The organism is Verrucomicrobiia bacterium, from assembly GCA_035495615.1.
Lineage (GTDB): Bacteria > Omnitrophota > Omnitrophia > Omnitrophales > Aquincolibacteriaceae > DATJFP01.
Window position 1 is genome coordinate 1 of the sequence record DATJFP010000014.1, and the last position, 52156, is coordinate 52156.

General features: G+C 59.2%; 21 protein-coding genes. 6 read left to right on the forward strand and 15 right to left on the reverse strand.

The window, feature by feature from the left end; all coding sequences use genetic code 11:
* On the reverse strand, window positions 1-31634 hold a 31634-nt coding region (locus VL688_01395; protein ID HTL46695.1), incomplete at its 3' end, for an AarF/UbiB family protein.
* 247 nt (window positions 31635-31881) lie between these two features.
* Window positions 31882-32205, reverse strand: a complete 324-nt coding sequence (locus VL688_01400; protein ID HTL46696.1) for a hypothetical protein — start codon at window positions 32203-32205, stop codon at window positions 31882-31884.
* A gap of 155 nt (window positions 32206-32360) precedes the next feature.
* On the opposite strand from VL688_01400, the gene VL688_01405 reads away from it, so the two are divergent.
* Window positions 32361-32570: a hypothetical protein gene (locus VL688_01405; protein HTL46697.1), complete on the forward strand. Its 210-nt coding sequence runs from the start codon at window positions 32361-32363 to the stop codon at window positions 32568-32570.
* Between the two features lie 124 nt (window positions 32571-32694).
* Here VL688_01405 and VL688_01410 read toward each other — a convergent pair whose 3' ends face one another.
* The 7 genes from VL688_01410 to VL688_01440 form a co-directional block, all read right to left on the reverse strand.
* Complete coding sequence (locus tag VL688_01410; GenBank protein ID HTL46698.1) at window positions 32695-34023, reverse strand: acetyl ornithine aminotransferase family protein; 1329 nt, start codon at window positions 34021-34023, stop codon at window positions 32695-32697.
* On the reverse strand, window positions 34020-35507 hold the full coding sequence (locus tag VL688_01415) for an aldehyde dehydrogenase family protein (protein HTL46699.1): 1488 nt from the start codon (window positions 35505-35507) through the stop codon (window positions 34020-34022). The genes VL688_01410 and VL688_01415 overlap by 4 nt, the downstream gene beginning before the upstream one ends.
* A gap of 23 nt (window positions 35508-35530) precedes the next feature.
* A complete protein-coding gene (gene surE / locus VL688_01420; protein HTL46700.1) occupies window positions 35531-36292 on the reverse strand; it encodes a 5'/3'-nucleotidase SurE in 762 nt (253 codons plus the stop codon).
* Between the two features lie 68 nt (window positions 36293-36360).
* Window positions 36361-37131, reverse strand: a complete 771-nt coding sequence (locus tag VL688_01425) for a ChbG/HpnK family deacetylase (GenBank protein HTL46701.1) — start codon at window positions 37129-37131, stop codon at window positions 36361-36363.
* Entirely contained in the window at window positions 37128-37544 is a 417-nt protein-coding gene (gene acpS / locus VL688_01430) for a holo-ACP synthase (GenBank protein HTL46702.1), read from the reverse strand. The genes VL688_01425 and acpS overlap by 4 nt, the downstream gene beginning before the upstream one ends.
* Window position 37545: 1 nt before the next feature.
* A complete protein-coding gene (locus VL688_01435; GenBank protein ID HTL46703.1) occupies window positions 37546-37845 on the reverse strand; it encodes a helix-turn-helix domain-containing protein in 300 nt (99 codons plus the stop codon).
* Window positions 37846-37940: 95 nt separating this feature from the next.
* On the reverse strand, window positions 37941-38477 hold the full coding sequence (locus tag VL688_01440) for a polymer-forming cytoskeletal protein (protein HTL46704.1): 537 nt from the start codon (window positions 38475-38477) through the stop codon (window positions 37941-37943).
* Window positions 38478-38666: 189 nt separating this feature from the next.
* On the opposite strand from VL688_01440, the gene VL688_01445 reads away from it, so the two are divergent.
* The 4 genes from VL688_01445 to VL688_01460 all read left to right on the forward strand — a co-directional run bounded on the left by VL688_01445 (window position 38667) and on the right by VL688_01460 (window position 45418).
* Window positions 38667-40181 (forward strand): transglutaminase-like domain-containing protein, encoded by a 1515-nt coding sequence (locus VL688_01445; protein ID HTL46705.1) that lies wholly within the window; start codon window positions 38667-38669, stop codon window positions 40179-40181.
* A 76-nt stretch (window positions 40182-40257) separates the two neighbouring features.
* Window positions 40258-41007: an ABC transporter ATP-binding protein gene (locus tag VL688_01450; GenBank protein HTL46706.1), complete on the forward strand. Its 750-nt coding sequence runs from the start codon at window positions 40258-40260 to the stop codon at window positions 41005-41007.
* Window positions 41004-42659, forward strand: a complete 1656-nt coding sequence (locus tag VL688_01455) for a hypothetical protein (GenBank protein ID HTL46707.1) — start codon at window positions 41004-41006, stop codon at window positions 42657-42659. The genes VL688_01450 and VL688_01455 overlap by 4 nt, the downstream gene beginning before the upstream one ends.
* A gap of 17 nt (window positions 42660-42676) precedes the next feature.
* Window positions 42677-45418 (forward strand): pitrilysin family protein, encoded by a 2742-nt coding sequence (locus VL688_01460; protein ID HTL46708.1) that lies wholly within the window; start codon window positions 42677-42679, stop codon window positions 45416-45418.
* 27 nt (window positions 45419-45445) lie between these two features.
* Here the strand turns inward: VL688_01460 and mscL are convergent, their stop codons facing one another.
* From mscL to VL688_01480, 4 genes are all read right to left on the reverse strand, one after another.
* Window positions 45446-45907 carry a large conductance mechanosensitive channel protein MscL gene (gene mscL, locus VL688_01465; GenBank protein HTL46709.1) on the reverse strand — a complete coding sequence of 154 codons (462 nt, stop codon included), beginning with the start codon at window positions 45905-45907 and terminating at the stop codon, window positions 45446-45448.
* Window positions 45908-46017: 110 nt separating this feature from the next.
* Complete coding sequence (locus VL688_01470; GenBank protein HTL46710.1) at window positions 46018-46380, reverse strand: hypothetical protein; 363 nt, start codon at window positions 46378-46380, stop codon at window positions 46018-46020.
* Window positions 46381-46470: 90 nt separating this feature from the next.
* Window positions 46471-47061: an Hsp20/alpha crystallin family protein gene (locus tag VL688_01475; protein HTL46711.1), complete on the reverse strand. Its 591-nt coding sequence runs from the start codon at window positions 47059-47061 to the stop codon at window positions 46471-46473.
* Window positions 47062-47152: 91 nt separating this feature from the next.
* Window positions 47153-48019, reverse strand: a complete 867-nt coding sequence (locus VL688_01480) for a methylated-DNA--[protein]-cysteine S-methyltransferase (GenBank protein ID HTL46712.1) — start codon at window positions 48017-48019, stop codon at window positions 47153-47155.
* A 194-nt stretch (window positions 48020-48213) separates the two neighbouring features.
* Here VL688_01480 and VL688_01485 point away from each other — a divergent pair, with 194 nt between their 5' ends.
* A complete protein-coding gene (locus VL688_01485) occupies window positions 48214-49119 on the forward strand; it encodes a fatty acid desaturase (protein ID HTL46713.1) in 906 nt (301 codons plus the stop codon).
* Window positions 49120-49239: 120 nt separating this feature from the next.
* Here VL688_01485 and VL688_01490 read toward each other — a convergent pair whose 3' ends face one another.
* Window positions 49240-51168, reverse strand: a complete 1929-nt coding sequence (locus tag VL688_01490) for a PAS domain S-box protein (protein ID HTL46714.1) — start codon at window positions 51166-51168, stop codon at window positions 49240-49242.
* Between the two features lie 5 nt (window positions 51169-51173).
* Entirely contained in the window at window positions 51174-51935 is a 762-nt protein-coding gene (locus VL688_01495; GenBank protein ID HTL46715.1) for a response regulator, read from the reverse strand.
* Window positions 51936-52156: the final 221 nt, after the last annotated feature.

The window sequence follows — 52156 nt, forward strand, 5'->3', positions numbered from 1 at the left end:
GTGACCACGCCCTGGATTTCGCCCTGCTCGCTCACGAGAACCAGGACTTCCTGGTCCGGAGTAAGCTGTTCCAGCGTTTCGAGGCCGCGCGCTTCGTCCACATCCCCATTTCCCAAGGCCTGGCTCATGACCGTGTCGAGCTGTCTCGCGGCTTCGCGCTTTTCCGCCTCGCTGATACCCGCCAAAAGGTCGCGGGAACGCAGAAGTTTTCCGATGCCGTCCCTCGAAGCCGCGGCGGGAATTTCCAGCGCCAGTTTGCGCTGGAGCGTCTCCGGCTCCGGAATGATCTGCCGAAGCTCCGCCTTGGCCGTTGATTGGCGCAATTCGCTTTTCCCGAGCCAAAGGTCGTCTTCCGGCGGAGCGGGCGGAGCCTGCGGTTCCTCCGTTCCGGACGCGGGCGCCAGGCGCTCGAGATTTTCTTTGATGCCGCTCCCATAAGTCTTCAATTTTTGCAGGCGAATTTTCTCATCCAGACCTTGGTCCAAATTGGCATGAATCTGCTTGAGGAAACCGGAGATGGAAAAGGGTGTTCTGGCACCGTCTTCCGACTCAAGGCGGAATATTTCCAGAAGGATTCTCTCGAATTTTCTATCGTTAATTTGATAGCCGGCGGAATGAAGGGTCAGCAGGGTAAGAAGCCGGATGAGCATCTCACGAAGCTGCGTTTGCTCCGTCGGGACTTTGGCAAGAACGCCCGCGAGGCGCTCCTGAGCGGCGGGGAAATTATCCTGGTCGCCGGAACTGCGGGGAAGCGCCAGCATGGCAAGGGCTGCGAGCAGGTCGGCTTCCACGCCTGCCTTCCGCGCTTCTTTGAGATCGAGATCCTCGTTCAGCATTTCCAGGACCGGCATCGCGATCGCGGGATATTCCCTCAAAAAGTCCGGATAAAAGCTAACGTGGACGTTCGCGCCTGCGTCCGGCGGGGCATATCCCTGCAAGATATTGTTATGCAGCATGATGTCGGCGACCTTTTCGAAGTCCTTCGGGGAAGTGACCGCGGCCAGACGACCCAGCTGCTCGACATAGAAATTGACGAAGGCCGCGAAATCTTCTTTCGGGGCCGACAGCTCCTCGTTCAAGCTGTTCCGGTAGGCCAGAAGTTTCCGCAGGCGGATTTCCTTGTCCTCGCCGCGGTCCAGATAAGCACGGGTTTGCTTCAGAAAATCGGGCAGAGTAAAAGGCGTTTTGGAACCGTCTTCCGATTTGAGAAGGAATATTTCAGTCAGCGTTTTCTCGAATTTTCCGCCGCCGATTTTATATCCGGCCCCATGAAGGACCAAAACCGCAAGAAGATGGCTGATCGTTTCGCGGACCTGAGTCTGGTTCGCTTTGACTTTGGCGAGAACACCGGCGAGACGGTCCTGGACCACGAGAAGATTGTCCTGATCCCCGGACCTGCGAGGCTGCCCCAGCAAAGCGACGGCCGCGAGCACGTCGGCTCCCACGCCCGCGGCCACGGTTTTTTCGATAAATTTATTGTACAGGGCCGAGTACATCATTTCCAGAACCGGGATCGCGATCTTGGGATAGGCGGCAAAAAAATCGGGATAAAAACTCAGATGCTTCCGGAGGTCCACGCCGGGCTGCGCGAGATATTCGAAAGTGCCGCTGCGAAGGACCAGCTCCAGGATCCTGTCGAACTCCTCGCCGGAAGTTTCTCCGGCCAGGCGTTCCATCTGCTCGACGTAAAAATCCAGAAATCCCGCGAAGTCTTCTTTTTTGATCTGCGAATGCCGCACGATTTCCTTCAGGAGCAGAAAGACCCTCGCGAAATTTCCTTTGAACTTTTCCCGCAGGGCGCGGAAAACAGGCTCCGACAAGAACGCATCCATATCCCAGATCACCGCTTGCCCTTTTTCTCCGCCCAGCGAATATTCGGTAAAAGCCCATTTGGCGGAACCGGAAGAAATAAATGTCGAACCGGTGACGTCGCCCAAATCCAGCACTTCTTTACGGGCAAAATCGACAATCAAGCTATGCCTGTCCGGGCCGGCCTGCCGGAGCATGAGGCGTGAGCCGTCATCCGAGAAAGTATGGTCGAAAAATTCCGACCCGGTCAGGGAGGTCAAGTCCTCGCCCGTTTCAAGATCCAGCACTTGGTTATTGGGATGGACTCCCCTGTCGTCATCGGGAAGGTTCTCAAAACGAAGGACCGCTTTTTTACCGTTCGGTGAAACCTCGATCCTCCAGGCCTTCTGTCCCAGGACCTGCTTGGTCTGCCGGTTGAAAAGCCGGGAAACTTCCCTCTCCTCCTCGTCCTGGACCTTGACGAGGAACCACGGGCCCTCGCCCAGCCGGGTCACTTCAAGGATGCCTTCGGGGATCCTCGCTGCGAGATCTTCGCCGGTTTCGGCATCGATAAATTTTTTCGTCTTGCGCTCGTTGTAATCCGCCGTTATCCACAACCTGTCTTCCGTCAGGCGGACCTGCCTGCGCTCCGGCCCCACCAGGGCCTCGACGTCAAAAGGCTGGCCTTCATACTGGCCGGTTTCGTAGTTATAAAGCACCGTTTTCCCGTCTTTCAAAAAGACGCGCGCCCGCTTGCCGTCCGCCAGAGACGAAACCTGCCAACCGCTCACCGGGTTTCCTTCATACGGCGGCAGATGCGGGACGATTTCGATCGCGGCGTCCGGGTTATCAAAATGGATGATCTTTTGCGGGTCGTCGCCGCTGATGCCGGTCGGGTTGGCGCCTTCATTATAAAATCTCAATTGGCCCGGCCCCCAATGAAGCGCCCAGGTCTTGATGCCCGGCACGGAGTAAATCTTGCCCGTTTCGATGACAATGACCTCATCTTTCCCCCCTCTGCGGTCGTCCTGGACATAGGCTTTCAAATCCGGCGAAAGCAAAAGGCCTTGGTCGTAGGCGCTGATCGTGATCGGCGCGCCGATCGGCGCAAAAGTGTCCGCGTCATAAACTTGCCGGCCGATGAGCACGCGCTTCTCGTCGTCCGAAAAAACTTTTCCCTGGTCTTTCAATTTATGCTGTTCGCCGGTAACGAGATTGATGAGCACGCCGCCTACCGTCACCCATTTTCCGTTCTTTGAAAATTGGGCCTGGCGCCCGTTGACCTTGATCTCCTGGCCTGTCCTGTGATTGACCAGCCGGTAAACGCTTTCCCGGGTTCTGCCGCCCAAGTCCAGGAAAGCGGACCAGCCGCTGTCCAGACCGTGGAAATCGTCATACATGAGACGCGAGTCTTTGAGAGCATCCATGGGCTGCAAGACTTGATAAGCCGCTTCGTAATCCGCGGGCCTTCCCAAAACGCCCGCGCCGGCCGTGAAGGTTTGCTGGTAAGCACGGTACAAAAGAAAAATATTTTCCCACATCCGGCCTTTCGCGCCGGGAACCTCCGACAGCTTCCGGACTTGATCGACAAGCCGCGCATTGTCCCAGAATTTACCCAGTAGTTCTTCCTGGAAAGCGGTGCGCGCCCGGGCGGGAAAAGCTTCTTCGACATTGCTGATTTCGAATTTGCCGCCGAGCAGTTCGCCGAGCTCCATGGATGCACGGACTTTATCGCGGCTCGGCCGCAAAGGAATGGTCTGGCCCGAAGGGGTTTTGAGATAGACGATCAAGGCATCCGCATCCTCCGGATCGAGCGACGGATCTCCCAGCACCAGCATGTTTCCGTTCGCGAGCCGGACCTGGATTTGCACCACTTCGCCCTGCGCGTTTCTCACAAAAGACGGCGAGGCGCTCCCGAAAAGCACCGGAACAATGCCGGCGATCGGCGCACGCGAAACGCTGACGGTGAGGCTTGCGGGTTTCGCCGGGGCCGCAGCTTCGCGCAATTCGGCTTTCTTTTCCTCCCCTTCCGCAGCCGCAGGAGCTGCGGGCTTGTCGCGCGCCTCGAGATAAGCCCGGAATTTTTCGCGGAGCGCCTGCACCTTTTCGGCCGGCCATTCGGGAAAGGTCTTCGAAAAATAAGTGGCGATGCGTTCGATCTCACTGCCGCGCCCGCGCGAAGCGTCGCCCATGCCGTCGGGATAGCCGAGCATGAATTCGAGATAATTTTCGAAGTCTTTTTCCGGAAGCGCGGCAAGATCGGGAACGTGCAGCGCTTCGGCCGTGATCTGCCAGGGCTCGCCGTGGAAATTCTCGAGCGCGGCGAGAAGCGCGCGCAGCCGGTGGAAGCCGTCGGTCGTGACCTGGATCTTCAGAGGCTTGGAAGGATCGGCAAAGCGCGGCAGGATTTCGTCTTTGATCTTCTTCAGGCTTTCCTGCAGGCTCTGCTGCGTCTGCTTCGAGACTTCTTCGAGGATGACGCGCGTGGGATCTTCTGTATTCTCCACGCCCTCCTCTTTCAGGATAAACCGCATCACCTTGGCCTCGGTCAGGTTTTCCCCTTCGGCGGCGCGCAGGTCGCGGAACCGGGCCGCGGATTCCGGGCGCACGCGGTCGTAATAGGCCTGCGTGTTTTCGATCAGCCGCGCCGTGCCGCGGGCCTTGCCGGTCGCAGCGATGATAGGAACGACGAATCCCGGCGATACCGCCTGATACCAGGCTGTCATTTCCTTCCACTTCCGCGCCGTGTTGACAAAGGTCTCGGGGCTCGGACTGCCCAGCGCGAGGATGAGCGGCAGCACCTGGCCGGCATCCTCCTGCGTGAAAACGGGCGCGGAGCCCGGTACGTCATGGCGCGCCAGGAAATTCAAGCCTTCCTGGGCCTCGGCGGCCAGCGGGCCCCGCAGCGCGGCCGCATCCGTGCGAAGTTCCGGCCGGGCTCCCTTGAGCCCGGCACCGAGAACGCCCTCCGCGCTCGAAGCGCGGAGCTCCGGCCGGGCTCCCTTAAGCCCGGCACCGAGAACGCCCTCCGCGCTCGAAGCGCGGAGCTCCGCCTTTGGCTTTCGCGCGGCGGCGCGCAGCTCGATGATTTCGAGCTGCCTCGTTAGGATTTCTGAAACTCGCGCGCGGCGGTCGTTGTCCTGGTCGATGCCGAGGCCGCCTTTGATGTCCTGGAGATTTTTCAGGGCTTTCTCCAGGTCCGGCCCCTCATTGCCATTCAGTTTGGCGCGCTCGTGATAAGCAATGCCTTGATAGAGCAGCGATTGCGGGTCGTCATGATGACGGTCCAGGCCGAGCTGGGCTTCTTCGATCACGCGGTCCCAGTCCTTTCGTTCTTTCAGGACCTGGAGATACGCGTGAAGCCAGCCAAAATCCGTGCCGAGATCGCTCTTCCTTGCCGCGAGCTTGCCGCGCAAAGTCTCGAAGGCTTTTCCGGCGTCTTCGAATCGCTGCATTTCGACGAGCAGCATGGCGAGTGTGCCGAGCGAATTCTCGGAGTCGGGAAACTTTTCCGCCAGAGCTTTCAGATACGTCAGAAGCCCGTCTTCGCCTTCCATCACGCCGTAATACGGATTGTCCGCTTTGTTGGGATCTTCGAAAATTCGTCTCCGGCGCGCGCCTGGTTCGGCCGGGGGTTCGGGAAGCGCCGGGCCATAGAGATGCCGGAGCTCGATCAGGACAGCCTTGCGGTTGATGTATTCTTTGCCCGTCCGCTCGAGATATTCCCGGGCCTGGCGCACGGCCTCGCGGTAGCCTTCAGACGTTCTCTTGAGATAGTGGTAACGCATCATGCCGATGACCGGTTCGGCAAGCGCTTCCGGCTGTTTGTGCCCCATGAACAATTCGATGACGCCGCGGGAAAAATCCAGGTAGCGCGCTTCAATTCCCGCCTTGCCCGCGAACGTTCCATAAAGTTCATAGAGATTGGTGTTGCGCGGATTGGCGCGGAGCGCCCTTTCGAAGATGTCCGCCGTCTTTCCCACGAACGCGGCATCCCCCGCGCCTTTCGAGGTTTCGTATTGTTTCTTGTAGGCTTTGGCGAGCCATTCGAGAAGGCCGGGATGGTCCGGGAAAAGCGCGATGCCTCTTTCATAAATCGGAAGAGAAAGCCGGGCCCGCTCCTCCTCGGGAAGGGAGAGATCGCCCAGATAAAATTTATTGGCCGCGCCCAGGAAGATGCCGGGATCTTTCCGTTTCTCCGCCTGGTCCAGGAGACCGGCCAGGAACTCCTCGGCCTCCTTTTTCTTGTCCACGGCAAGGGCCATCTGGTAAAAATATTGGAAGGCGCTCTCCAGCGGGGCGTACTGCAGCGACAGATAGCGCTTGTAACCGTAATAAGCCTGGAACGCTTCCGATTTGGTCTTGGCACCCGTATATCGATTCCGGTGAACATCCGCGATCATATTATGGTAGGCCACGGCGAACGGGGCCTGGCGCAGGATGCGATCGCCGAATTCGAATTTCTTCCTGGAGTCCCCCGAAGTGTTCCAGCCGTAGAGGAAAAGCGCCAGCAGGACTTCGCTGTTGTCGTGGACCAGGACGCGTTTGTGCTCGCTTTTGGCGGCCGGCAGGATGATCTCACGCACGGGCCCGCGCCGCGTCACGGTCATTTCGCTGTCCGCGACGGGCTGACTGAAATAATTGTCCCACGTCACGTCCGCGACCACGAGATTGCCCTCGCCTTCCTGCGGCGGCAGGAAAAACACGTTGGCGGCATGGGCAATCTTTCTTTCCCGGCCGTCTTCGTCATAGGAGTAGCTGACGTCGGTGAGATGCACGTCTAGCCCGATCTGCTGCCCGATCAGATAAAACATGGTGGCATAACGCACGCAGTTGGATTTGTTCTCGTCGGTCTCCAGGTTGAATTTGCCGGAACCGTAGACCGGGAAATAGTGGCGCAGGAGCTCGCCGATTTTCCTTGCGGCCGTCAGGTGCAGTTCGCGCAGCGCCGCCGGATCGTTCTCTCTCGCGCGCGCAAGGCGCTGGAATTCTTCGCGCACCGCGGCCCAGTCGTTCGAGAACGCATCCCACCGGTCCTCGCCCACCCATTCCCTGGCCAGGACGTTTTTCAGACCCGGCTCCCGCCACCGCCCGGCCGTCGCCAGAAAATCCCGGTTGGGAATCTGAATCAGGACTTTGTCGAGCGAGAGGCTGAACCGCTGCAGCAGGAAGCGCTGAAAAATGCGCATGCGCTTTTCAATGCCCGCGTCCGTCAGCTCGGCGCGCTGCTCCGCGCTGAACCACCGGTTCAAAAACTTCTGGATGACTTCAACGGTCGCAGGGTCTGCGTCCTGATTTTCCAGGCCCAGCTGCGCACGCATCCTTTCGGCCAACGCGCCAAAATAATTACCGAGCTCCGTGATTTCCTCGGATCTCGGGCCGCCCTGCCTGCCGAGCTCCGTGAGCGCCTGCTGCCACGCGAGAAAATCCCGGTAAAAAGCTTCGGGCACGCTTTCCCAGCGCTCGAACGGGCTCAGATTCAATTGCTTCATTTCGGAAAGAAACGTGATCATATCTTCGGTATTCATGTTGTAATTGACGGACATGACTTTGCCCAGCCTCTGCGTACGGTCCGCGAACAAAATCATGCGGGACTCCGCCGCCCCGGCGGCCGGGCGGTCAAACCCCATGTCAATGCCGCCGAGAGCTTTGAAAACGAACTTCAATTCCTGCTCCAGATCCAGATTGCGGGCCACAATCGGCCGGCGCATCGCTTCTTCGAAAAGGGCGCGGAGCGTCTTGGTCTCGCTGCGCAGTTCCGCCCGGAGCGCCTCCGTACGGGCGCTGAGCTTCTCTTCCGCCCTCAATTCGCCGCGCAAGACGGAGGCCATGCCGTCAAGCTCGCCCGGGGTCACGCGGATCGCGTGCTGCAAAAACTCTTTTGCCTTTTCGAGCCCGTCCTCTTCATAGCCGCCGTTGGCCAGGTACACCAGTCCGAGAAGCGCTTCGAAATACGTTCCGGCCCTATGGGTCTTGGTGCCGGCAGGAAGCGCTGCCAGCCCCTTTTCATCCATAAGCGCCTGCAGCAGCCGCTCGAGGCTGACATTGCGGGTCATGCCGAGGTGGAAGGAATTCAATTCCGAGGCGGGCCTGCCCCGCATCTCCGGGCTGTGCCAGATCAGGTCCGCCATGATCACGTCGAGCACCGCGTCGCCGCGCTTGGCCAGGCGGTAGACCTCCCGGACTTCCGGCGCCTCCGCCGGAAGAAAATCCTGCGCCAGCGGAAGAAGCCGCGCAAACTCGACGGCGGCCGCGGGATCCGAATCTCCCGAATAAATTCCCTTGGCCCACGCCTTCCGCTTCTGCGTTTGGAAGAACGGACCGGACAGGCGGCTGACAACGTCCCATTGCCTGTCGGAAGCCAAGACGCCAAGGATCATTTGAGCCAGAGTGCCGGGCGCGGGCCTGGATCCTTTCCTGCCCGTCTGGCCGTAAAATTCGCGGTAACGGCGGGCCGTGGCCGGGAGAAACAGCTCCCGGGATTCATAGGCTTGCTTGATCATGGCGTCCAGGGCCGTGGATCCCAATTCCGGTTCGCGATTCATGGCCGCGTCAACCACGGCGAATTTAACCGCAAACGACGCGACGTATTCGAGCTTTTCACGATTCTCGCGGAACGTTTCCGGATGCACCATGCCCTGGACCAGCGACGGTTCGGAAAATTTGACACCCAATTCTTTCTCCAGCGCCGCGGCCCATCCCTCGCCGGCTTGGTCCTCGGCCCGCAGCTCCCCGCGTCGAAAAACCGTGAGCGCGAAACTTCCGCCCTGCACGGTGGGCGGCGTGACATGGGCATCGTAAAGCGCGAAACTCCGGCGGAGGTGGGACGCGAGGCGGTCCAGGATGAGTTCGGCCACTTCCGCGTCCGCGGGCTGAACGGGGATGCTGACCGTCAGGCCTTCGCGGTTGAGATCGCCGCTGAGCGTCGCGTGGACCAAGAGAGGCGCCAGCTGCGGCGCTTCCTTTTCGATCATGTGGGTGACCAGGTCCAGGCTCAAAACCTGGCCGTAAAGATCGATCATTTCCCCATACGCCATTTCCTCGGGATAAGTGGCCCGGAGCTGGCTGTAAAGATCCAGAGGATGCTCGCGGACATACTGAACCATGTCGGCATGCCTTTGCGCGACTTCGTCCGGCCCGCCCGCCAGCGCGAACTGGACGTCCCATGGAATCAGAAGGTTGCCCTGAACCTCGATCCCGCGCAGGTGCATGAAGACCCGGTCTTTTTCCGGAGCAAAGGCCGTCACGATCGTGACCGGGTAAGGATTGTTGCGAAGCGGGACCTTGTCCACCTGGGCCTGGATGCCGGGTCCGGGCTGCACCTGGGCCTGAGGAATCTGATCGACCGGCAGCGACAGGACGATCTTCACGCCTTCCCCGGGCCGCAGCGTGCTCGGCCCCAGCTCGCGGAAGCCGACGTGCAAAAAGGAAAGCCGTTCCAGGGCGTACCAGAGGCCCATCCAAAGGCGAGGCCACTTGCGCAGGAATTCCCACTTGGCCCAGCGCTTGGGATAAAACTCCCAGGTCTTGCCGTCGAACTCGACGCGCACGGTCCCGCCGTGGCGGAAAACCGCGGGCGCGATGAAATTATAGGAAGCGTGGGCGCGCTTCATGCCGTCGTTGTCGTAGGAGATGCCCCGCATCGAGTCTTTGATGCGTTCCGCGTCGGCCGTGTTGCGGTTTCCATAATAATAGATGAGCTGGAGCTGCCCATCCGCGATGCGCCGGACCGCCGTGACGAAATTGTTCGGCTGCATGTGGCGCTGGTTGTTCTGGACGAGCTCAGTGATGGGCTGGTGGAAATCCGAAAGGTCGAACTGCCCGCCGCCGTAGCCGGTAACGGACGTCGGGAGGTACGAATCGGAATATTCGTACGGCCGCTCGACGGAAACGGACTTGCCGCGCTCGCTGCCCCGTTCGATCTGGAAGGCGTTCCAGAGCGCGCCGTGGAAAAAGAAGAGCCGGAAATTTTCTCCGGAAAGGCGGCGGATGTCCTCGATGATGCGGCGCACGTTCGGATCGTTGAAGGTTTCCTCGAAGATCATGTCGACAGCCCGGTTGTAGCGCCGGACTTTTTCCGCGTCGAACTCGTCCTCGAGCAGCGGCAGGAACGTCCGCTTGACCTGCTGGATTTTGTAATAGATGTTGCTCTCCGGCACCATCTCCGAAGGGCTTGCCGAATACCAGATTCTCTGGAGCGCGCGGAACGCGTCGTTCAACTGCGCCTGGACGTCTCCCGCCGGCGCGGCGGAAGGAACCGCGTACGAAGTGCGAAGTTCTGATTTTGTTAAACGCACGGAATCTTTGCCCTGCGGCCGGGCTTCGAAGCCTTCGAGGACCGCGGGCTTTTTCGCGCGGTACTGGGACGCGCGGTTGTGGAGGATTTGCCCGCCCGGGACCAGAAAATTGCGCAGCTCCTGCATGTGTCCCGCGTAAGTGAGAAGCGGCAGCGTCGAGCCTTCCGGGTTTTGGACCTTTTCGCTGTAAAGATGGTTCAGGCCGAAATGGCTGAAGATGAAATCCACGGATTCCGGAGAAACGTACCGGCCCAGGTTGCGGGCCGAATCCAGGATGAACGTCACGTTCGAAGGCGCCTCCTGCCAGAGCGAAAAGTAGGCGTCACCGAAAGCCAGAAGGCGGACGTTCGTGAGGCCGCGTTTCTGCAGTTCCCGGGCGATTTCGATGAGCGCACGGCCGTTGGCCGCGCCCCAGTCCATGACCGTGAAAGTGCGCCCGGGCTCGGCCTGGGCACGGGCCGCGATTTCCTCCACGAGATCCGTCCCGAAATTCCCGTTTACTTCCGAGAGCGGGCTGTCGGTTCTTTTGAGATAATGCGCGGCCGCGGTCGAAGCGCGGTTCACGCGGAGTTTTCCCCGGCTGTTCAGGTCCACGATGACGCCGAACAGCGACTCTTCGGAAGCCAGCCGTTCCAATCTTTCCTGCGAAAGCCCGCTCACCAGCTGCGCGCCGCCCCGCAGCGTGACGCTCGAAGCACGCAGCTCGGCCCTTGCCGGAGGTTCTACGGAAAGAAGCGTGGGAAATGGGGCCTGGGACCGGGCATCGCGGACTCCTTGATAAACGGCCCAGGCGCCGAACAAAAGTCCCAGCAGCATCCAGACAGGCTGGGCATACCGGAAGGCCGCCGCAATCCCGAGAGCCGCGCCCATGATCCCGGCGACTCCGGCGGGAAGCCCGGCCGTCCATCCTTCTTCATTCGTCAGGTAAAGGGTGTTGATGCGGCTCTGCAGGCCGCGGACCGCGGCGCGGCGGCGCCGGATGTCGTTCTCATAACGCTCTTGTTCCGCGGCCGGAGCCTTCTCTATCTTTTCGAGAAGCGCCGTGAACTCGCGGGTCTTGTCGACGGCCTTTTGGAACGACCGGAGCGCGGAGATCTCGTATTGTTCGCGTCCCCATTCATAATCATTGAGAAGACTTTCCACGTCGCCGGTTTCGCTGTGAATCTTCGACAGCGCGTTCCCCACCGAGAACGCGGCTTCGCCGTTTTCTCCCGTGCGCAGCTCCGGATGCGCGGGCGGAAGATTCTCGACCGGGATGGAAAGCGTGACCTTCACGCCTTCGGCGGGCCTTAAATTGCTGGGTTTCAGGTCGCGGGAACCGATGGCCGCAAAGCTGAAATTGGCGAGCTTCTGCCACAGCCAGTTCCACAGGCCCGGCGAATTCCGGAGGACGTCGAGCAAGGCCCAGCCCTGCGGGAAAAACTCCCACGACTTTCCGTCGAACTCCACGCGGATCACGCCGCCGTGACGGAACACGCGGCGGGAAATTTCATTGTAGAAAGCATGGCGCCGCACCCCGCCGTGGCCGCTGACGTAGACTCTGCCGAAAACCGACTGGCGGATGCGCGCTGCGTCCCCGGTATTGCGGTTGCCGTAATAAAAGGTAACGTCGAGATTGTTTCCGTTCACCCGCGGCACGACAAGCGAAAAGTTGGCGGGCTCCATGTGCTTGAGATTGTCCTGCAAAAGCTCGACAAAGGCCGCGTCGAATTCCCTCAGATCGTAAAGATCGGCGCCGGCATACTCGGGGGCCAGGTCGAACGCCTTGGCGTAGCGGCTGGCCGCGCTCTGATACGGGACCCCGCGCTGCCGGGCCGCGGGCTCGTTCACAAACGCATTGAAGACCGCGCCGTGGAAGATGAAGGGATCGTGGCCGGTCATTTCCACGATTTGCCGGATTTGTTCACGGGCCTCCGGGTCTTCGTCCGCCTCGCGCAGGATGTCCCGGAGGCGCTGGTTGTAGGCCGCCGTCGCTTCCGCTTCCACCTCCGACAGCGCCGTCGGCAAATACGTGCGGCGCGCTGCGGCGATCTTGCTCAAAATGCTCGACGGGCCGGTGCCGTACCAGATCTGCTGCAGCGCGCGGAAATGCCCGTTCAGGGCCTGACGGAAATTCTCGTCCTCCGCGGCTGTCCTCAATTCCCCGCGGTCCGCCCGGCGCGTATAAACATACGAAGGAACGCCGGATTTATTGGTAAAGACCGGGTTGGAGGCTTTCATGAAGTCTTTGAGGACGTTGGGCGTGAGGACCTGCGCCTGGTAGACGATCAGCTTCGCGCCGGGCTTCAACGTCTTCAGCTTGGCGATGAAGTCCGGACTGACGGCCTGTTTGTTATCTTTTAACTCGCCGGAATAACTCAAATCCGCGTAGAACACCGCGTCATAGCGGGCAAGGTCCGCGCGTTTGGCGGCCGACATGAAATTGACAGGCATCACGCGGAACCGTCCCGCCTTGGTAATTTTGCGCGTGTCGGGAAGCCGCGCGAGCTTGCGGCCCATGTTCACCAGCTTCGCGTCGGTTTCGTAACTGACGCCGGAAAGCCCCCGGCCCGCGGCAGCCACGACGGCGCGGTGATCGCCTCCTCCCAGGTCCGCGAAGAGCTGGCCGGGCTTGAGCTTGGCCGCGTCCAAAAGCGTGAGCACTTCGCCGATTTCCGTAGCCTGGAACATGCCGTCGGCCGTGTGCGTGCTGTCCGTCTGATCGAAAACTTCCGAAGAAAAACCGGGAATGAGATACCCCGCGTACAGGTTTTGGTACAAATTTTCAACGCTGTAGGCGAGGCCGGCGGCGCCCTCCGCGCCCGAAGCGCGGAGCTCGGCGCGGACCGCGGGTAATTCGTCGAGCATGTGGAGCACGGTGTTCATGTTGCGGTACTGGCGGGTGGATGTTTCCAGGGCCTCGATTTGGCCGCGCAGCGCATCGGCTTCGGGGCTGGGCCCGCGGCTCTCCAATTCTCTCAGCTGTTTCTGCTTCTGCGAAAGGTCGAGAAGATCCGCGACCGCGAATTCGATGAAGTCCCGCACCGAAGGCGGCACAAGCGCGGCTCCGCGGATATTTGCGCGGATGTTGTCGACCCCGGACGCTAAGTCGTTGGTCAGCATGAAGGGAATGTCGATGCCGAACATTTCGCCGGCCACGACGCCTAAGGCAAACACGTCCTTGCGGAAATCATTGATATAAGGATCGAATTTTTCGGCCGGCCTGACGGTGGTATAGCCCTCCGTTCCCGCATAGGCCAGTTCCGGATGGGCCGCGTTCTGCTCCCATCCTCTTTGGAAGAAAGCATCGTGCCCGCCGTTCCTCGCATCATTAAGGAAGAGAGAAAGACTGAGATCGAAGACCATGGGCGGATGGACCCGCAAGTCTTCGACGTCCCAAAGCGGGTTGTCCAGCAGCGTGTCCGGGACCCAGAGGTTATGCGGTTTGATGTCGCGGTGGATGACGTTGTGCGCGTGCATGTACTGAAGCGTCGAGGCCACTGAACGCAGGAACAGAAGCCGCTGGCGAATGCTCCAATGCGAAACAATGCCGACGGCCTCCGCGAGAGTCTTTCCCGGAGGGAATTTCTGCTCGATCACGATGAGCTTGGACTCGTCCAGGTCCCTTTCCTGCAGCGCAAACGGAAGGTCGCGCCGCAGTCCCGCGGGGTTCAAAGCCTCGGCCACGGTCTGCATGGCGCGGAAATATTCCTTGGCATTCACGTCCGGCCCGAAATTCCGGACAAAAGCGTCCATGCGCGGAAAAGCGGCGGCGTAGGTGATGCCTTTGTAATTGTGGGCATACACCGACTTGAAGCCGCCCGAGCCGAGTTTCATCCTGCCTGAAATGAGCTCTTCCCTGCCGGGGAGGCTGCCTTCCGGGATTTTGTAGCGTTCGATCGCCGCCTTGAGAATCTGTTCGCGGATACGGGGATTCTGGAAAAAGTCCGCGAGATCGCCTTTGGCTTCGTCCGAGAAAAAGTGCAGGATCTCGGAAAGATGCCAGGCGAACTGGTCGGGATATTGCTGCATGAATTCGAGCAGGCGTGAAAAACGCGGGCCGTCCGCGGTCAGGAGTTCCGGCGGCACCTCCTGCAGGGAAAGCACCCTTCTCAGATTGGCCTGAAGGCCGGCATTCACGTACGAGCGCAGAAAACCGGGCATGTTACGGCGCAGCCATCCCGCGATGCCGCGCGTCGACGGCAGGAGCCGGCGGTGGATCGCCTCGAGGTCGGCGGCGATGCCGAGAACTCGCTGCGAGTCCTCTTCCGCGCTCCGCATCTCGCCGCGGCGCGGAAGCTCGAGAAGCTGGGGACGGAATTGCGGGCGCACGGGCTCTTTAGGCGCCGGAGGAGTTTTGGGCGGTTCGATTTTCGTCTCGTACGGACGCGGGTCGAAATCCGCGGGATGGACGACCAGCGTGAAGGACACTTTTTCGCCGTCGAGGGCCTTTTTGTTCTGGTAAACGCTGAGCACCGGCTTGAGGTCCGGCCGCGCGCCGTAGAAGTCTTTGAGCTTTTTCAGGAACTCCACCGCGAACTGCGTTCCCTGGTTCGCTTCCCAGAAAATTCCGGGAAAAACCTTGTATTCTTCCGGCGCCAGGAAATCGAATTTCCCGTTCCGTCCCGTCACGATGAATTGCAGGTGCAGCCTTTCATTCGTTTCCAGGAAATAATCATGGTCCTGGTCCATGAGATTGCCGAAAATCCGGCTCGGGTCTTTCGAACGCAGAAACTCGAGAAGGTCCGAGATTTCCGAAGTCTTTTCCAGCGGCAGCGACCGGAACCGTTCCACGGGCTCAAGGCCCTTGAAAAGACGCGGCAGGTCCGTGCGGCGCTTCAGCCAGTCGCGGCCCCAAAGGTCCCAAAGAACATAAGCGCCGATGCCTGTGAGCACGGCCAGGGCGCCGAATATCAGCGCGCCATAGGCCATTTCCCAAAAGTCGGATTCGGGTTCCTGCGGGACAACGGGCGCCTTCACCGCCGCGGCCTCCGGCGCCGGAACGACGGGCTTGGCCTCCGGCTCCCGCGGACGGAATTTGAAATCCTCCGGCCTCATCTTGTCCTGCTCGTCGATATCGCCGTCGCGGTTCACGTCCTTGGGTTTGGCGGGCTGCGGCTTGAAAAGGTTTTCCAGGACTTTGAGATCCCGCTCGTCGATGGCGCCGTCGCGGTTGATGTCCTTGCCTTGATTCGTTTCCGTCCGCACGGGATTGCCTTTGTCATCGAAGAAGGTGCGGGACTTGACCGCGCCCTCTTTCTTTTCCGCCGGAGGTTCCTGGCCGATGACGCGGGACACCCACGGCGACGAAACCACCAGCGCGGCCGCGAGCGTCAGCGCCGCGAAAATCCTGGCCGGGAAACGCATCTCCGGACGCAGCGGCAGGGCTTCGGTCCGCATTTCCCCGCGCCGCGCCGTGTACTGGACGCCTTCGAAATCCGGGTTCTCGAGCGTGCCCTCGAGAAACTGCTTGTATTCCGCCTCGGTAAACTGGAGCGTGACGCTGATGTTCTTCTTGATTTCCATCAGGATGACACGGACCGTCTTGGCTTTGGGATCGCGCGAATACTGTTCGCGGATGGCGACGGCCGCCGTGTCGGAATCCGTGTCTTTTCCATGTCCCACCTCATACTCGCCCGGTTCGGTCAGCGTCATGGCTTCCAAAACCTTCAAAATTCCCGGTGTCACGGCGAAATCGGGAAGCTGGACGTTCTTGGGAATTTCCTGGGCCTGATAGAGCGGCGGCGCTTTCTGGACGGAGGATTGGAGCTCGATATCGAAGTCGTATTCGCTCGATTCGCTGGTTTCGATTTCGGTAAGCGCGGCGGCCGGAGCATTTTCGAAAAGGCGCATCAGCAGGTCCCGCCGGCTGAAGGTGCGTCCGCGGTCTTCGATGGGCTTGTCCCAATCCAGCTCGTCCAGCTGGGTCAGCCACAGGTCGGTATAATCCTCGGCCATCTGCCGCAGCTGCGCCCCGCGGAAAGCAAAGAGGTCCCAGTATTTTCCGGGCCCGTACTTGGCGCGCAGGTAACGCCGCGTGAGCACCGAGGCAAGAATCTTCTGCAGCTCGATGTGGTAGACCTCCGGATTAGCGGTCCGGGCAAGGATCGTCATCATCTGGCGTTCTTCGCGGCTCGGATCGAGAGAGTAGTGGTACGGGCTGTTGTAGCGGCCATGGGAAAGGATGTTCATGAAGCGGGCATAGACTTCCGCGCCCTCCCGGATATCCCCTTCGGTCAAGCCGGAATGCTGGCGGACGAGCATCTGCACCCTCTGGGCTTCCAGCTTGATTTTCATGTTCTTTCCCGCTTTGTCGAAGCTGGCTTTTCCCAGTTTTCCGGAAGCCTTGGCGCCGGCGGGCGGAGTTTCCGGAAGCCGCAGCCGCCGGTCGCGCGCGGGAATCTGGTCGATCTTGGCCACCATTTCGTGCACTTCATCGAGGGTTTGTTTGGCTTCGATTTTGCGCGAGAGCTCCTGGCGCCAATCCTTGTATTTTTTCCAAAGGCCGGCAAAAAAGTTCTGGATCGGCGGGAGAGGATTCAAAGCCGCGGCCATATAAAAAACGCCGGTCTTGAAAATGGCGGTCCATTTTTCCCAGCGGGTCATGTCCGTCGCCCGGGCCAGCTCATTAAGCGCGGTGTGCCCCTTCAAGGGGCTGGCGGGGAAAAGCCACAGCGCCTGGGTAAAGCCTTTGATGAACGTGCTGAACGTGTCGCTGCCTTTGCCGTCGCCGTATTTCAGGATGATGGCGCCGATGTCGTTCAAAAGGCGCGGCATGTTGAAACGGTTCGCGCGGAAGGCCGCATTCAGCTCCTTCAGGATCTTATCCTGTTCCTTCAGACGGCCCCCTTCATAAAGGAAGACCTCTTCGATTCCGCGGAGCACGCGCTTCACGTCGCGGGTCAGGATGCCTTTGACGATTTCCTTGATCGCTTTGATCTGGTCGTGGCTGGGAGACGCGCGGCGCTCGGGAACGTTCAGCCGGCCCAGCAGGCCCACGTCGATGAAGTAAAGCGTTCCCGGCCCGACCATGACGTTGGCGGCGTGCAGGTCCGCGTGGAACACGCCTTTCACGAAAGTCTGGTAAATGAAATGATTGCGCAGGAAACGCTTGAGCGATTCCAGGTCCGTATCCAGGATTTGCTGCGCCTCCCGGCGCGTCAGCCCGCTTTGCATCATCTTCGCCAGGAGCTTCCGGTCGTCCCGGTCCGGATCGAGCAGCTTCTTCAGTTCGACGCCGCGCACTTTTTCTTCCGCCATCGCGTGCCGCACGTCCACCCCGGCCGGCGTTTTCGACGTCGGCACCCGGACCTCGCGGAGCGTCTCGTGCTGGTACCAGTCGTCCGGGTAATCCTTGATGGCGTCGGCCAGGTCTTTCATGTTCACCACTTCGATGCGAAAATCCCTTTCCTGGTCGATCATGTGGCGGATGCGCTGGATGATGTTGGACGGATCGAAAAACGGATTCATCTGCCGGATGCGTCCCAGCACGGCGGAGTCTTTCAGCACGGCGTCGAGGACGGCCATGTCTTCGGCGATGGTGCGGTTGATGTCGGGCCTGAGCACTTTGAAAACCACGTCTTCCCACACGCCTTCGTCGTTCAGCAGCTGGCCCGCGTGCACCTGCTTCATGGACGCCGATCCCAGGCGCGCGCCCAGCCGGATGCGCGTCAGGTCGAAACCCGCGGCAAGGAGCGCGTCGAGGACGGCTACTTTGCTGAGAGGCTTCGCGTTGTCCTTGAGCGAACCGAGATGGGAACGCAGGCCCGCGTGCGCGACGAGCTCCTCCTGTTCCGAAAGCACCTGGCCGACCTTGACGCCGACAGGTCCGAGGCTTGCCAGGAGTGTCGTCAGGCGTTCGCCGAAAGAAAGCTTCTTCAGGTCTCTTTCCATGTCCATCATGGCCTGCATGATGGTCGCGCCGCGCCCCTCGTTGAAGCGCTCCACGGAAGCCACAAAGATGTCCCCTACCAGCGCGAGGACTTCCGGGCTCATGCCGGTGGAGGCCGGGTCGTTCTCCGCCGCCGGGAAAAAATGATTGAAGATCCCGCGCGCGAATTCCCTTTTCACCACGACATCTTCCGGACGGCGCGCATTCAGCAGCCCGTTCTCCCCGGTCAGCAGGTTGTTCAGCAGGATGCGTTTCAGGGAAGGCGGCGCGTAGCGCATGTGCTTGGGCAAAAGCTCGAAATCGATGTTCTTGGTGGAGCGTGCCTGCACGAGAGGCTCCGGCATGAGATCCGGGTTCTGTGTCAAAATCCACATGACCGCGTTTTTGCGGTCCGTGCGCGACGCGGCGGACATGAGGCTCTGCACGGCCTGGAAAGCGGCATTCGCGTTGGTCAGTTCTTCGTCGTACTCGAGCTTGTGAAATTCGGAATACAGCCGCCGGGCACGACGGAAAAGCGCGGCATCGGGAAGCGCGTGGCGCTCGAACAATTCGTCCAGCGCCGTGTCCCGCACCTCCGACGGTTCCGGAAAAGATTTTTCCAGGAATTCGAGCTCGCGCTGAAACGCGGTCTGGTCCTCCGCCGTGCGCATCTCGGACCGGACTTCCTCCGGTTCAACATTAAGCAAGACCTCCTCAGAAGCTCGGAGCTCGCGCCGGGCTTCCGTAAGCCCGGCACCGGGAATGCCCTCCTCGCCTGAAGCTCGGAGCTCGGCTTTTTGCAGGCTGCGTCCCATTTTCATCAAGGTGGCGCCGTACCGCAATTTTCGCTGCGGGTCCGCGAGCAGCGGAATGACCAGCTCGTAGAAGCTCATGATCGCCCGCACGCGGGAGGCCGTCAGCCGGATCTTTTCGTTCTGGAGGTTTTCCCATTCCAGGGGCAATTCGATCACGCTGTCGCGCAAAAACTCGTTGATCTCTTCTCCGGAGGACGCGTCGAGGATGCCGTCGATGCGTCCCTGCGTGATCTTGGTGTGGTTGTGGATCTCCGGGAAAAGCTTCCGCTCGAAGAGGTCGATGAGGCCGTCGCGGAAAAGATTCGGCTTCGGCAGGAACTGGGCGATGGTCCGGACGGCGCCGGCAGGATCGTTTTTCCCGCCGAAGTACTGCTGCTGCACCAGGTATCTCTTGAAGATTTTTCCCTTCGGCCCCAGGACATCCACGGCGCTGGAGAAAGCTTTCAGGTAGGACTGCGTTTCCGCCGTGGCCTTGGGTTCTTTATCCACTTGCGGGATCTGGAAATCCCCCATGAGTCCCATGAAGTCAGGAAAGAACTCCAGGAAATCCTCGCCCTCTTTCGTCAGTTTGAGGAAGAAAATGTCCGACTGGTTAGTGGGCCAGATTTCTTCGGGATTGAAGCTCACGAAGCCCTGGCCGAGCCCGGAAATAAAGGCGCCCAGCTGTCCGCGGTTGGCGAGAAACACGCCGTGCGCGTTCTTGCCCTGTTCTTCGTAGGATTTGACCTTCACGGGAAGGGCAAGCCCCCCATTGCCGTAAACCGACGGTTTGACGGACGCCGTCATCAAGCCCTGGAAAGCCGTAGGGGTCACGCGCGCCTGCGCCGTGTCTCTTTCTTCGAGAAGGCGGGTGATGATCAGCCCGTTGAGCAGGATGAGGAAATCCGTGCCTGCCGCGGGCAGGTCCGTTTGAAAACGCCCGAACTTCACCCGCTCGGTCCCCGGAGCCTGCCGGAGCAGGCTGTTTTGGTGGACGGCGATTGTTTGGAGCTGCGCGCGCGAAAATCCCATGAGCTGCCGGAAATAAGCCTGGTGTTTCGGCGTCTTGGGATCTTCGAAAAAGGCGATGGGAATCTGGGAATCCGGGATCGGCGTTTCATCTCGGGTTACCAGGGCGGCATCGAACTCCCCGATGGAGGGTTCCTGCTTTCCCGTTTTCCCATCCGGGACTTCGTAAGACAGGATCGCGTGCCGGCTCAAAAGCTCGATGACGGGATAAACCTCCGCGGGCGTGGGATCGGCGGCGCCGAGCATGCGCACGCGGGCATCGATGAATTGCGCCATCAGTTTGCGGTCGACCTGCGGCGCCCCGTCCTGCCGCGCGGCAAGATAGACGTTCTCGAAAAAGGCGGCGAACGAGGCCGCGTCGTCGGTGTCCTGCAGGGGTTTTTTCTCCATGTAGCCGGTCACGAGCTCGTACGCATCCGCAAAACCCACCAGGTTCGTGAAAATTCTCATCAGGTCGGCGTGCGGCGGATACGTGATCGTTTGCCGCCCCACATAAAAGGAAGTCTGGGTCCCGACCACGTACCTGAGGATTTCCTTACGGAAATATTTTTTGTAGATCGCGAGATGCTGCTGGAGGACGCGTTCGAAGTCGGCCGGATTCGCAGCCCCTTTGAGTTCATCCGCGAGAACCCTGTAAGCGGCTTCGGGCTTATCGAGAAACTGGAAGGAAAGGCGCTGCTTTTTCTCGCGGTCATCAACGCCTCCCCGGGCTTCAGGCGGCGTCAGGCCGTTCTCGCGCTCATAAAGAGGCGACCGTATCTGGCTTGCCTGCGCCGCGATCCCGGCAAACTGCAGGTATTCCAGCAGCCTGTCGGTCTTGGCGCCGTAAACCTTTTCTCCCGAGGCATACTCGCCCAATTCCCTTTTCACTTTTCTGTTTTCCTCGTCGTACTGCCCTTGGGACAAGGCCCGCGGCATATCGGGAGCAAGCGCTTCCGCGCGTTTCTTGGCTTTCTGGGCAAAAGGACGGATGGAAATGTAGACCTTGTTATGCTCTTCCTTCAGGATTTCCCGGAAAACCGTGTACCGTACGGCGTCATAGGCCTTGCGCCGGTCCGCGGGCGTCGCGAGCGGCCAGAACGCCATGTTCGTCCTGTAAAAGCCGGAGTCTTCGATTTCCTCTTTCGCGGTGCCGAGATAAATCCGGGCTTCTCCCGTCTGCCAGGTCAGCTTCTGTTCCCGGTCCAGGGTCGTTTTTCCGAAATGCGAGAAAACCGAGTACGGCACGAGCCTCAGGCTTTGGGCCGCGTCGGGCCTGCCTTGGAGCAGGTCCGCGACGGCCTCCTGAAGGGTCGCGGGCGCCTTGGCCCGGCCCTCGAACGCCTTTTCGAAATCCGCTTCCTCGACATCGAGGTAATGGGTTTCGAATTCGCGCCGAAGCGTGGCGATGGCCCGCAGCGCGCCAAGCTTGCGCGCCGTGGGAATCTGGGATTCGCGGATGCGGGCGGCGATGAGCGCCAGGTCGCGGCTGAGCTGCTTCCGTATTTTTTCGGGAGCTTTGTTCTTCAAGTCGTTACTGACAGTGCTGGTCAAGGTGGCATCCTGCCCGTCCAATTCCTTGACCAGGGCAACGTCGATGTCTTCGGCCATGTGCGCGCCGAGCTGGGAAGGCTTCAGTGAGCCGGAATAAAATGGAATTTCCTTGTCAAGCGCGCTTTCGATCGCATGCGCCGCGTCCAGGATATTGGCCGCGAAAACGCGCTGGGCCACGGCCTTACGGCCTTCGGGCGTTCCCGCGAGCTGCTTCTCGGAGGCAAGCACGGCTTTCTCATGGGCAATGCGGCTTATTTCCATGACCTGCCGGACGTGCCTGGCCCGGCCGAGAGCCGCTTCCAGGTCCGCGGCCGTTTTCAATTTATGGGCAAAGGCCGAGATGCCGGCCGGCCCTCCGAAATTCGAATAGGCCTTGGCGTCAAGCTCGTGGAGCGGATTGTCCCAGCTCGTCGTGCTCGGCCGCGGGCTGTTGAAATAGAGGTCCATGTTGGAAATGCGCAGCTTGGGATGCGGATGCGTGGAAAGCGTGTGCATGGCCGTGCTCTCCGGCGTGATGCGGGCCAAAAAGGACAAGAGCGGCTTGAGCATGCGCGGCGAATAGCCCTGAAAATCGCTGGGAGTTCCCCCCGGCTGCCGCCGCGGATCATCGCGCGCGTCGCGGAGGATGCGCACCGCTCCTTTGTCCGCATGCCATTCCGCCTCGCGTTTCAGGGCAAGCAGCGCCTGGATCTGCGTTTTGTTCTCCTCCTTGTTTTTTTCCCATTCCGAATAATTCAGGCCTTCGAAGGAGCTGTGCTGCAGCACGTGCGTCAGTTCGTGCGCGAAAATCGCCGCGATCATCTCTTCGGAAAATTGCGCGTCCACGCCTTCCTGCTGGGTGTAGCGCGCCAGTTCACGGATCAGGCCGGCGTGAATGTAAACGTCGTCGTGCTCAGCAAAGACAAAGGCATTGATTTCCGGCGAATCCACGATAAACAGCTTGCCGCGGTAAGCCGGAACGCCTTCGACTTCCGCCACTTTGTTGTAGCCGTACACCACGCGGTCGAAAATCTTGAAGATCCGCTCGACCTCGGGCATCTTCGATGTCCTCGGGAGGAAGCCGTACTCCATGCGCATGCGCTCGTGATACGTGTCGATGTAATCGTTCAGGTCCGCGCGGATTTCCTGGATCGTCTTTTTCGAGCTCTGGGAAGCGGCATTCAGGAAATCGTTGTCGTCGGCGTACACCGCGGGTGTCCGGTCGAAATTGAGTCCGCTGAGCTCGTAAGGTTCGCGGACGTGCAGCGAGACCTCGAGGCTGATGCTTTTTTTACCGCCGGCCAGCGGTGTGGATTTGGCCTGCCCTCCAAGCTGATGGAGCGGAAATCCTTTCCGGAACTCCAGGGCAAAGGCCTTGAGCTTGTCGACAAGCTGGGCGTCGTCCGCGGCGGTGAACGACAGGACGGCCTTGGCGGGCTGGCCGGGCTGGGCCGCGACGGCATTAAATTCGAGCCCCTGCGCCGCGGCCGTTTGCTGCGCAAAACCCTTGATCTGCGCGACGGCCTCACGGGTCCGCGCCTCTTCAGCCTGCTGTCGTTCCCGCTGGAAATCGGTCAATTCCGCCGCCGGCTGCGCGCGCAGTTCAGAGCGCTCCTCCTGCGGCGTGGCCGTGGCCGGTCCTTCGTCGCCATGTTCCTCGATGAAAGTTTTTTCCGCGGCATCGAACGCTTCACGGCGCTCGTTGATAAGCCGGCCCATCCGCTGCTGGAGCGCCTCGAGCGCATCGAATTTTCCGCGCAGCCAGGCTTCCCAGCCGGCTTCGCTGCGGTCCGCGGGCGCGTCGAACTTCGCGATGACGGGCGCCGCCGCGAGAATGGCCTCGGCCTCGCCGGCCCTGTCGCCGAAAACCATGGCCAGCCGGTCGCGCACCGTATCGCCGGTCAGTTCCACGGTCACGTCTGCCCGCGCGTAAAAAGGATAAAAGTGGACCACATTGAAAAGCTTCGCCAGCTCGTGCAGTTGAGAATACGCGAGCTCGATTTTTTCGCGCAGGTTCTCGAAGCCCGGCGCCACGACGACGGCGCCGTTCAGCCAGGCCTGGTGGATCGGCGGGACAGTGGAAAGATCGAGAGTCCCGTCATCGGGATACTGGTATTGAGAAGAGGTTTCGTGGTTGCCGGTCAGGTCCACGGCATAAAAGGCCGCGCCCGCGAGAGGATGTCCCGCGGGATAAGACGCCGGTCTGTCCGCGGGATCGGCCAGGAGAAGCCCGTCCATGTCGATGGCCACCGGATTTCCGTCCGGCGTGACGAGAAAGGCGTCGGGCTTGCCATCGCTCAGAAGCGTGGCCTTGCGGCCGTCCTGGGCCAGCGCGCGCTTTTTCAACGCCTCCAGAATCCTGCCGTAAATTTCGTGCTTCTGCGACAATGAAAAAGCGCGGAAATCTTTTCCGAAATTGAGTCCTGAAGGATTCTTCACCAGAAGCAGGCGGCGTTCCTGACTCGCCTCTTCCGGTAAGGGAAGGCGGACAATACCGTGCCACAGGTACTGCGGGAAAATGCCGAGCGCGCCGTCGGCGTTGACCGCGGCAAGCGCTTCCGCGCTCCGCGTCACGGTGCGCGGCAGGCCCGCCGCCGACATCTTCATCGCGTACGACGTGCTTCCGTCCGCGGATTTTCCGACAAAAACCGTGAGAAGATGCCCGGCCTCCACGACCGGTTCCATGCGGATTGTCTGCCCGTCGATGCGGAGGTCAAAGGCTTCGCGGTCCGCAAGCTTCGAAGCAATGTCTTCCGGCAAGTCCGCGAGAACGCCTCCCGTCTCGCCGCGCAGGAGCGCCTGGCCATCCGCCACTTCGACCTCACGCGTGCCGGGTTCGGCACGCAATTCCGTGCGGCCGGCGGGGCGCGATTCCGGATTTATGACGACAGCCCCGGGCTCGACCATCGGAAGGATCCAATCCACGGCCTGGGATTTATCGAGCAGCGCCTGCACCTCTTCGCGCGTGAGCGTCTCGCCGTTGAGCAGCCGGATATAAAGAGCATCGGACTCGGCTTTGGCGTCCGGGGGATAAAATCCGCGCTTGAGATAAAAAATCGCGTTTTGAACCGGGTCCCCGACTTTGGTGTTGCGGATCTGGGAGGCGGCGGGCAGCACGAATTGCCTCGGCTGAAATTCCCGGAACAGAACGGCAAGTGAATTGATGAACAGGTTGACCGACAGGCCTTTTGCGCGGAATTGCGGCAGGACATCGAAGGCAAGGGTCACCTCGTCGCCGCGGCGGCCGTAGATCATATAACCCACCGCGTCGTCCAGCGGCGGCGTGGCCGAACTCTGCTTGGCCCTGTGAATGAGAAAGCCCAGCGCTCCGGTCGAAACTTCCGGCACCATCGTGACCAGGTCCAGGCCCTCCCGGGGCAAGTCGAGATAGGCCGATCGTCCCTGCGCCGCGTAACGGCTCAGGTTTTCCAGGTGCTTGAAATCAAAGTTGCCCGCCATTCCCGGCGCACTATGGATGGACTTCCGGAGCGCGCTGATTTCTTCGTCCACCGGTCCCACCCGCGGCGCGGGATACAATTCCGCGTCCTTGCGCGAGCGCAGAATCACGCGCCGGATGCGGTCGCGGTAATAGTCGGCATTCAGCTCCCGCAGTTCGGATTTTCCGCGACGCAAGGCCAGCACCGGAGGATTGATTTCTTCCTCCTGCCCGCGCAGCTCCGGATGGGCCAGGAGATCAAGGGCTTTGTTGAGGTACCGGTTGACGTCATCGTAATAAGGTTCTCCCGGCCGGATGACTGTCGGTAAATGTTTCTGGGCTTTCTCCAGCAAGGCCCGGGCTTCGTCAACCGGGACGGCCATCGACGTGGCTGCCAGAGCCTCGGCGACCATGAAACTCAGGACGTAGAGAGTCAACGGAAAGGCGTGATATCCCAAAGGTTCCATCAGCGCATGAAGCATGCTCCAGTGCTCTATGGCGACGGGGAAAATGTAATCGACGGCCTTTTGTTTCAGGTCCGGCTCGGCGGTGAATGTCAGCACCTGGACGAGATACTCCCAATAATTCGGGTTTTGCTGCCACACGGGATCGTCGAACAGGGCATCGCCGGCGAGATCTTTGGCCTTCCACCAGGAGCCTCTCGGACGCGCCGCCTTTTTCCAGGCCACGTAGAGATGCCTGTCCTCCACCGCGCTGAAAGCCGCTCCCTGCGTGAGAATCCCCTGCTTTTCCAGACGGCCTAGCTCGTCGTATTTTTTTTGCGCGACGATGACGGGCAGGATATGCAGCGAGAAAATGCCGTCGGGACGCAGAAGCGACGCGCCTTTGCGGAACGTGTCATTGTCGAAAATCATGCCCTGGACATAAAACATGTCCAGCCCGCCCTTGGTTTCACCCAGAAGGTCCGGCGTAAACACGTTGGCATCGGCTCCATAAAGCACGACCTGCGCCTCGCCTTCCGCCAGAGGGACCCGGAAATCAAATCGCGGGATTTTTTCCCGGCGTCCGTCCGGGAAAGCAACCGTCTCGTAAGTCCGCGCAGCCGTGACGTCCTTTCCGTAAAGCTTCAGGGTGAGCGTTTCCTGATCTGCATAATACACATCGGTGCCTACGAGTTTGGCGGGGTTAAAGATTTCCAGCATCCTCTGGATGTCGGCCCCGATGCCGGGATAATAAATTTCGCGGATGGGCCGGGCGCCTTTTTCGCGCAGCATGCCGCGGAACATCTCGATGTCCCACGGTTCCGCCGCGCGCAATTCCGCGCGGCCGGCGCGGAGCTCGCTCTTGACGGCCAAGACTTCGTCTTTCAAGCCTTTCCAGTCGAGCCTGTCCAGCACGGCCAGGTTTTTCATCATCTCGTCCATGCCGGCTTCCGCGCGATCGTCCGGCATGTTCATCGTGAGCGCGTACAAGAAATACTGCAGGATTTTGAGCCGGAAGACATCGGAAAGAAGATCCATCTCTTCCGCCGTGAGCGGAAACGATCCTTCCGCTTGATAGGCCTTGAGAAACTCGCCGATCTTGGCGAGGTCCAGGCTGGACCCGTCCGCCTGAAAGCGGATCATGAATGCATTGGCAAGATCGGAGAGCCGCGCGTCTTCGTGCGCGTATTCGAAATCCATGAGCTTCAGGCCGGCAGGTGTGTAAAACGCATTGTCCTGGTGGTAGTCGCCGTGAACGATGGCTTTGGGAAGTTTCGCGGCGCGCTCCGGCGTGAACGCCTGGCGCAGCCGTTCGATCTGATTTTTGAGGATGGGAAATTCGGAAAGGTAACGGGCCTGCGCGTACGTGAGCGGCGGACCGCGCGACTGCAGTTCGCTCTGGAGCTCTTCGAGTTTCCGGAGCTTGGCTTCCAGGTTAACGATGGAAATCATCGGTGGCTCTTCTTCTTCCGTGTACGCGCGGCCGGCCGGCGCGAACGTCCGCGAGGCCGCGTGAAATTTGGCAAGTGTTTTCGCCGCGATCGCAAGATCCTCGCCTTCGACCTGTCCCCAGGAATAGCGCTTCCCTTCCACGAATTCATAGAGCACGTACGTGCCGTCCGGCGTTGCGGTGGCGGCTTTACCCTCGCGGTTCTTGATGATCCCGGCCGCGGCGACGCCGGCAGCCTTGGTCTGTTCGATCAGCGAATCTTCCCGATCCACGAGATCGGGCGAGTTGCGGTAAAGAGGCTTCTTGAGGATAAATTTTTTCTCGCCCTGCGTGACCCGGAAAACGTTGGGATGGCCCGGATCAAAAGCTTCGATCGTGGCGCCGGCCAAATTGTATGCGGCCAAGGCCTCCTCGGCCGACCGGAGTTCTGCTTTGGACTGTGATTGGCCGGACGGCGCCGCCGGAGTTTCAGGCCCCAGGATTTCATCCAGCACCGGCGTCAGCCTGCGCAGGGATTCCTGCTCGATCCTCATTCCCAAGAGCAGGTGCTTGGGCTGTTTTCCCCAGCGGCTCTGTACGAAAGCCGGCACCCAGAAGGGCAAGGTGCCCTTTGCCGCCGCGATCTCGGCCTCGGCCCGCGCATCGTTGTAGCCTTCCACTTCGGCATTGACCCGCTGCATGAAAGCCAGCTCCGATTCTCGTGAAAAAGCAAATCCGGCATTCAGGCCGAGCCCGACGTGCAATTCTCCCTTGAGCTGGTCGCGGGTGTAGCGGGTCACTTGAAGCTTAAGCGCGGCTTCAATCTGGTCCGCAAATGCGGCACGATTGCGGATGAAACGCGAAATCATCGTCTTGGTGATTTCCGGCTCGCCCACGACGGCCTGGTCCAGGATGTCGGTCACGTAAAACCGGCTGAGCGGGATCTTCTCGGCGAGAAAGGCCTGCGCGAAATAGCCGAGCGCGTACCGGATTTTCTGCGGGCTCATTTGCTGGTCGAGCATGTATTTGTACAGCGGCAGACTCAGCGCCTTCTCAGCAACTTCCGGCGTCACATTTTTGTTGCTGCTCGTCACCGCGTACCCGTGGATCTGATTCCGGACGAGTGCGAACTGCACGGTCATGGCCAGGCCTTCCTTGACGATGACTTCTCCCAGGTCGCTTTTCAATTCCGATTCCCCTTTTTCCTCGCTGATCTTCCGGTACTCGCTTTCGAGGCTCAATTTCTCGCCGGCAAGCGTGGAATCAAGCGTCACTGTCCGCCGCACGCGGCGGGCTTTGTCGATCTCTCCAAGGCGCGTCCGGATTTCGGCGAGCCGCTGGGCTTTTTTACGGTCTTCGGAATCGTGCAGGAAGGTAAAAATCGCGTGGTCGATTTCGTGGACCAGGAAGCTGGCCAGATTCACGTAATTGTGCTGCAGCGCGGTGCGCACCGTGTACGGGTTCATGAACTTGATGACGTCGAAATTCGTTTTGTCATCGACCGTCATGTAGTTGTAGCGGCCGATGATGTCCCGGCCCTGGATGCTGTCGACGGAAAACATGGGGATTCGTTTTTGCGCCTTCCCCTTGGTGATGACGAGCACGGGAATCTGAATGCCCGGCGGCAGGTTTCCAAGGCTCGACTTGACGTCGGGATGCCGGTTCTCCATATCGATCGTCGCGGCCGCATCCGCCGGGTTCGCCCATTCGATCTGGATGTGGACTTTGTCTTTGCCCCACACAAGCCCCGCGTAATAATGGTCAAGCCAGCCTCCGAACGTCTGCCGGGCTCCCTCGCCGTCGAACAAAAACGCTTTTTGCTGGAACATCGCGTTTAAAATTTCCTGGGGATGAGCCTGTCCCTTTTTGGCTTTCGCGAAAGCGGCCTCGATCTCGCCGCCCTTGGTTTCCCGCTCGAAGAAAGCGTCGATCACGCGGTTCGCGTCGGCTAAGGGATCCACGCCCCTGTCTTTCGCGGCCCGGTTGACGATGAAGGCGGCTTCCGCTTCCACCATGCTGTCGCGGCTCGCCTTGAAGTCTTCCAGAAAAGGCGTCCCCGTCAGGCGCAGCGCTTCGGCATTGCCCAGCAGCAGCGCGGTCGCGATCACGTTCCGCATTTCCGCGCGCAGCGGCGCGAGCACGGGGTCATCGGAAAATTGCGGCCCGTCGTAAGGCGTCAGGTCGAAGACCGCGCTGATGGTCTCCGCGGAAATATGGCCGGTGCCGTCCAGCAGCCCTTTTTGTTTCAACACTTCCCGGGTCTGCGATTCCGCCGGAGGATTGTAATAAAGCGACAGCCAGAGGCCGTAGAAAAGCTCGCGGTACACGCCGGGATCGGAAACGGCAAGCTGCTGAAGCACCGGCTTGAGCTTCTCGACCTCGGGATATTTCCGCTCGTCCACGAACCGCAGCTCGCTTTGGGCTTCGCCTCCGGCCTGAGCCACCGAGCCGTCCGCCGTTTTGACGTCCTGGGCCGCGCTGGTTTCCGGCGGCCGGTTTTCCGGAAAAACCTGCTGCGCGATTTGGCGCAGCTCGGCGGCCTTGGCAAGCGCCTGGCGTCCCGCGGCCTCGGCCTGTTCGATGGCGGTGAAAAGCTGCTGGGCTTTTTCCGCGGGCACGGCCACCTGGCCCGCGCCCGGTTCTTCCGCCGGGGCCGGAATGATTTGCGCGGACGCGTTGCCCGAGGCCCGGGAAAGCCCGATCAAAGCGGCCTGCTCGGCCTGGTCCGTCGTGAGCTCCGGATTCTGCCGGAGCACCGTGCCCACGGCGCGGTCCGCCATTTGAGTCACGAGATTGTTGGACGGGAGAGTTTCGCGGAGCTCCGCATTGGCGGCCGCGCCGCTCGTGGCCGCTTCGTAATCGTTCATCACGCCTGCAAGCACGGGCGCGGTGCGCAGTCCTGCCTCCTGCACCTGCGGGGAAAAAGCTCCGGCCTCGACCCGCTGCCTCAAATTCGCCAGCACGCGCTGGGAAAGCTCGGACCTTCCGACGTATTCCAGCGGAAGCCGTCCCACCGCCGACGGCAGGGACTGCATGGCAAGCCTCGCGGCCTCCGGATCCCGGATCCAGCGCACGACGGGCATGCCGCGGTCCAGGTGCACCGGCGGATTCATGGCCGCGGGTCCGGCCTTGCCTTCGAGGAGCGGCGCGATCGCGGCCGCGGAAATTTCCTTGCGGCGGACCAGCGCTTCCAGCTTTTGTTTGAATCCCGCGAATTGTTCCTGGAAATTTTTCCACATCTCGTCTACGGCACCGTCGCGCGCGCCCGCGATCTCCTCTTCGAGGGACCGGACGAGTTCCTCCGGCGTGGCGGCGCTCCGCGTTTTCTCGTACTTGTCGTGGTAGACCTTGAAAACAAGATCCACGTAGCGCGTGTAGTCGGCGGCCTGGTCCAGGCGGCCTTCCTGCGCGAGCTGCCGCAGGATTTCGTCGCGCCACATTTTCAATCCGGATTTAAATTCCGGCTGCGGCATTTCCTGGGCGAGGCGCGCGGCCGCGGCCTTGCAGAACGCATCGTAATAAGTCGTCTCGAGTCCGGCCTTGAACGACAACTCCCCGCGCATGAGCTGCGGGTACAGCTCGTGGCCTTCGAGCGAATCCATCGCGGGAATGATCACCGCGTACGAATAGCCCGCTTTCTTCAGCGCCTCCTGGAAACCGCGGGAGTGAAAGCCTCCGGCCACGACGATCGCGGAGGAAGCCTTTTCCCTTACAAGCAGCTCCTGGAGTTTTTCCTGGAATGCGGCGTCGCGCTTGGTCACCGTCTCGTAAAAATAAAGCGCGCCCAGCGCCTTGGGCTTCAGATCGCCGAACACGTCCCACGAAGTCTTGAAATCATTCCGGAACCGGTCCCATTCCTCGCGCGTCAGCTCCATCGCGATGAAGGCCCGCAGCAGACGGAGCTGCCGGTAGTCGCGCGCCAGGTTCTTCTGTTCCTCGCTGCCGGAAAGCGCGTCCGTCGTTTCCGCCAGCGCCGCTTCCAGCTCTTCGAAAAGGCGCGTTCCGCGGATCATGGACAACGTTTCCGTGTGCCCCAAAAGCTGTTTCATGGCCGGCGTGAGGCGCGGCTTGATGCCGGCCTTTTCCCCCGCCGCGAGAAGCGCCTTCAAGAACTCCCCTTCGCCGAGCGCGCCGGTCAGGAATGCCTGTTGTTCTTCGTTGAAGCGCTTCTGGGATTCGGGATCGAGCCGGAGCAGGTAGTTTTGCTTCAACCCTTCGGCCATTTTTTTCAGCGAGGCCTGCACGGCCTCGTGATCGATCTGGGCATCCCCCGAGACGGACGACAAAAGCGAGGCGATTTCGGAATATTTCGCGGTCATGGCTTCGCGCGCGCCCGGGCGTCCGTTCCAGACGCTCCCCAGCGCCTTGACCAGCTCGAGCAGATTCGATTTTTCCTCGTGGAATTTTTCCACCTGCTCGTGCCAGGCATTGAGCTCAGGCGTATAAATTTTGGCGCGCTCGGCATCGAGCGCGGCCTTTCTTTCGTCCAGCTGCCTGGCGAGCGCGGGCCGGTTCGCATCGGCATCGAGATAAGCCAGGTAATTTTCTTCGTAGAGCTTCCAGTCTTCGATGCCGTGGTAAAGCGCAGGGCCTCCGAAGATGGCGGCCATTTCCGCGCCCTTGAGCTCGCCTTTTTTCAGGTATTCGTCCATGACTTTTTTCTTGATGAATTCCTTGGGAAAGGCGCGAAAGAGCAGCGGGTCGAGCACGCCGCGCGCGCCTTCGAGCGCGACCAGCCGGATGCCGTGCTTGGTCCCGAAAAACTGGATGAGCTGCTGAATGCGATCCTGCGCGCTTGCAATCGCGTGCGCGTCCTGGATGAAAATAACCTGCGGCCTTCCGGGACCCGCGTCGTAGCGCGCGTCGACCAGGCCGAGAGATTCGGGAAGCGTGAAAGAGTTGATGCCAAGCGGAGAAACCGGAGCGGCCGCGGCGGCCGGGGATTCGGGCGCGGGAAGCGCGGCCTTGGCGCCGGACAATTCGCCCGAAATAAAAAGGAGCGCGGTGGTCCAGGCCGTAAGGCGCAGTAGAAAGGTGCGGGGTTTAAAGAAAATCACACGGCTCCTTTCGTGATGATGCGGCCATCCCCCCTGATCGCCGCATTATGTTTATAGAAGAACGCAAAACTAAATACTTTAAAAACCTTATATAAAAAGTTTATCATCTAGCCAAGCAGAAAGCTTGGCAGGAAGTGAAAATTTTTGATTTTTTTGATCAATTATGATCAATAAAGATATTTATTGATCGTTTTCAAGAGGAAAAAGAGGGAGCTGCGAGAAAAAAGGAGTGCGGAATTTTGAGGTTTTAGAACAGGGTTTCGGGCTTTACCGGCAAGCCTTCTTGTCCGCCCGGGATGAATGCCGCGCCGAGATCCCAGATGCCGCTGCCTGTGCGGGCAATGGCCTGGAAAGTTCCGTCGACAAAGCCCGCGGCATGGCGGACAAACGGTTTCCCCGCCTGCTCGTGATATTCCTGGATGGTGATGGGGATTTCCAGGAAGCCCGTCAGGATATTTTTGACCCCGCGGATGAGCGTGTGTTTCATGTTCTCGGTATACGTGCCTGCATAGGCGGAAGCGGATGCTCCAAGCAGCAGAACGGCCAATAAAAATGCGGTTTTTTTCTTCATAAGAGCCCCCTCCTTTTCGCGGGTTTCTTAAGTATCGGACGAAACGGAAATTTACAAAAGAATGTTTAAGTTTTAATTCGGAACGCCGTTTCTCTTACAACGTCGTCTCCAAAAACAAGCTCGTTTCATCGTTCTGAAAGATTCAGCAAACGCGCATGGAACAAGATTTACCTTTAAAACCTCTTTATAGCTGCTCGAGCTGCCAATGGTCGGGCAATGAGTCCAGCTTCATCACGAAGATCCTCTCCATCATGTACCGTCCGAAGCACGACAACATCCAGGCCTTCAAGCAGATCAAGTGTCCGAAGTGTCACAATCTCGTGACCATCATTTTCGAGACGCTCGACGGCTCCATCGCCAAGTAAATTCTCTGCGATTAAATTCCGCGGTTTTGCGGCACACGCTTCCATGCTTTCAACGGGCATTGTGCACTCATGCCTAGGGGGACAGGTCTAAAGACCCGTCCCCGTCCATGCATCCGTGAGGCAATTAAAGGCGGGAAAACACGCCCTCTAAAATCTCGAGGGCCACGTCCACGTCTTTCTTGGACGCGATGAGCGGCGGGGAAAAACGGATGGAGGTCTCGCCGCAAGGAAGCAGCAGGAGTCCCTTTTCGAACGCGCCCTGCACGATGCGGTCGCGCAGCGCGGGCGCCGGCTCTTTGGTCGCTCGGTTTTTGACGATTTCGATGGCGCACATAAGCCCAAGTCCCCGCGCGTCGCCGATCGAGAGAAAGCGGCGGCTTAAACTTTCCAGGCCCGCCAGCAAATACTTCCCCACGACTTCGGAGTTTTTCAGGAGCTTGGTTTCCAAAAGATCGATCGTTTCCAGCGCGGCCACGCAGGCCAGCGGATTCCCGCCGAACGTGTTCGCATGCGCGCCCGGTTCCCAATCCATGACTTCGCCGCGTGCGATGATGGCGCCGAGCGGCATGCCGGAGGCAATGCCCTTGGCCACGGTGATGATATCCGGCTCCACGTTCCAATGTTCGATCGCGAACATCTTGCCCGTGCGCCCCATGCCTGACTGCACTTCGTCGGCGATGAGGAGAATCCCGTATTTGCGCGTGAGCTCGCGCAGCTTGGGATGGAAGGTCGGCGGCGGGACCACATACCCCCCCTCGCCCTGCACGGGTTCCACGATGATGGCCGCGACTTCGCTCGGCGGAATCGTTTTCTTGAACAGCACTTCCTCGATGTAACGCACGCATTCTTCCCCGTATTTCAGCGGATCCTGATGTTTGCAGTTCCGGTAAAAATACGGGTATTCCACATGCGTGACGCCGGGCACGAGCGGCCCGAACTTCTGCTTCTGAATGATCTTGCTGCCGGTCAGGGAAAGCGCGCCCATGGTGCGGCCGTGAAAAGCGCCGAAAAAGGCAATCATCTTTTCCCTTCCGGTCTTATAGCGCGCCAGCTTGAACGCGGCCTCAACCGATTCCGTGCCGGAATTGGTGAAAAAGACTTTTTTGACGCCTTTGCCCGGCGTGAGCGCCCCGAGTTTTTCCGCGAGCTTGACCTGCGCCTCGTAATAAAAATCCGTGCCCGACATGTGGATGAGCCGCGCCGCCTGTTTTTGCAGCGCCTTCACGACGCGAGGATGGCAATGGCCCGTGGACGTCACCGCGATGCCCGCCGTGAAATCCAGGAAGCGGTTACCGTCCGTATCGGTAATCCACATGCCTCTCCCCTTGTCCGCGACAAGAGGATACGAACGGGTATACGAGGGCGACACGACCGCCGCGTCGCGCTTCAGAAGTTTGCGGGCGTTGGGTCCCGGCAGGGACGTTTTGATTTTAGGCTTCGTGAACTTGCTCATGATGGCTCGGTATCGATCTGGGCTTTCTGTAGCTTGCCTGAATAGTCAATGTAAACGCTTTTCCATTCACTAAAAATGTCCAATCCGTGCTCGCCGGCTTCGCGGTGGCCGTTGCCCGTGTCTTTGACGCCGCCGAACGGCATGTGCACTTCCGCGCCGATCGTGGGGCCGTTGATGTAGGTGATCCCGGCTTCAATGTCTCGGATCGCCTTCATGGCCGCGTTGACATCGCGCGTGTAAATCGAGGACGAAAGGCCGTAGGCCGTGTCGTTGATCTGCTTCAGCGCGTCTTCCAGGTCGCTCACCGGCATGATGCAGACCACAGGCCCGAAAATTTCTTCTTTCATGATGCGCATGGAAGGCTTCACTCCGGTAAAAACCGTGGGCTGGAAAAAATAGCCGTGCGAAAGGCCCGGGCCTTTGGCCGGACCGCCGCCGCATTCGATCTTCGCGCCTTCGCGCTCGCCGAGTTTCACGTAATCGGTCACGCGCTCGAGCTGGTCCGCGTTGACGAGCGGCCCCACCTGCACCCGGGGATCCATCCCGTCGCCCAGTCGCATCCTGCGGGCGCCGGCCACCATCTTGCGTTTGAACGACTCGTAGACTTTTTTCTGCACGTAGATGCGGCTGGTCGCGGTACAGCGCTGGCCCGCGGTCCCGAAAGCGCCCCACAAGGCGCCTTCCAGCGCGAGGTCCACGTCCGCATCGTCCATGACGATCTGCGCGTTCTTGCCGCCCAGCTCCAGCGAACAGCGCTTCAGCGTGCGGCCGCATTCGGCCGCGATCTTGCGCCCGGTTTCACTCGAGCCGGTAAAAGAAATCAAGCGCACGTCCGGATGCCGCACGAGCGCGGCTCCGGTTTCCGGGCCTCCGAGCACCACATTCAGGACGCCGTCCGGAAGCCCGGCCTCGGTAAGAATTTCGGCGAAACGGATCGCTGTTGCGGGCGTGTCTTCCGCGGGTTTCAGCACCACGGTATTGCCGCAGAGGAGCGCGGGAAAAGATTTCCAGGAAGGAATGGCGACGGGGAAATTCCACGGCGTGATGAGGCCGCACACGCCGAGAGGCTGGCGCACGCTCATCACGAATTTATTTTTCAATTCGCTGGTGGTCGTCTTGCCGAAAAGGCGGCGGCCTTCGCCGGCCATGTAGAAAGCCATGTCGACAGCTTCCTGCACATCACCCTCGGCTTCTTTCAGGACCTTGCCCATTTCGCGCGTCATGAGCCGAGCCAGGCTCTTTTTCTCTTTTTCGAAAAGCAGTCCCGCGCGGAACAGGATGTCGCCGCGCTTGGGCGGCGGCACAAGGTGCCAGGATTCATAAGCCGCGGCCGCCGCGCGCACCGCGGCGTCCACGTCGCGGGCGTCGGAATCCGGAAAAGAGGCCAGAACCTGGCGCGTGTCCGCGGGGTTGGTGTCTTTGAGCAGGCGGCCGCTCTTCGAGGCCTTCTTTTTCCCGCCGATAAAATTTTTGAGTTGAGCCACGGTCAGTCCCGCAGGGTTAAAGGTTACAAGGACTGTTTCTTGAGCCACGCTTCGAAGACGCGCATGGCGTGATAGGCCGTCACGTCGAGCTTGAGAGGCGTCAGCGAAATATACCCGTCGACCACCGCTTCTTCGTCGCTCGTGCCGTCCGGATCGTACAGCTCGATTTCGCCGGCCAGCGAATAGACTCTCTTGCCTTCATGCTCTTTCTCTTTGACGAACTCTTCGACGAAACGCGACGAGGCCTGCTTGGTAATTTTGATCCCGCGTATTTGATCGGCCGTAAGCGGCGGGATATTCACATTGAGCAGCACGTCGGGCGGAAAGAGGCCGCCGCGGTGCCCTTCGATCAAAAGGCTCGCGATCCAGGCGCTTGGCCCGAAATCGTCAAACTCACGGCTGCAGAGCGACAGCGCCATGGCCGGCACGCGGTTGATCAGGCCTTCGCGCGCCGCGGAGATCGTGCCCGAATAATAAACGCTGACGCCCGTGTTCGCGCCCAGGTTCACGCCCGAGACAATGAGATCCGGCGCGAATTCGCGCAGCTCTGCGATGGCGAACTTCACGCAGTCCGCGGGCGTGCCGTGCACCATGAAATGCGGGATGCCTTTGAGACGGTATTCCTCGACACGCAGTTTCTGTCCGAGAGAAATGGAATGGCTCGAGGCGGAACGTTCGCTGGCGGGAGCGACCACAATGGGATTGACGCCGGCAGGAATGGCGGCTACAAGCGCCTTGATGCCGGGGGCCTGGATGCCATCGTCGTTCGTATAAATGATATTCATGCCGGAAGTAAGCCGTTGTAAAGCGATGATCGGGACGTTTCGAGAACGTGCGTTTTGTTAGGTTCTCTTCAAGTATAGCATACGCCGTAATTCGCAAGGCGTATGCCCCACTCCGGCAGCTTTTTCTTCCAGACGGAAGAACGGAAAAGGTCCCTTTCTTTGTCGCGGCCGTGGGTGAAGGAGCTGAGCGCCTTCAGGTCGCGGTCAATGCGCCCGGGATGGCACATCACTTCATTGAGGCCTTCGGGAAGTTTCCGCAGCACGGTCTCGAGCGAGGCCTTGCGCCAGAAACCTTTCGGGTCGAGGTCGCCCAAAACACGGTCCACGGTTTTCACTCCTTTATAGACCGGGGCCCCGGACTTTGCGGATTTCATGAGGGCCGAACGCCGGACGGGAAGCCGGAAGCGTTTCGCCACCGCGATGAGCGCCTCGAGATAAAGCGGATGATCGTGCATCTGATGATGCGTGTCCAGATGCGTGGGAAGCCGCTCGAAGACATGCCGGAAAAGAAGCACCTGCGCGGCATATTCCTTCACCAAATCTTTTTTCAGCGGCAGTTTCGCGAGCTGGTCGCCTCGCCTGCGGAATTTCCCTTCCGCGTCCGTGAGCGACGGCACTTGCGAAGGCCTGGACACAGGGCGTCCGAGCGTCACGTTCAGATGCACGCCCACGCCGAGCGCCTTGCGCTTTTTGATCGCGCGGATTTCCGCGGGCCGGATGGGAAGGTTCGCCATGAAGGTCGTGCTGGAAACAATGCCCGTGTCGTGCGCGGCGAGAATGGCGGCTGTCACGCCGGGCGTCAGGTTGCAGTCGTCGGCATTGACGATGAGCGTTTTCACCGGGAACCCCGCTTTGTTTTGGAAGGGCACAGAAGAACGACGGTCGCAACCGCGAATTCGCGCTCATGCGCGAGCGACAGCTCGATCCGCGCGCGCGCGGGAAATCCCAGTTTTTTCCGCGCGGCCGGGGACAGATGAAGGAACGGCTTGCCCCCGTTTTCTTTCCGCACCTCGATCTGGTTCAAGGCGACACCGCGGGAAACCGGGTTCTTCGTCACCGGCGTGCAGGCCTTGATGAAGGCCTCTTTGGCGGCAAAGCGCGCGGCCAGATGCTCGTATTTCATTTTGCGCGGAAGGCAGTAGGCGCGCTCGGAGACGCTGAAAATGCGGTTTAAAAACCGGGCTCCCTGCGCCTCGGCCGCTTGCTGCAGGCGGCGGACGCTGACGAGATCGATGCCCTGGTAGAGCTCCACTTCAGCTCCTTACGAGAAGGTAAACCAGAGCCCCGACGAGGATGAGCGAGATGATGTAGAAATTGTTGAAGCGCCAGAAATCGTAGGCGTGGGACAGGATGCCGGCGCGGACTTGTTTCTTCTTCTGGGTGCCGGGCGCGAGCTCGTAGCGGAGATTGAGGACTTCTTCTTTGCGGAACCGGAGGTAGGTGCCCCCGATCTTGTACGCATGCAGCTTTCCCTGGCCGATGAACTTTTCGATCTGCTGCTGTTCGATTTCCAGGTAGCTTTTGACTTCTTCCAAAGTCAGCATGTTATTCATGGATTCACACCTTTGACGCCCAATGGATTACCTCCGTTGCCGGAGGCGGAAAGGAAAACACAGCGGACAATTTCAGACGACCGCGAAACGCAGGACTACGAGCGATTGCTCTCTTCTTGGATCCAGCGGTCGACCGCCGACTTGCTGAAGAGCCAGGAACCTTTTTCGTTTCTCGCGGGAATCTTTTTGCTCGAGGCCCATTCTTCCACGACACGGGACTCCACTTCGAGGTAATGAGATACGTCCTTCAGCGTCATGGTGACGTCCGAAGCCTCGCCGGTGGGATTGCCGTTCAACATGGAAAGCTGGCCTTCGATGATGGCGCCTTCGGTGACGCTCAGGCGCGGGGTGCTGATGTTCCCTTTGATGACCGCGGGAGAAATGACGGAAACGCTCTGGGTGGCATTGATATCGCCTGTGACCTTGCCGGCGATAATGATCTTGTCACCGTCGATATTCGCCTTCACCTTGGCGTTTTCGCCGATGGTAAGATTGCCGCGCGTATCGAGCTTGCCCTCGAAGCTGCCATTGATGCGGAGATTGACAGGGTCTTTAAAAGCAATCGTCCCCTGCATGCTCGCGTCGACGTCGAGGATTTTTTCTTCCGTCAGGTCTTTTTCCTTTTTGGCCATAAAGAGTCTCCTTTGGGGGCGTTGAAGGCCCCTTCATTATCCATATTTCATCGGGGCTGTAAAGGAAAAACCCGGTGGGTCAAGAAACCGCAATTTTGACCGAAAATCTTTAAGTGGCCTTGGGTTGCAACGGCCGCCTTTTGATTTTTTTGCCAGTCAGGTTAAAATATTTCCGGAGCTTGAAACACGATGCTGAAACCGGCTTTTTTGATTGGAACCACCGCCTTCTGGCTGATGATGACCAGCCAGCTTATTCAGCGGGAATTTTTCCAGCTGACGCCTATCCAATCCTCTTACCAGGTGCTCCCCCTCTATGGGTTCACGGTGCGGGAGGAATACCAGGGCATTTACATCGGCGACAAGCTGATCGGCTTCAATCTGGCCGTTCTCGAAAAGAAGGAAGACAAGGACAAGCCGGAAAACGCCCCTGCCAAAATCTATTACGAGCTGCGCCAGAACACCTACATGACGTTTCTCTTCCTCGGCCAGGAGCGCGAGATGCTGGTGAAAAGCAAGGCGATGCTCGACGAGCGCCTGGAGCTGCAGTCCTTCGAGATGAAATTCACGAGCGGTGAAAACTGGACCGAAATGAACGGCCAGATCGCCAAAGACCACCTGAACATGGTCATCCAATCCAAAGAAGGCGAGCCGATCCGCAAGATCGTCCCGGTCGAGCGGCCGCTGTTTTTTTCCGAGTCGCTCAATATGATCTGGACGCCGGAAAATCTCAAGACCGGAAAAACCGGCAAGGTCCACATGTGGAACCCGCTGCTCATGAGTTTCGAGGACATGGAATTCCGCGTCGGCCCCAAAGTAAAAATCCCTTACGAAGGCAAGTCCACGGAAGTCTACGACCTGCGCCTCACGCAGCAGGGCATCGAGACGCGGTATTGGGCCACGCCCGAAGGCGTGATCATCAAGCATGAAAGCCCGACCGGCCTTTTCATGATCAAGCAGGACGCGTGGAAAATCTTCGACAAGATGCGCGAAGAGCGCGGCAAGCTCGCCGACCTTCCGAACCTTTATTCGACGCCGTCCAACCGCACGTTCGAAAATCCGGCGGCGCTGAAAAAAATCAAAGTGAACGTTCGCACACCGAAAGAGGAAAAAACACTCGTCCTCGAAAAGCCGTCGCTCGAAGACTTGCGCAGCGTCCCGCTTCCCGTGCCGGAAGAAATTCTCGACCAAATCCCGTCGGACCTTCCGCTGGGCGCGGGCGGGCTGAGAGCCAAGCCCTATCTCGAATCCACGGAATTCATCCAGTCCGACAGCCCTTTCATTGCCAAACAGGCCAAGGAGGTCGTGGGGCACGAAAAATCCGCGCTCGAAGCGGCGCGGAAATTGAACGCTTGGGTCAACCGGTGGATTTCCCCTTCGCCGAGCGTGAGCATCCCGTCGGCGCTGCAGGTCTACAAAGTGCGCAAAGGCGACTGCAACGAATACACCGCGCTTTTCACGGCCATGGCGCGCTCGCTCGGCATTCCCACGAAAATGGTCGCCGGGCTCGTGTACCAGAACGGCCGCTTTTTCTACCACGCCTGGCCGGAAGTTTTCCTCGGGCGCTGGGTGGGCATGGATCCGACGTTCGACCAGGAGCCGAACGACGTGACGCACATTCCCCTTGTCGAGGGCAATCTGGACGAACAGATCGAACTCATCCGCAAGGTCGGCCAAATCCAAATCAACGTTTTGGAAACAGAATAGGCTCACCCCTCACCCTCCCCTCTCCCCGTTTGCGGGGAGAGGATAAAGGAGAGGGGAATGAGATCAAGGAGGCTTTATGAACGCGATGGTCGAATTCGAAAATGCGCGCAAGGAATACGGAAAAAAAGTCGCGGTCGTGAACCTGAACCTTTCCATCCCGCAGGGCGAGCTGTTCGTGCTGGTCGGCCCCAACGGCGCGGGCAAGACGACCACGCTGAAAATGCTCGTGGGCCTCTTGCGCCCGACACAGGGAAGCGTGCGCGTCGGCGGCCACGACATGAAGACAGATCCCCTGAAAGCCAAGGCGCTCATGAGCTTTGTGCCGGACGTGCCGTACGTTTACGACAAGCTGACGCCGCGCGAACTGCTCCGCTTCGTGGGCAAGCTGTACGATCTGGATTCCGTCGTGATCAACGCGCGCACCGAAGAGCTTCTTTCCTTTTTCTCTCTCGATCACGTGCGCGACACCCTGATCGAGGAGTTCTCTCACGGCATGAAGCAGAAAGCAATTTTATCGGCGGCCCTTTTGCACAATCCCAAAGTCCTCGTCCTCGACGAGCCCATGGTCGGCCTGGACCCCATGAGCATCAAGAGCTTCAAGGATTTCCTGCAGCGCAAAAGCAAGGAAGGCACGACCATCATTTTTTCCACGCACACGCTTTCCATGGCCGAAGAGCTGGCGCAGCGGGTTGGCATCATCAACAAGGGCGAGCTCATCGCGCTGGGCTCCATGCAGGAGCTGCGGCAGAAATACCAGTCCCGGGAAAATCTCGAGAACATGTTCATGGCGCTTGTGGAAAAAGAGGAAGCGGCGGGAAGATCATGAAAAAACTGGGCCTTCTCCTCGAACTCAAGGCCACCGCGGTCAAGAATACCTTCCAGCGGCTGCGCCTGCGATCGCGCGTCGAATTCTTCACGCTGATCTTTTTCTTCGGGCTCCTGGGCGCCGGGCTTTTCTTCTTTTTCTTTTTCAGCTTCCGCTTTTTCAGCAGGCAGGAGCCTTTCGGCCCCATCCTGCTTGACGAGACGTTCTATCTTTTCACGTTCGCGCTTTTCGTCATGCTCCTCATCTCGTCCGCCGTCTCGGCCTACACGTCCCTTTTCCGTTCCGGCGAAGTCACGTTCCTGCTCACGCGCCCGCTCGGCTGGGACGAGATCTATTTCTTCAAGCTCAACGAAGCGCTGTGGTACAGCTCCTGGGCCCTGCTTTTCATCGCGGTCCCTTTCATGACGGCCTACGGCATGGTCAAGCATGCCGGCCCGTTTTTCCCGGCGATCTGCTTCGTGTTCACCATGCCCTTCATCGTCCTGGCCGGATCGCTGGGAACGCTGATCATGCTTGCCCTTCTTTATCTTCTGCCCGACAGGAAACGGCAGCGTCTCGCGTTGTTTGCCGTCGTCGTTTTTCTGGCGTGGTTCTTTTTCAGGATCCGCCCCGAGGTCATCAAAGAGCAAGGCTCTCTCGCAGGCGTGCTGAGCGGTTATCTCCCGCACGTGACGTTCGCCAAAAACCCTCTCTTTCCTTCGTCGTGGACGACACGCGGCATCATCTTCTTCAGCCAGAGCCAGGCTCCGGGCGACACGTTCTTTCAGGAGGGTAAATTTTATTTCCTCTTGCTGCTGTCGAACGCGCTTTTCTTCCTCATTCCTTCGTATTCAGCCGGCGCCCGGCTTTATCCCAAGATTTATTACCGCATCCAGGATCTCGCGGGATCGGAAAAGATCCGCCGCGCGCGTGCGCCCCGTTTCTTCGAAAAGATCGCGGACGCGATGCCCTGGCCGCCCAAAGCCGTGACCGCCTTTCTTGAAAAGGACCTCAAGACGTTTTTCCGCGATCCCTCGGAGTGGAGCCAGATGATCATCTTCTTCGGGCTGCTGCTGCTCTATTTCTCGAACTTGAAAAACATGGAATTCCACGTCCTGAAAAGCTTCTGGAAGAATATCGTGTTCGTCCTGAACAGCGTGGGCACGTACATCGTTCTGTCGAGCTTCAGCATGCGTTTTATTTTCCCCATGCTGTCGCTGGAAGGCGCGCGCTTCTGGATCATCGACCTGTCGCCGATCCGGATCTCGCAGCTCCTTCTCGAAAAATTCCTGCTCGGCACGCTGATCTCCGCGTTTTTTACCGTGCCTCTGCTTTTCCTCTCCGGCTGGATGCTGGAGATCCCCCTCGACCGGATCCTTTACACGACGGGTCTCGGATTTTTCGTGTGTGTGGCGCTCACCGGGCTTTCCGTCGGGTTCGGCGCAAAATTTCCCAATTTTAAGTCCACGAACCCTTCGGAAATTATTTCCGGGTTCGGCGGTTCCGTGCTGCTGGTTTCCCATCTCGCCTACCTCGCACTGGTCGGCACGTTCCTCATGCTCTCGCGCGAGGCGCATGCCGTGGTTTTCCTGACCGCGGCCGCGGGGAGCCTGCTCATCGGAACGCTGCCGCTTTACTGGGGCATGGCTTCGCTCAAAAAAATGGAATTCTGATTTCGATCGGACGGATCATGAAACGCAGCAGGACGGCCCCGGCTTTCTTTTTTCTTTTTCTTTCCCTCCTTCCTCTTTCCCGGGCGGAAGAAGCCGCCGCGCCTTTCCGGCTCGTGAAAGAAAAGGCCGGCATCCAGGAATACGAGCTCGTCTCCAACGGCCTGCGCGTCCTGGTCATGCGCGACGCTTCGCTTCCCCTGGCTTCAGTGCTCGTCACCTACAAAGCGGGCTCGCGCTTCGAAACTGGCGGCACCCGCGGGATCGCCCACCTCATCGAGCACATGATGTTCAAGGGCACGCCGCGCTACCACAAAGACAAAGGCACGGCGGTTTTCGCGGTGCTCCAGTCGCTCGGCGCGGGCATCCACGGCGGAACATGGAAGGACGGCATGGAATTCGTGGAAATTTTTCCTCACGACCAGCTCGAGACCGTGCTGGACATCGAGGCCGACCGCATGCGGAATTCGCTTTTACAGGACAAAGACCTGAAGTCGGAGATGCCGGTCGTGCAAAGCGAATTCGATCTCATGGAAAATTCCCCGGGCGAGATGCTCTACAACGCGGTCTGGGGCGAGGCGTTCCAAGTCCATCCCTACCGCTATTCGCCCATCGGCCTGCGCCCGGATATCGAAAAGGCGCGGCATGACGACCTGAAAAAATTCTACGACGTTTACTTCCAGCCAGGCAATGCGGTGCTGGCCGTCTTCGGCAACATCGAAACGCCCCAGGTCCTGAAAATCGTCGAAGAAAAATTCGGCGCGATCCCCGCCGCCCCCGCGATCCCGGAAGTGAAGGAGCGCGAGCCCGAGCAAAAGGAAATGCGCCGCGTCGAGCTTCATAAAGAAGAGCCCGTGGAAATGGTCATGGTCGCGCATAAAATCCCGCCGGCGGCGCATCCGGACACGGCCGCGCTGGAAGTCCTGTCGCAGATCCTCTGCGGCGGGAAATTGAGCCGCCTCTACCCCCTCGTCGAAGAAGGCCTGGCTTCGGCCATTGCCTGCGAGGCGGACAAGGCCCATGATCCCACGCTGTTTTCGACCACGGTGACGCTCGCGCCCGGCGCGAAACACGCGGAAACGGAGGCCCGGATCTTCGCGGCGTACGAAGCGCTCAAAAAAAATCCGCCTTCGGAGGCCGAGCTTGTCGTCGCGCAGAACAAAATCCTCGTCGCGGCCGCCTACCGGAGGGACGGCTTCTTCAACATGGCGCTCGACATGAGCGTCTCGATTGCCGCGGCCGATTGGACGCTGGCCGTGGATTTTCCGGAAAAAATCCGCAAGGTCACGGCTTCCGACGTGCAGCGCGCGGCGCAGACCTATTTCCTCGACGGCCAGGCTACGGTGGGACGCCTGATTTCCAAAAATCCGCCTCCGTCCGCGGGCGGGACTTTGCCCGAGGCCGCGGCCATGCCGTCCTCCGAAGTCCCGGCTCTCGCACCGGAACCCGCGGCTTCGAACGCGGCCGCACTCCCTGAAAAATTTTCCGACCGCATGACCGTGAGCGAACACGGCGGGCTCACGATCGTCGCGCTCAGGACCGCGACGCCGGGCGTGATGTCGGTCGCCGGATCTTTCCGGGGCGGCGGCACGGCCTATGACGCGAATCCCGTGCTTCCAACCCTGACGGGCGAGCTGCTGGACGAAGGCACGACGAGCCGGAACAAATATGAAATCGCGCGGGAGATCGAAGCGCGCGGCATGGAATTGGAATTCGGGGTGAAAGAGGAACGCGCGGGGTTTAAGGCGCGCTTTCTCAGCGCGGACCAGGATGCCGCCCTCGGCCTCATCGCGGACCAGATGCGCCGGCCTTTGTTCGCGGAGACCGACTTCAACATCGAGAAAAAAGTCCTGGAATCCGGCATCCGCCAGGCCATGGGCGACACGCAGGACCAGGCCAAACGCGCGCTTTCGCGCCTCCTTTATCCGCAGGGGCATCCCTACCGCAGGCCGGACTACGGCGAAGAGCTGTCCTTCCTTTCCTCCGTCACGCTGCAGCAGGTCAAAGATTTCCATGCATCGCATTACGGCCCCCAGGAGATGTTCGTCGTGGCCGTGGGCGACGTGGATCCTGAGGCGTTTGAAAAAAGCGCGCTGCGGGCCTTTGGCGATTGGGAGAAAAAAGATGTGCCCGCGCTCCGGATCGAAAAGGCCGCACAGGGTGCGGCCGTGAAGCAGCACGTGCCGGTGCCCGGCAAGGTCAACATCGACGTCACCATGGGGCACGTGCTCGACCTCGAGCGCACGAGCCCGGACTTCGTGCCCGTTTACATGGCCAATCGCGTCCTGGGAGGCGATTTCATGGGGCGGCTTTTCACTAAAGTCCGGGACGAAAAAGGGCTGAGCTACCACGTTTATTCTTATTTGAATGGTTTTGACGCGGGCCTGGGCGGGACCTGGCAGATCGACATGACCGTGAACCGCAAGACGCTGGAACCGGGGCTCGCGGCGGCTTTCGAGGAATACGAAAAATTCAAACGCGACGGGACCTTCGAGCAGGAACTCCAGAAAAAGAAAACGGGCGCTCTGGGAAATTTTCAGGTGGGAATTTCCACGACGCCCAATCTGGCGCGCGAACTTTTGAGGGCGCTCGAAAGCGGGCTGGGCGCGGGCTATCTCGATCATTTTCCGGAGCAGGTCCGGGCCTTGACCGTCGAAGATACCAACCGCGCGATCCGCGAATATTTCCATCCCGACAAAGTGAGCGTCGTGACGGCCGGCGACCTGCAGGAAACTCCGGCGGCCCAAGCCCAAACGGCTTAGGCCGCCGTTTCAATTCATCTTCTTTCTTTAAACGCCCACGGGCTGCAGCTGCGACGTGCACGCGCAGCAGCGCGTCGCTTTGAGCGGAATCGTGGAAATACAGAACGGACATTCCTTGGTCGTCGGCGCGGCGGCCGGAGCCGGGGGCTTTTCCGTGAGCCGGCTGACCTGCTTGATCACCACGAAAATGACGAAGGCCACGATCAGGAAATTGATGATCGTGTTCAGAAATACGCCATAATTGAGGGTCGGGGCGCCCGCCTTCTGGGCTTCTGCCAGCGACGCGTAAGACGCTCCCGAAAGGCTGACGAACAAATTGCTGAAGTCCACCTTGCCCAGGAGCATCCCGATGGGCGGCATGATCACGTCGTTGACCAGCGACGTGATGATTTTTCCGAAAGCGGCGCCGACGATGACGCCGACCGCCATGTCGATGACGTTGCCGCGCATGATAAATTTTTTGAAATCTTCCAGTGTGTTAGAAGCCATGCTCTTTCCCTCCTTATGGGAATATCAGGGTCCTGTTTTGGACTCGATATAACAAAAAAAGGCGGGGCTGACAAGCCCCGCCTTTTTCCGCATTAAATTGTCCTGAAAGCTTACTGGATGGCTTCGCCCGCGACGTTGCTGGTGACCGGCGTCACGAAAAGCGTAAAGGGAAAGAACAAAAACCACCACGCCCGGCTGGAAGACTGGACGATCCGCACCTTGCTCGCGCCGTGCGCCTTGGCCGCGGCCGTGAAATCCGCCACGGTCTTCTGCAGCGTCGCATCGCCCCACACGGGCTCACGGCCCATCATGAGATGAATGGCGGCGTTGGACGTGCTGAGATGCGCGGCCGGCGTGCCGTCAGGCGACGTCAGACCGCTGAAGTCGGTGGCGACTTTCGTGCTGCTGCAGCCCGCCAGATGAAATACGGCGAGCATGAGGGCGAAGAATTTAAGGGACTTTGAGTAACGCATAAATTGCCTCCGTGGTTGGGTGTTCTATGACAAAGGTAGCGCACTCTAGCCGATGCCCGAAAAGGCGTCAATAAGGAAAAACCCTACAACCTATTGCACGGGTACGCTTTTCGTTTTCTGCTGTTCCTTCTGCGGGGTCAGTTTGGGAAGCTTGATTTCCAGGACGCCGTTGTCGTATTTGGCCGTGACATTGTCCGGAACTACTTTTTCCGGAAGCGACATGCTGCGCCGGAAGCTGCCGAAAGTCCGTTCCATGCTGTAATACCCCTGCTTGTTCTTCTCCTGATTGTCCGACTGCCTTTCCCCCGAAACCGTGAGCGTGTCTTCGGTGACGTCGATTTTGATCTGATCCTTCTGCATGCCCGGAAGGTCGAGCGTCGCAACAAAAGCATCGCCCTTGTCCTGAAGGTCCGTGTCCGGCTGGAAGGAAGAAGACTTGGCCATCTGGTTCCAGCGCTGGTTGAACTGGTTGAAAAACTGCTGCATGTTCTGCTGGACGGATTGCATGTCCGCGAAGGGATCCTCCATGCCGTTGCCGGTCTGGATGTTCGCCTGATTCGCGTTGGCGGGAGGCTCTTTCTGAGCGGATTCGGCAAAAGCCGCCGGACCCCAAAGCAGGAATGACGCGGCCCCGATCGCGGCGGCGCGGAAGAAAAAATGAAGGCTCGATTTCTTTTTCATGGCGATCTCCTTAATAAGCGTTGAAAGAGCTTCGACAAATGGTTCCAGGGGGCTGAGGGGAGGCTTCTATTATATCGATTCCGGGGCTTTTTCAAAGCGCCGCGGAGAATCTTTTAACCGGAGCGCTCGTCCCTCGATTCTTTTCCAGCGTCAGAAGCCCGCGCTTGCGTTCCGGATTCCACCGGTATCCGCCCACGCCGCCGGCCTTGGGCACGATGCGGTGGCAGGGAATGACAAGGGCCAGAGGGTTCGTGGCGCAGGCGCGCGCGACCGCGCGTGCTGCGGAAGGATGGCCCATGGCTTTTGCCGCTTCCGAATAGCTGTACGTGGTGCCGGACGGAATGCTGCGCAGCCATTCCCAGACGCGACGCTGAAAAGCCGTGGCTTGCACGTCGTAGGGCAGGAGCGGCCAAGGCTTGTGCCCGGCCAGATAATCGACGAGCGCCTGCACCCAATCGCGCAGGTGCTCCGCGTCTTCGTCAAAACGCGCCTCCGGAAATTCCCGTTTGAGCTCGCTTTTCAATGCACCCTTGCTGCTCCCCAGCCGGACGGAGCAAATCCCCTTTTCGGCGGCCGCAAGGAGAAGATATCCCAGGGGGGAATCCGCGATCAAGTAGGTGATGCGGACGCCCTGCCCTTTTTTCTTGTAATCGTTCGGCGTCATGCCCAGATAACGGCCCGCGAATTCGTACAGGCGGCTGCTCGACCCGAAGCCGGCGTCGTACAGAGCGCGGGTGACATCATCCCCTTTGCGCAACTGGCGGCGCAGCCGGTCGAACCGCACCGCGTCAGCGTAATGGCGCGGCGAAATCCCCAGGGCGCGCGTGAATGTTTTTTGAAAGTAGGCGGGGCTCATCGACACCTGCCCGGCCACCCTCGAGAGCGTGGGCAACTCCTCGCTCTCTTCGATGTAGCGGCAGGCCCGGATCAACCTTTGGGAAAGGGACTTTGCTTTCATGGCCTTATGATAGCCTATCCGTTGGAGGAATCTATCCGATTCGTGTCCTGAAAAAGCGGCCCAACTCATGAATGCGAGACACTTTGCCGATGCGGACGAGAATACGGGTTGTAACCAAGCCGGATAGGGCGTAAAATGCCTGATGTCTTTTACGCAAACTCCACCCCCTTTCGCTCGTCTCGAGCTCGCTGACCATGGCAAAAATTAAAGGCACTCAGAACACCTATCCTTCGCCCATTCGCCAAACGCGCTGGGTCGGCATTATTTTTTTTATCGTTCTCCACGCCGTGGGGCTCATCGGCACGCCTCTTTATTTGATCTATCACGGGGCCTCAGCGGCGGAGTGGGTTCTTTTCGGCTCTTTTTTTGCCCTGACAAGCCTTGCGATCACCGTGGGTTATCACCGCTTTTTTGCCCACGTCTGCTTTAAAGCCAATCCCGTCATTCGGTTTCTTCTGCTTTTTTTCGGCGCGGCGACCTTCGAACAATCGGCCCTGAAATGGGCTTCGCAGCACCGCCAGCATCACCAATTCACCGACACCGATCAGGATCCTTACAATATCAAGCGCGGCTTCTGGTATGCCCACATGAACTGGATCCTGCTTTATAAGCACCGCGTGAATTACGACAACGTCAAAGACCTGCAAAAGTCAAAACTCGTGATGAACCAGCATTTTTATTACAGCCTGTGGTCCGTCGGGGCCGGGATCGCGCTCCCCATGCTGATCGGAGTTTTAATCGGACATCCGCTGGGAGCCTTCATCATGGCGGTCAATCTTCGGCTGGTTCTTGTCATCCACTCCGCCTTCTTCATCAATTCCTGGGCACACATGTTCGGCACCCGAAATTATGACGGGACGATTTCGGCCAGGGATAATTGGTTTGGAGTATTCCTCACGAACGGGGAAGGCTACCACAATTTCCACCACCGTTTTCCCAATGATTACCGGAACGGCATTCGCTGGTATGATTGGGATCCCAGCAAGTGGCTGATTTTCGGGCTCTCCAAATTGAATCTCACCTGGGATCTTAAGCGGACGCCGGATTCATTGATCAGGAAGTATGCCGAAGAGACGGGGGCGAAGGCTGCAACCGCTTAAAAGGCGATTCTAAAAGATTCTTAAAAAACGGCCGGATAAAATATCCGGCTTTTTTTATGCTCAAAGAGGCCGGTCCTTCGGCTGATCCGTCGCCGGAATCTATCCGATTCCTGCCTTGAATCAGCCGCGCGTGAGCGGAGGTGTCTGCGGTTTATCTAAAACCTCGCGCACCATCATGAGGAGCTCAGCCTGGGTATACGGCTTTTGCAGGAAGCTGCAGCCCCGGTCGAGCCAGCTCTGGACGCCCCCGTGGTCCGTGTATCCCGAAGTGAAGATGATTTTTATCCTGGGATAGTTCGCTGAAAATTTCTCCGCCAACTCGTTGCCTCCCATGTGGGGCATCACCATATCCGTGATGAGCAAGGCGATGGGAGAGCCTTCATGACGCGCTGCCGCATCCAGGGCTTCAAGACCATTCCGGGCTTCAAGCACGCGGTATCCCTGCCTCGCCAGAAACTGCACGGCCAGTCCGCGGACCAGTTCTTCGTCTTCGGCGATCACGACCGTCTCTTGACCGCAAGGCAGTTCCACAACGGCTGCAACAGCCGCGTTTTGAGGCTTCTCCGCAGAGGGTGGCAGATAAACAAGAAACTCGGTCCCTTTTCCCGGTTCGCTTTCCGCGTATATAAATCCCTGGGATTGCTTTACGATACCGTAAACCGTCGCCAGACCCAGCCCCGTTCCTTTGCCTTTTTCTTTGGTGGTGAAAAAGGGCTCGAAAAGGTGAGCTTTGGCCTCGGGTGAAATTCCTGTGCCCGTGTCTTGGACCTTGAGAACCGTATAGACGCCGGGAACGAACCCTGGATGTTTCCCGTTCCCGGCAAGCACGGCGTCGACTGAAGCCTTGCGGGTTTCGATCACGACTTTTCCCCCATTCGGCATGGCGTCCCGCGCATTGACTACGAGATTCATGATCACCTGCTCGATCTGTCCGGCATCGATCCAGACAGGGTCCACATCCTCTCCCAGCAGGGTGACGAGTTCGATGTCCGCCCCCAGCAGGCGGCGGATCATTTTATCCATGCCCGCCACGATTTCGTTTAGAGAATGAACTTTCATCTGGAAAACCTGCTTGCGGCTAAAGGCCAAAAGCTGGCGCGTCAAAGCCGCGGCACGGACTCCCGCTTTCCGGATCTCGGTGAGACTGCTGGTCAGGCGTTCATCGTCCCACCCTTTGGCGAGGAGAAGATCGGAATGCCCCAGAATGACCGTCAGCAGGTTGTTGAAATCATGGGCCACACCGCCCGCCAGCCTGCCGACGGCTTCCATTTTCTGCGCCTGACGGAACTGGGCTTCCAGCTTCTTTTCTTCCGAAACATCGCGCTTGATAGCGATGAAATGCGTGATGCCCCCATCATTGCCGACGACCGGAGTGATCGTCTGTTTTTCAAAATAAAGAGTACCGTCCTTGCGCCGGTTGATCAGCTCGCCGGTCCATGATTTCCCCGCCAGGATCGTTTCCCATAGTTCTTTATACAACTTGGGCGATTGCTCTCCAGATTTAAGGATGCGGGGATTTTTTCCTACGGCTTCATCATAAGAATAGCCAGTCATGGCCGTAAACGCTGGATTGACCCACAGAATCGTCCCTGCGCGTTCGCTGATGAGAATGCCGTTAGAGCTGGCCGTGAGAGCCTCGGATTGGAGCCGCATCTTTAATTCTACATCGCGGTGAAATGCCATATCGCGGGAGGAAACAACCACACCACGAACGTGAGGATCGAACAGAAGATTTTTCGCGCTGCATTCGAGATAGACCCAGTGACCGTCTTTATGCCTGAAGCGCAGCTCAACCGCTTCGACTGCGTTTTTCTTCGCGGACTTTCCGGCAAAAAGACTGAAAACTCTTTTATAATCGTCCGGATGAACGAACCCAAATGCGTTCTGTCCGACCATTTCATCGGGCAAATAGCCCAGGACGTTCGTGATAGAAGGGCTTTCGTAGCGGATGGTCCCATCGGCCTCCAGGATCGTGATGATGTCCACGATGTTTTGGATGATGGATTCGAGATAGGCCAGCTTGTCGAATTGATTGGGGTCCGCAGCCATGCGAACTATTTCTCCAATTCGTACTCACGCAGAAGGGTCACAAAACTGTCATAGGAAGGCGAAGTGCCTGCATAGCGGTCAGCCCCAGCGGAAAGGCTTTTCTCCGCAAAATCGAACCCGGAATACGTATACACGATCAGCGGAACGGCTTTGCGGCCACTGCCCTTCTGAAGTCCGGCGAGGATTCTTTGGGTCTCCCGGATGCGCTGACTGCCTTCGACATCGGCTTGCTCGTACTCCATAAGAATAAAATCGGGCGGCTCCTGGGCGAAGCGATTGGAGAGCTCGGCGAGGTCCACCGTGGAAATTACCTTATAACGTTCCGTTTTCAAGCGCCGTGCGATCTGCTCGGAGTGCCTGCCGGGAATGTCCAGGATATAAACAAGGCCCTTCTGGCTGCCGTGGAAAAGGATCCTCTCGACTTCACAGAGGTAGTCGTGTAATTCGAAAGGCTTGCTCAGAAATCCATCCACCTCGAGGTCTTTGAAAACTTCGCTCAATTCGCCGCGGCCTGTGACGACCAGGACCGGGATCCGGGTGCGGCTGCGTCCGTCGGAAATCCGCCGATAAAACTCCAGTCCGCCAACCTTCGGCATTTCCATGTCGAGGGAAATCAGGTCCGGCGTGACTTTGCGAAGTTTCGCGAGCGCGTCCGCGCCGTCCTTTGCTGTCACGACTTCGTATCCTTTCGCCTGCAAATGCATCGCGAGCAACTGCACAATGGCTGCATCGTCGTCGATAATCAGGATTTTCTTTTTCTCTTCCAAAACGGCCCTCCGACCTTCTCAGCTTTACCAAATAGTATCGCCCATAGCGATCATATTTAAAGTATTTTTTTTGATACGGAGCCGGTCTTCGACTTACGCCTTTCCCGCCCATAAGGGCGGCGCTCGTTCGCTTCGAATCCCCTTGGGGACGAAAATCAAAAAAAATGCCGGACAGATTTCTGTCCGGCGGGATTCGGCCACTACGCTCGGACGGAGCCTCG

What these genes read in the sequence shown, in the direction of transcription:
- VL688_01435 (HTL46703.1), bottom strand. Translation starts at nt 37,845, where the DNA reads ATGAATAACATGCTGACTTTGGAAGAAGTCAAAAGCTACCTGGAAATC.
- VL688_01480 (HTL46712.1), bottom strand. Translation starts at nt 48,019, where the DNA reads ATGAAAGCAAAGTCCCTTTCCCAAAGGTTGATCCGGGCCTGCCGCTAC.
- VL688_01400 (HTL46696.1), bottom strand. Translation starts at nt 32,205, where the DNA reads ATGAAGAAAAAAACCGCATTTTTATTGGCCGTTCTGCTGCTTGGAGCA.
- VL688_01410 (HTL46698.1), bottom strand. Translation starts at nt 34,023, where the DNA reads ATGAGCAAGTTCACGAAGCCTAAAATCAAAACGTCCCTGCCGGGACCC.
- VL688_01450 (HTL46706.1), top strand. Translation starts at nt 40,258, where the DNA reads ATGAACGCGATGGTCGAATTCGAAAATGCGCGCAAGGAATACGGAAAA.
- mscL (HTL46709.1), bottom strand. Translation starts at nt 45,907, where the DNA reads ATGGCTTCTAACACACTGGAAGATTTCAAAAAATTTATCATGCGCGGC.
- VL688_01460 (HTL46708.1), top strand. Translation starts at nt 42,677, where the DNA reads ATGAAACGCAGCAGGACGGCCCCGGCTTTCTTTTTTCTTTTTCTTTCC.
- surE (HTL46700.1), bottom strand. Translation starts at nt 36,292, where the DNA reads ATGAATATCATTTATACGAACGACGATGGCATCCAGGCCCCCGGCATC.
- VL688_01475 (HTL46711.1), bottom strand. Translation starts at nt 47,061, where the DNA reads ATGAAAAAGAAATCGAGCCTTCATTTTTTCTTCCGCGCCGCCGCGATC.
- VL688_01455 (HTL46707.1), top strand. Translation starts at nt 41,004, where the DNA reads ATGAAAAAACTGGGCCTTCTCCTCGAACTCAAGGCCACCGCGGTCAAG.
- VL688_01470 (HTL46710.1), bottom strand. Translation starts at nt 46,380, where the DNA reads ATGCGTTACTCAAAGTCCCTTAAATTCTTCGCCCTCATGCTCGCCGTA.
- VL688_01440 (HTL46704.1), bottom strand. Translation starts at nt 38,477, where the DNA reads ATGGCCAAAAAGGAAAAAGACCTGACGGAAGAAAAAATCCTCGACGTC.
- VL688_01485 (HTL46713.1), top strand. Translation starts at nt 48,214, where the DNA reads ATGGCAAAAATTAAAGGCACTCAGAACACCTATCCTTCGCCCATTCGC.
- VL688_01445 (HTL46705.1), top strand. Translation starts at nt 38,667, where the DNA reads ATGCTGAAACCGGCTTTTTTGATTGGAACCACCGCCTTCTGGCTGATG.
- VL688_01405 (HTL46697.1), top strand. Translation starts at nt 32,361, where the DNA reads ATGGAACAAGATTTACCTTTAAAACCTCTTTATAGCTGCTCGAGCTGC.
- VL688_01490 (HTL46714.1), bottom strand. Translation starts at nt 51,168, where the DNA reads ATGGCTGCGGACCCCAATCAATTCGACAAGCTGGCCTATCTCGAATCC.